The organism is Clostridium sp. OM05-6BH (genome assembly GCF_003481635.1).
Taxonomy (GTDB): Bacteria; Bacillota; Clostridia; order Lachnospirales; family Lachnospiraceae; genus Butyribacter.
In genome coordinates this window covers 11,926-69,596 of sequence record NZ_QULH01000012.1, presented here as the reverse complement: position 1 = coordinate 69,596, position 57,671 = coordinate 11,926, and the positions used below count along the sequence as shown (strand labels likewise).

The window sequence follows — 57,671 nt, the reverse complement described above, 5'->3', positions numbered from 1 at the left end:
AGATCAACCAGCCCTGTGTCTGAGAGAAAATACCACCATTCTCTTTGGTTGATGGTGGGAACAAACCAGCCAATGCGCCATCAAAATAATGATCTACATAAGATGGTGCCATCACCTTAGCACCATAAGCGGTATTCAACTCACGCTCTACAGATTCCATTGCGATCTCAGCCTGCTCTTTGGAAGCATGACCGGAGATAACTGCCCAAGTCTGTGGATTGAGCCACATACTTGCTTCCGGATCGTTCTTGGAACCGATCAATTCGCCGGTATCCTTAAATCCACGATTGTAGCGGTCATCTTCCCACCACAGATCGTTGATCTTATCGCCAATCTCTTTCTGTGTCTTATCCAAATATGCAATATACTCTGTATCGTTCTTCTTCTCTGCAAAGTAACGCATGATCGTAAATGCATAGTAAAGCTGCAATGCTACGAAAGAAGACTCACCCTGTGCACCAAGACGGAGACAATCGTTCCAGTCTGCATGCAATCCTGCCGGAAGGCCGTGTGGTCCCAAATGGTTCATTGAGAAATCAATTGCTTTCTGCAAATGCTCATAAACCGTTGCTTTCTTCTCAATATTAGACCAAGTGATCTCCTCATCCATAAAGTCCAGATTACCTGTCTCAGAGATGTACTTATAAACTGTCGGGAACAACCATAATGCATCGTCTGCACGATAAGCCGGATGGCCTGTCTCGCGTACATAATCCGGATCATCCGGTGTGCCCTCGTGTCCTGCACGCTCCTCATGATCAAAACGAACTAATGGAAGTCCGCCACCATTATCTACCTGCGCAGATAACATAAAACGGATCTTATCCAAAGCTGCCTCTGGATCAGTATGAATAACACCCTGAATATCCTGAACAGTATCACGATAACCATATCCGTTTCTCTCACCACAATAAATGAAAGATGCTGCTCTGGACCAAGTAAAGGTTAAGAAGCACTGATATGCATTCCATGTATTTACCATACTGTTAAATGCCGGGCTTGGTGTATTGATCTTGAAGTTCTCAAGCTTAGCATGCCAGTATTTCTTTAACTCCTCGATCTCTTTGTCACATACGGAAACATCTTCATATGCAGCAATGATCTTATCTGCATCAGACTCTTTGTACTTACCAAGTAAGAATGCCATCGTCTTTGTCTCGCCCGGAGCAAGCTCTAATGCTGTATGCAGTGCACCACAACTGTTCTCGTTGTAATTGCATACGCCATCGCATTTACCACGCTCTACTGCTACCGGATTGCCGTAATCATGGTACAAACCAATGAAAGCTTCCTTATCACCGTTGTAAGATGTCACAGGCTGTCCTGCCAGACCGAAGAAACGCTCTTTACCATTACTTCCGTCCGGACCTTTGTACCAGTTTAAGTTGATCTGCTGATAGATCTTGTTCTTGCGGAAGCTGGTGTTGGTCGTGCAGAGAGAATACTGCAGGTTTACCTGATCCTGATTGTAATTGTCATCGTTAGAAAGTTCTGCATAACCGAATACAGAAATCTTTCTAGGCTTGTCTGATGTATTGGTTACTTTACAGCACCATACTTCATATACTTTATTCAATGGCACATAATACATTGCCTCTGATTTAATTCCGGCATACTCTGCAAACATCTTTGTATAAGCAGTACCGTGATGAACTTCGCTCTTATATTCGTTTAAGTCCTTGCCAACCGGCTGCCAGGATGCTGACCAATAGTCACCATTCTCATCATCACGAAGATAGATATAACGGCCCGGTGTATCATCACTGTTGAAGTGATAACGCAAAATACGTCCGTTCGCTCCACTCTTTACGAAGCTGTATCCACCTGCGTTATTCGAAATGATTGCGCCATACTCCGGTGAGCCAAGATAGTTACACCAAGGTGCCGGTGTGTTTGGTTTGGTGATGACATACTCTCTGTTGTCGTCATCAAAATAGCCGAAATTCATAGTTTGTTCCTCCTTAAAATGAAATATTTTGTAAATTCCAGTTCTATACTGTTTCTTTGCAGATCTTGCCTGCCACCTATTGTCGCAACAGGCGCTCCAGACATTTTCTCATAATGGTACATCTTTATCATTATACGACACCAAACCGCCCAGTTCAAGAACATTCTTCACATTTATTAACATTATTTTGATCTGTGCACTGTAAGGAATGACCATTTATACGGAAATCCACATAACATTCAATCCTTCGGCCTCTGCGCTATTTTGAAACCAATACAGATATCGCCAATTTTTGTTGTGAATAACCTTACGAAGTTTTTTACAATCATCAAATCCAATGCCACGTCCTCCCTCATCCTGATCACAAACTCTCGTAGTAGCACGGATATCAAGCTCTTCTACATTACTTCTCCTAAATTCTACATTGATCAAAAGCTTCTGCTTCGAAAGATCCAACCTTTTCAAATATTTCGTATCGTTCAAATAAATGTACTCTAATTTTCGACATTTTTTTAGATCCAAGGAAGTCGCCGAAATACCGTTGGCATATAATTCTTTCAATGCAGTATACCGTTTTAAATTAGGGCTTTTCATCTTCGTATTGCTGATATCTAACAGCTCCACTCGTTCCGGATTTGGCAGGGAAAACATCTTTGTTATCCTATTATTTCCGCAACGAAATTCCCGTATTTTTTTGTTAGCCGAGAGATTTAACGTTCTAATTTTCGTGTGGCTTACATCAAGTTCTCGTATTTTTTTGTTGGCAGACAAATCCAATTTTTTAATCTTCGTACTGCCAACATCTAATGTCTGCAGCTTTTTATTCACAGATAGATTCAATTTTTTAAGATTAGTACCGTGAACATTCAACACCTCTAATTTCTTATTATTTTTTACAGACAATTGTGATATTTTACTTCCGGACAGATTAAGAGATACTAAATCTCTCATACGACTCACATCAACCTTTCGAATTGTACTGTCCTCAGGATAATACGTCTCCAAATCCAATGCCTTCAATCCATTAGAACCTTTCATTTTCATCTTGCCAAGATTACGCAATTGCACCGTTGCATATTGCAACCTCTTGCAATTAGAGAAATCAAGATACTTCACACTTGTCCAATGATCTCCAATATCAATCGATTGCACCTTAGAACCGGATAAGTCTATTTTATCATATTTGCCATCCGATGATATAGAGACTTTTTCTAATTTTGGCAGATTTTTCAAATTAAGATCCCCTTTATATTGCTCTACACTGATATCCACTGTTTTCAAGTTCCTGCCATAAAATTTTAGACCGGATAATTTTTTTCCGGAGATTTCCAAGCTCTCCAGCTTTTTATTTTTTCGCAGATCAATATGATTCATCGTCTGAACATCCAAATCAACACTCTTCAAATTGTAAAAGTATTGCATTCCTTTTAGTGATGTCTTTTTCTCATCCTCTGACGCAAAAACAATTAAATATTTTACCTTCTTGATTTCAGATGGACTGAGTTTCCCATCACTATCCTCATCCCATCGCTGTTTCAACTCTACACGAACAGCTTTACTTGGAAAATTCTTTTTTGAAATGCGTACCGTCCTGCCCGCAGCATCAACTCTGCTTTCCAGTCCCAATACTACGACCAATGCCAATGCTACAAACACCATCCCTTTGATCATTTCTTTCATAGTAATCACCTGACCTTTCCTTATTCGTTTCTTTTTCATTTGCTCCTCCTTACCCATGCCGCTTTTCACATGTAAAAATAGATACTTTAGATACAAAAAAACAATCTACTTTATACAGAACTTCCGTTAGTTACATCTTTAGTACACCATAGGTCTGTTACCTTGTCAACAATAGCAGCGTAATCTTAATAATTCTTAAGAATTCGAACTTCGCATATCAAAAAGTTTCGGATATGCGAAGTTTGAGCAACGTAACTAATCGGCGCTGTGCTAGATCAGTTCTACGGAATACGTTTTTAACCAATAATTAATCTGCAACAAATATGCTAACATCTGTGGACCTGCCATCAACTGTCCATACCAAGGTTTTCCATAATCTTTGGTGCTGTCGATAAACTTTTGTACTTTTTTTCGATCCACGATCTGCAGGATCGGCGCTTTCGAGTCTTCAATTTCCTGCTGCAGTCTTGTTCCCAATAATGTTTCATAATACGGATCATAACTCTTAGGATATGGGCTTTTGCGTCGAAACAATATTTCATCCGGCAACAGTCCCCGCGAAGCCTGCCTAAGCACATTTTTTACCAGTCCGTCTTTGGCTTTCATTTCCCAAGGAACATTAAATATATAGTCAACCAATGTGCGATCGGCAAATGGTACTCTTGCTTCCAGTCCGGAATGCATACTTGTTCTGTCCATGCGATTGAGCAGTGTCTGCATAAAATAACGAATGTTCAAATAACCGATCTGCCTGCGATTCGTTTCGATCTCATCTTCTCCGGGAAGGATCGTCACCTCTCGTACCGACCGGTCATACATTTCCTGTACAAACGCATCCATCGGCAAGCTCTCACGTACCTCGTCTAACAATAGCATTTTACGAGGTGCAAGATCCGGCGTCCACGGAAACGTCCCACTCTGCAAAAATTCTGCCCGGTGAAACCACGGATATCCACCAAATACTTCATCTGCACATTCTCCGGTCAAAACCACCTTATGCTGTCTACCGACCAACTGGCAAAAATACACCAATGAAGAATCTACATCCGCCATACATGGCATATCATGCGCTTCCACAGAATCATACAGCAGATCTGCCTGTGTTTGATAATCACACTCTAAATAATGATGTTCCGATCCCAGGTATTCGACCATTTTGTCGACATACGGCCGATCCTGAGATGGCTGGAAAGAATTGGCTTTGAAATATTTTTGATTACCGGTAAAATCAAACGAATACGTGACAAGCTGTTTCCCCTGCCTGCGCAGTTTGGCTGCACACACAGCAGAAACCACACTGGAATCCACCCCGCCGGACAAAAAAGTACAGATCGGCACATCCGATACCATTTGACGCTCAATGACATCAACTAACATCTGTCTTGTTTTGGCAATGGTCGTATCGTAATCATCTTCATGTGGATGACTGGACAATCTCCAATACTGTCTGTTTTGCAAGCCATAACGATTCACGGTCAGATAACAGCCCGGTTTGACTTCCGAAAATCCATGATACAATCCCGACCCCGGTATACGAGCCGGTCCCATACCAAGCAGCTCACATAATCCTTTCTCATCAAGCTGCGCTTTCACACCCGGATACGACAGGATCGCTTTGGGTTCCGATCCAAACAGTACCATTCCATTTTGCTGCGTATAAAACAATGGCTTGATTCCAAAAGAATCCCGATACAAATATAAGGTATCATGCCGTTCATCCAAAATAGCAAAGGCAAAAATGCCATTAAGTCGTATGACAAACTCCGGCCCATATTCCAAAAAAGCCAACAAGATCACTTCTGTATCTGATGTAGTCTGAAAACGCCATCCCTTCTGCTGCAACGTTTTGCGAAGTTCCCCTGCATTATAGATCTCGCCATTATAAACAATCTGATAAGAATTCTTTCCTCTGCGTCTGCTCATAGGCTGGGAGCCATCTTTGAGGTCAATGATCGAAAGTCTGGTATGCGCTAATCCCGCCCGTTTTCCTAAGTAGATCCCCTGCTCATCCGGTCCACGATGCAAAATACTTTGCTGCATCTTTTGTAATATGTTTTCATACTTTTCACGATTTGCTGTAAAGTCTGCATTTCCATCAAAAAATCCCGCAATTCCACACATATACTAATCTCCAATACGAAAAAGTTCATAGTATTATATGCAGAATGCGGGGTTTCGTGTTGTTCTTATAAACGGAATAATTTGGCGCCATGAGCAGCTACTGACACTGCCTCACAATTGCGTAGATCCTGTTGGTCACCACTCCACAATTCCTTCGCTATATTTGCTGTAATGCCGTACCGCTCGATCGCATCCCAAGGCAGACTCACATCACCTGCCTGATCCTGCAGATTAAATACCGCAATGTAGGTATGTTTGCCATCTGTATCTTTGGTACACCACACAGCCTGTCTGTTATCACGCATCATTTGTCTGGCTCCGGACGAATGAGACAACAGATGTAATACGTCGGCATTCGTCAGTAATGACTTCGTCCAGTCATCAAGCTGTGGCAAGTCCGCACCGATCATCATCGGCGAACGGAACACTGACCACAGTGTCATCATCGTAATCTGTTCCTCTTTCGTAAAACGAGTATCCCGCTCATCCGCAAAGCCTTTTCCAAGCTTACCGACCGGAAGCATGTCACAGTCCGGATAGCAGCCTTTGGTCACATGGCTCTGCCAAAGCTCGCAACGTTCAAACATTGGCACAAGTAACTGCCAGTCATCCCAAAAATCATCTGTGATACGCCACATATTCGCATGCGTTTCATAATACCACGCTTCCTCAATCTTAGCCGGTCCCGGGGACAAGCTAAGAACAATCGGCCGACCGCATTTTTCAATCGCCTCCGACAACATTCGTATTTCTTCTTTGGCTGTCGGCATATCCATACGGCATATGTCATCACATTTGATGAAATCAACACCCCACTGAGCATACAACGCAAGCAGAGAATCATAATATTCCTGCGCTCCTTCTGCCGCCGGATCAATTCCATACATATCCGGATTCCACTCACAAATGTTATTCGGCTGTGCGATCTCATTTGCCGTGTGGGTGGAATGTAAGATCTTAGCGTGCGCATGCACTGCATTTCTCGGTATTCCACGCATAATGTGTATACCAAATTTAAGCCCCAGATCATGGACATATTGTGCAAGAGGTGCGAATCCCTTGCCACCCGCCGCCGATGGAAAACGCTGCTCGCACGGCATCAATCTGGAATACTCATCCATGGCAACATCCCAAAATGGTATATACTGGTAACGATCTCGTTGACTGCCTGCATCATAACTGTACCACTCAATGTCAACGACAATATATTCCCAGCCATACTGTTTTAAGTACTTTGCCATGTAATCCGCATTCGCTTTAACCTGTTCCTCCGTAACACCGGTATCATAATAATCGTAACTGTTCCACCCCATCGGTGGCGTTACCGCAAATAAATTCTTGTTCATTCCATCATACCTCATTTCTGCTGCAACATGTTTATAATTCAAACTTCCCATCCCTCATTATCTCGCACAACCACATATTGCTTATTATATTAATGGTCTAATTATATTTTGCAGCCACTATATAGTGAATCCTGCCATCAAGAAACTATAGCGATGGCTATTATCATAGCATCGCTATCATGTTAAAAATATCATTTTTGGTTACAAAATTTGTAATATTGAATGTCCTATTGTTCCTTCCGGCATCTCTACTCCAAAATTATCTGCGATCGTTGCTCCAATCACTGCAAACGTCTGCTGCTCCGGCAAATTGCCTCCCTGCCTCATCGACGGTGAGTATGCAATAAACGGTACCTTTTCTCTCGTATGATCGGTTCCGGTGTAAGTCGGATCGTTGCCATGATCCGCTGTCAGGATCACAAGATCATCTTCCCGCAAAACTTCCAGCAATTCACCAAGTTTCTTGTCAAACCGTTCTATCTCTTCTCCATAACCGATCGGATTACGGCGATGGCCCCACAGCGCATCAAAATCCACCAGATTGGTAAAACATAATCCCTTGAAATTGCGCTTTGCAATATCGATGGTCTGTTCCATACCATGCACAGAACTTTTGGATTTGTTGGATTCTGTCAGACCTTCTCCATCAAAGATATCAAAAATCTTTCCAACAGAGATGACATCCAGACCGGCATCTTTTAACGCATTTAATGCCGTTCTGCCAAACGGCTTCAACGCATAGTCGTGTCGATTAGAAGTACGCACAAACTCCCCACGCTTTTTGCCAACGTATGGTCTTGCGATGACACGCCCCACCTTCCATTCATCACGCATCGTAAGTTCTCTTGCGATCTCGCAATAATGGTATAGCGTGTCAAGTCCCATCGTCTCCTCGTTACCGCAGATCTGCAGCACCGAATCGGCCGATGTATAAACGATCAAATGTCCCTCATTAATCTCTTCTTCGCCCAGTTCATCCAGGATCACCGTACCACTGCAGCTCTTATTCCCAATGATCTTTCGTCCGGTCTGTTTCTCAAGTTCTGCGATCAGCTCCGATGGAAATCCGGTGTCCGTAAATGTTTTAAATGGCTTGGTAATATATAGTCCCATCATCTCCCAATGCCCGGTCATCGTATCCTTGCCGTGGCTTTTTTCACACAATTTTGTCACCTTAGCCAAAGGTTCCGTAACGGACGCTACTCCATTGATCGGTCGGATATTTGCTGCGCCAAGTTTCTGCAGATTCGGTATATGAAGCTGCATCTTTTCAGCAATATGTCCAATGGTATCCACATTGCTATCGCCGTACTGCTCTGCATCCGGCATTGCGCCAAACCCTAAAGAATCCAATACAATGACAAATACTCTCTGAAATTTCCCCATAAAGAAAGCCCTCCCTTCGTTAAGCCAACTCCTGTTCATAAAATAACTTTCGAACAACGGTTTCATACTCCGATAATTTACGGCTCTTTTTGATCTGCTTGAGATACTTTTCATGCTCCGTAAACTGCGGTGCCATAAAAATCCACAGCTCTTTCATCTTATGTAACAAATGCACGTCCCCGGACAGTTCCTGTTGGTACGCATCAAACAACTCATAATAAAATGCTTCTAACTCCTGCTTGCCGGTATCCTTCCCCACAATTCCACTGACAAGACCAGGGTTAGAAAGCAATCCCCGTCCGATCATAACAGACGAAAGTTGCGGGAATTCCTGTCCCAATTCACGGACATCATCTTCTGTTTTTATATCTCCATTATAACACACCGGATTCACGCTTGTCTTATATGCCTGCCTAAATATTTCCCGGTGTACGCCCTCCCGGTACATCTCCGTTCTGGTTCGCGGATGAATCGTCAATTCACAAATTGGGAATGTGTTATATAACTGCAATAAGTCCGTAAACTCTTCCGGATCTTCCCAGCCAATTCTTGTTTTTATCGAAATCTTTGGCTTGGCGTATTGATAAATCTCTTCCAAGAAATGCTGCAGCTTACTGCGATTTTCCCATTTCAAAAAACCGGATCCCCTCCCCTTGCCTGTCACAGTGCCGGAAGGACATCCGAGATTCAAATTTACTTCCTGATAACCAAGTTCATACATTGTCTCTGCAGCGCACAAAAAATTCTCTGCATGATTGGTAAGGATCTGCGGGATCAACGTAACCTCTCTGTTATTTTCCGGTAAAATATCGCGCAGCTCTTTGCGTTTCATAATCCCGCCATCTCTCGTCACAACAAACGGTGAATAATATCTGTCTATCCCCGGAAAATGTTTATGATGAATATTCCGATACAAATAACCGGTAATCCCCTCCAACGGAGCAAAATAGTATTGCATAAATCTCCTCCACTAAACTCTATATCATCCCATTCGCACTCCCTCAAACAACCTTAAAATTGTGTTGATATGCCTGCTACTGCAGCGGGTTCGCATATGATGGGCAGTACGCGTTTATGGCATTGCAGATCTACTTCATCAAAATATCCACCGTCCTCACCATCTAACGTCCACTGAATATTATCATCGCTCACAATATGAAAATGACTGGAGCTGATCGTGAGCAACTGTTCGGAATCCAGATTTTTGGTCAGCAAGGAGTTGATGACAAGCTGCAATTCCACCGGATTTTTGATCTTACGAATAAACAGTGCCTCTAATAAGCCATCATCCATTTTAATGTCGCGGTTTTGATATGCCTTAAATCCTGCCACGGATTCAGAATTGCTGATCAGTCCAAGCAAAAAATCATCTTCGATCACGCCTTGATCATAGATGATCTTCATATGATGCACCTTAATCTCTGCAATATGTTTCAATGCCTCCACAAAATATGCTGTTTTTCCCAACGCATTTTTAAGCTCTTGCGGTGTCTGATAAGAAACTTCTGTAAATGCACCAAAAGCTGCAACGTACGTGAAATATTTCTCATTAAACTGTCCGAGATCACAATGGAACACTTCTCCGTTAACCACCAAAGACGCTGCCTCTTCCATCACCTTCGGAATGCTTAAGCTCGATGCAAAATCATTTACAGTTCCTGCCGGAATGTACCCACAGACCGGTTTTTGTTCTAAAGACATCAGCCCGGTTGCGACTTCGTTCATCGTACCATCGCCACCGGAACACACAATATAATCATATTCCGTGCCACGCTCTTCTACAATACGAGTCGCATCTTTCGGGCCTGCTGTCGCAAAGATCGTCACTTCAAAAGATGCCTTGCAAAACACCTGCACAATATTTGATAGATGCGTACTGATCTGTTCTTTACCCGCCATCGGATTATACACAAATAACATCTTCTTCATAACTAATCCTCCATTTCTATGAAATAAACATCGCGTCTCCAAAGGAAAAGAATCGATAACGTTCTTTTACCGCCTCTTCATAAGCTGCCATAATATGTTCCTTACCCGCCAACGCAGAAACCAACATAAGCAGCGTTGACTCCGGTAAATGAAAGTTAGTGATCAGACAGTCTAACATCTTAAATCGATAACCCGGATAAATAAAGATGCTCGTATCACCCTCTCCCGGATGTATGACGCCGTTGTCATCGGTTGCAGATTCTATCGTACGGCAACTGGTCGTCCCAACGCAAATAATGCGGCCGCCCGCCTGTTTTGTCTGATTGATCTGATCCGCTGCTTCCTTCGTAACACGATAAAATTCCGTATGCATATGATGCTGTTCCACATCATCAACCTTGACCGGGCGGAATGTTCCCAGTCCGACATGCAGTGTCACGCGCGCGATCGATACACCCATCTGTTCGATCTGCTGCAATAATTCTGTGGTAAAATGCAAACCTGCCGTCGGCGCTGCCGCAGATCCCTCATATTTCGCATAAACAGTCTGATAACGATTTTTATCCTCCAGCTTATGTGTAATATAAGGTGGCAGTGGCATCTGTCCCAACTGATCAAGGATCTCTTCAAAAATCCCCTCGTACTCGAAGCGGATCAAACGATTTCCCTCTTCCACAATATCAACAACTTCTGCCCGTAACAGGCCTCCACCAAAGACAAGCCTGGTACCAGGTCTGGCCTTTTTGCCCGGTTTCACTAAGGTCTCCCAAACATTATCCTCACCACGTTTAAGCAGCAGTACCTCAACCTTGCCGCCTGTTTCTTCACGTTCTCCGATCAATCTCGCCGGAATCACCTTCGTGTCATTCAACACGAGACAATCCCCCGGTTTTAAGTATTCTGTGATATCGTGAAATATGCGATGCGTAATCTCCCCGGTCTGTTTATCCAAAATCATCAAACGGGAAGACGCTCTGTCAGAAAGTGGATCCTGTGCGATCAATTCTTCCGGAAGATCATACGCAAAATCTGATGTTTTCATACTAATTCTACACTCCTTTTTTACTCAATTGTCATTTCAAAAATCATTGCAATTCTAAACACCCTGCAAATACATTTGGCTTGGATAAAGTTAATTGTTTCATCCGCAATTTGCCTTTGCAAGAATAAACTTTTCTATGACATGTGCAACACCATCTTCATCATTGGACAATGTTACATAATCAGCCACTTCTTTAACAACATCCTGCGCATTTGCCATTGCTACCCCAATCCCTGCAAATGCGATCATAGAACGGTCATTAAACCCATCCCCACAAGCGATCAGGTCCTCTTTAGTCTGACCCAGTGCTTCACACAATTTGCCAAGAGACGCCGCCTTATCCACATGTTTCGGTAAAAGCTCTAAGAAAAACGGCTCGGAGCGTCCTACGTCAATACGGTCTCCATACTTTTCTCGGAAAAGGACTTCTAACCGTGCTGCATGTTCCGGATCTGCCGTCCCCAGACACTTATTGACCGGCGTTGTGACCTGCGCTGCCGGATCCGCGAAAGGACATATTTCCAATCCATTGATCCGGGACTCCAGTCCCATGTATTCGTCAACGATCTCCCCGGAAATGATCTTTCCATTCTGATACGTCATCATTCCAATCTGATGCTCTTTCGCCTCATCGAATAAGATCGGGATCATATCCAGTGGCATCGTCTGCTGAAACAGAATTTCTCCCGTTTTGCAATCCTGTACTCTTGCCCCATTATAGGAAAGCATATATCCTCCCATCTCCGAAAGATGCAACTTATCCGCTACCCTTTGAACACCCGGAGTCGGTCTTCCACTTGCCAGCACAACGATATGACCCTGCTCCTGCATTTTAGCGATCATTTCCTTTGTGCGTGGCGTGATCTCTTTGTTCGAATCCGTTAATGTTCCATCTAAATCTAATGCTAAAATCTTACGTGACATAAAAAACCTCATTCCTATAAATGTAAAAAACAAAGCCTGCGCTTTGCATTGCATAACGCTACTGTAAAAGTATTTTTCTATAAAATAAAAATAGTTATCAAATTTGAGCTCTGCTCAAATATGCAATACACATAAGAAATACATGAAAGCTTGTATTTCTTACCTTTCGCTAGTTATCAAATTTGAGCTCCGCTCAAATATGCAATACACATAAGAAATACAAGGAAGCTTATATTTCTTACCTTTCGCTAGTTATCAAATTTGAGCTCCGCTCAAATATGCAATACACATAAGAAATACAAGGAAGCTTGTATTTCTTATGTGTTATGCATACTGGCTATTATACAATTCTTTATAAAACCCTCCGGCTGCCATCAGGCTTTCATGGTTACCCTGCTCAATAATATTACCATCTTTCATGACCAAAATAATATCGGCATTTTGGATCGTAGACAAACGATGAGCCACAATAAAGCTGGTGCGTCCTTCCATCAATTTGGCAAACGCCCTCTGAATACGTATTTCTGTACGTGTATCAATAGAAGAAGTAGCCTCATCCAATATAAGCATAGATGGCTTTGACAGCATAACACGCGTAATACATAAAAGCTGTTTCTGACCCTGACTTAAGTTATCACCATCCTCTTTGACCACGGTATCATAACCGTTCGGCAAACGACGAATAAAGCTATGCGCATGTGTCGACTTCGCCGCCTCGATCACTTCTTCTCTCGTTGCGTTCGACTTACCCATACAAATATTATCAAAAATCGTTCCATCCTTGATCCAAGTATCCTGCAGCACCATACCGAAACCGGTTCGCAGATCCCCTCTGGTCATTTGGCGCGTATCCACGCCATCCACAAGGATCCGTCCTTCATTCACCTCATAAAATCGCATCAACAGATTAATCAATGTTGTCTTACCACAACCGGTCGGTCCCACGATCGCGACACGCTGTCCCGGCTTCACCGAAAGATTTAAGTCACGGATCAACGGCTGCGATGGTACATAAGAAAACGCAACATGCTCGATATCGATCTGGCCGGACACATGCTCTAATTTCTTCGGTGTTTCCGTATCCGGTTCCTGCTCCTGTTCCTCGATCAGCGCAAACACTCTCGCAGCACATGCAATAGCATTTTGAAGCTCGGTGATCACACCCGATATCTCATTAAAAGGCTTTGTATACTGATTTGCATAACTTAAGAAACAAGATAACTGACCGACACTGATCGCACCGCGAAGCACTGCAAATGCGCCGACAACGCCAACACCGGCATACACCAGATTGTTGACAAAACGTGTAGACGGATTCACGGTCGAGGAGAAAAAGGTCGCCTGCAGTGACCACTTCTCCAACCGATCATTAATATCATCAAACCGCTCCATCGCTTTTTGCTCATAACTATACGCCTGAACCACGCGCTGATTGCCGATCATTTCATCAATAAACGCCGTCTGTTCACCCCTTGTTTCAGACTGTTTTAAGAACATACGGTGTGTCTTTTTGGCAATAAATCCTGCCACGAAAAAGGAAAGTGGCGTTACCAGTACAACGACTAACGTGATCCATATATTTTCGCGCAGCATAAATAACAATGTGCCAAGTATCGTAAGCACTCCGGTAAATGCCTGCGTAAAGCCAAGCAGCAGACCATCCGCAAACTGATCGACATCTGCGATCACACGGCTGACAATATCACCGGATGGATGTCCATCTAAATATTTCAATGGCAGATCATGAATGTGATGAAAGGCATCCTCACGGATCTCACGCATAACCAGATACGTAATGCGATTGTTGCACACATTCATAAGCCACTGCGAAAATCCCGTAATAGCAAGCGTAACGATCATCTTCTCCAGAATGGGACGAAGCGCAGCAAAATCCACTTTCCCTTTTGCAATCATGCAATCGATCGCATGTCCTGTAAGGATTGGCAGATACAGCGTACTAACGACTGTCACTGCAGCGAGTACCAACGATAATACCACCAAAAAGGTGTGTTTACGAATATAACAAAGTATTGTTCGAATCGTATCTTTATCCATCCGTTACGCCTCCTTTCTGTCCTGAAACTGGGACTGATGTATCTCTTGATATACCGGACACTGTTCCATCAATTGTTCATGGTTTCCAATGCCAACCACTTCTCCATCATCCAACACAATAATTTCATCCGCATAACAAATGGAAGAAGTACGCTGAGAAACAATAAACGTTGTCGGATGATAAGTTAGTTCACGGATCGCTTTGCGCAGTTTTGCATCCGTTGCATAATCCAATGCCGATGTGCTGTCATCCAAGATCAAAATACGTGGTCTGCGTACCAGCGCTCTGGCAATGCTGAGGCGCTGTTTCTGACCACCGGAAAGATTTCGGCCGCCCTGCTCAACTTTCGTATAGATTCCCTGCTCTTTCGCACTGACAAACTCCCATGCCTGTGCATCCTTTAACGCCTGTATTACCTCTTCTTCGGTCGCATCCTCGTTCCCCCACAAAATATTATCGTAGATCGTTCCCTGAAATAACACCGCTTTCTGCATAACGATACCTACCGACTGACGCAGATCATCAAGAGGCAGCGAACGAACATCTTGTCCATCAATAAGGACTGCGCCCTCTGATACATCATAAAAACGAGGGATCAAGTTTACCAGAGTAGATTTACCGGAACCGGTTCCACCAATGATGCCGATCGTCTGTCCGGGCTTCGCCTCAAAGTTCAAATTCTCTAAAGCTGCATCTCCTCCACCCTGATAACTCATCGTCACATGGTCAAACGTCACGGCAGCCGCACCATCCTGCTGTAACGGTTCTGCTTCTCCCTCTATCTTCAACGAAGAATCCATATCAAATACCGACTGCAAACGCTTTCCACAGGCAACTGCTTTGGTCGCCAAAACGATACAATTGGCCATCTTGATCAGCTCTACCAAAATCTGTGACATATAATTAACCAAAGCAACCATATCGCCCTGTAAAATGTGTCCACTGTCAATACGAACTGCACCTTTCCACAACAGTAGAACAAGTGCTACGTTGATCATCACATATGTTACCGGATTTGTTAGCGCCGAAATACGTCCTACCATTAACTGCATTCTCGTCAATGCATTATTTTCATCGGAAAAACGGGTGATCTCATCCTGCTCTTTATGAAAAGCTCGGATCACGCGCACACCGGTAAGATTCTGACGAACCCTTCCCAATACATGATCCAGTTTTTCCTGAACTTTACGGTATAACGGCATCGTGATCAACATGATACCAAAAACGACGATCGCAAGTAACGGAATAACGATTGCAAATACCACTGCCGCCTTTACATCTACCGTAAACGACATAACCATCGCACCGAACACGATAAATGGCGAGCGCAAAAGCAGACGCAGTACCATATTCGTTCCTGACTGGATCTGGTTAATATCGCTAGTCATACGGGTGATCATGGTCGAAGTACCGATCTCATCCATTTCGCGGAAAGAAATACTCTCAATCTTTGCAAACAATCCATGCCGCAGCTTTGCCGCAAATCCAACCGCCGCCTTTGCTGCAAAATATTGTGCCGTGATCGAGCAGGTCAGACCGACCAGCGCAAGCAGGATCAACACCCCGCCATAGCGCAATATATATTCGCTGTCATGCCTGGCAATTCCTTTATTAATGATCGCTGCCATCACAAGCGGCACTGTCAGATCAAAACAAGCCTCTAACAGCTTAAATAATGGGCTCAAAAAACATTCTTTTTTGTACCCTTTCAGATAACTCAATATATTCATTCTTTTTTGTTCTTGTTGCATTACAAATCCTCCATGCCTGCATTTACCCATATCTTAAAAGTATATGCGTTTTGCCCTCTATTAGTCAAGTATCAACATGCGGATTTTATTTGCTATTCTCCCCATTATTCAGTATACTGGATACAACTATTGCCAATGCAGAAAGGATTAACATATCATATGGAACAATTTGAATTGATCGCCCCATGTCATTTTGGACTGGAGGCTGTGTTAAAACGGGAAATTTTGGATCTCGGATACGAAATTCAGAAAGTCGAAGATGGAAAAGTCACTTTTCTTGGTGATGCACAAGCCATCTGCCGCGCTAATATATTTTTACGTACAACAGAGCGAATTTTGCTTAAAGTTGGAAGCTTTCATGCCACAACATTTGATGAGCTGTTTGAACAGACAAAGGCACTTCCGTGGGAACATTATATTCCGGAAGATGGTCGTTTCTGGGTGACCAAAGCGACTTCGATCAAGAGTAAACTGTTTAGTTCATCGGACATTCAGTCTATTATGAAAAAAGCAATGGTAGAGCGCATGAAATCAAAATATCATACTTCTTGGTTTTCAGAAGAGGGCAATGATTATCCGGTCCGCGTCACTTTGATGAAAGATGAAGTAACCGTATGTCTGGACACATCGGGAGATTCTCTGCATAAGCGTGGCTATCGACGCGCCACTGTCAAGGCACCGATCACAGAGACTTTGGCTGCAGCACTGATCCTATTGACTCCTTGGAAAAAAGACCGTATTCTGGTTGACCCATTTTGCGGCAGTGGAACTTTTCCAATCGAAGCTGCCATGATCGGCGCACGCATCGCACCAGGCATGAACCGCAGCTTTACCGCAGAGCACTGGACACATCTCATTCCAAAAAATCATTGGTATGATGCCATTGACGAGGCCGAAAGCCAGATCTTGCGCGACGTAGCCATGGATATCCAAGGCTACGATATCAGCCACGATGCTATTGCCGCTGCGATGGAAAATGCCCGTTTAGCGGAAGTAGATCACCTGATCCATTTCCAACAGCGTCCGGTGAAGGAATTAAGCCACCGCAAAAAATATGGCTTCATCATCACCAATCCACCTTACGGACAGCGTTTGGATTCCGAATCGGAAATGCCCGCTTTGTACCGCGAGATCGGCGAGGCTTATAACCGCCTCGACAGTTGGTCGATGTATCTGATCACTGCTTTCGAGCAGGCGGAACGTTATATTGGCAAGAAAGCAACCAAAAACCGCAAAATCTATAACGGAATGATGAAAACTTACTTTTATCAATATATGGGACCACGACCACCCCAAAAACGTGATTTCTAATTTTGTTAAGTCTTTGATGAATACATGCCTGAAGAATTGTCGGAGATGTCCCGATCTAGAAAGGTATCATCAATTTTTGGATGGGACACCTCACACTGGTATCAGTCATTAAAAAACTTATTGCGTGTTTCAAATGTAGGATTTGTTGAAGAAATAGCCCTACTTCATTTTTTCCCAAATCCTGGCCGCATATTGACCAATAGACAACTGCATATCACGAACAACAGCAATTCCACAAATAACGCAGCCGCCATCGAATATCCACCCTTTGAAACTAAATTGCTTCGCGCTGCCATCAGCCAGTTTCCCGGCAGCAAATTACTCCATTTAACCGGCAATGAACTTCCCAGGTAATATGAAATCATTGGAATGCCCGGATAGATCACTATCGCTCCACGAAGTGCATTCCAACGCAGAATAAAAATCGACATAACTGCTCCGAAAAACAGTTCTCCCATAAGCATACATACCTGTGATCCCAAAAACTGTCTTTCGTCAAAAGCCTGCACATGATGAGTGTACCAAACAAGCCTATATCCCACTATACTCCCTGTTAAAACTGCCGTCTGATACAAAAAAGTGTACCCTACCAACTCTCGATATACACTTCCATAATACGCTCGAAAGCTCTTATACCTTGGTATTATCATATATGCATTCTCTTCTCTTTTTTTTGCAATCCTGCGAATTACCATGATACAGTATGTCAACTGCGTCAGAAACATCATGGTTTCTGATGTCGCATAAAAAGCATTCTTCCCATATTTCTTGCCAAAGAGATACAATAACGGCTGATAATGTTCTCCATCGTACTGAAATTCCTGCATCAGAAGCAAGAGGATCTGTAACAAAAAACAGATCCCAAACCATAGCAGCACACTCTGAATTTTATAATGATCTATCCTATTTTTCTGCTCCATCGCTCTCTTCCTTCTTTCGTATGCGATGCTCTCTTACAAGATATACCTCTTCGCACAACGTACGAATATCCTCATCGTAATGCGATGCCAGCAATATCGTCACTCCCTGCTTCTGCAGTGACATCAGCAATTCTCTGATATCTTTAACCCCTTGTACATCCAGCCCATTAAATGGCTCATCCAAGATCAACAGCCGTGGTTTCTCCATGATCGCCTGTGCAATTCCAAGACGCTGACGCATACCAAGTGAATACTTTGATACATGTTTCTTTAAATTCGGATCAAGACCTACAGACCGCAAAGCCTCCTCAATTTCGTGGTTTCCGATCTGATTGCGTATCAGCGCAAGATTTTTCAGATTACTCTTGCCTGACATATACGGTATAAATCCCGGTGTTTCGATCATTAGGCCCAAATCTTGTGGAAAGTCAATCTCCTTCCCGACTTCTTTGCCATCCACCGTAACTTTTCCGGTTGTCGGCTTCAAGAAACCGCAAAGGCACTTCATAAATACCGTCTTACCACTTCCATTCATTCCTACAAGGCCATAAATCTTACCCCTCTCCAATGTTATATTTACATCCTGCAGAATCATTTCTCCCCGAAACTCTTTGCTAAGTCCCTCTACTTTTACCATGATATTGTCCACAGTAATCACCATACCTTTCTATCAATCTATATCATCACACAGCTAATCTTTACTCAGATCCACCTTGCGCACCATCCTCAGTCCCATCACGAATACAACAACGGCCAGTACAATATAGTAGACTGCAGCAATCTCTACCCGTTCCATCACCGGCCGAGCCTTGCGCAATGTCAACCCATACACATCCGTCTGGTACAAGGGACTCAGATACGGTTCCAACCGCCATAACATGTTCTGTATCTGCTTATACCCATCAAACTGTGCAAATTTGTTATCAAAAAATAAAGGAATCCAATCCATGATATAATAAAAAACAATCACAAAAATACCTAAAATTGTTCCCGTACCACGCCGGAACCAAATATTAAATGTTACTACTAACATCCCTAAAAAGATAGATGCCAAGACTACCAGTAAAAAAGTCAACCCCCACACCTTCAACGGTGTACCGATTTTCATAATCTTGCGGCTGTATGTACAGGAAAGATTATATTTTAATCCTGTTGCAAAATCAAAACCTGTCTTCGGATCACTTGCTTTCCAGTAAAAACTGCTCCATCTGTTTTTCCAATCCACCACTGGAAATAAAGCGATAATAAAACCAACGGTAACAACCAAATAATAGATCACCGATGTCATAACGACATAACAGTACTGCGATAACAGCCATATTTTCCTGCCCTGCCTGGCCAGACGATTCACCGCTCCATCCCATTGCGGATATGCCAATATCAAAAAAATGAATAATATAAAATAGGTACTCACTCCCCCACCGCAAAACGCCCATGCCGGAAAGATCTCCAACGCTCCCACCCGACAATGCATTTCAGATAACTGCTCCACAAACTCTCTAAAGAAACTGCACAAAGAGATCCATACAAGCAGTACAAGCAGCACAAAACGGCCACTACAGACTGTCCTTTGAAAATAGTCTCTGCAAATATAACGCATCTTCTTATCTCCTCTCACTCTGTCTGTTTACGTACACCATATACAAACACTCCCATCTCGACCACCCAATACAAAAGTACCATGATCACTCGGAATGGCAGTCCTTTGTATGGCAGGAGGGATGCCCGCCCAGTGCTCATCAATACAAGGGGAGAACCATAATACCATTGTAGTGTGATAAAGATCATGTCCATCCCCTCACAATAAATGTAAGAAGACAACATCACCACATACCGATTTTTTACAAACAACGAAACAATCAATGCAATCCCCGGTAATATCGAGGCATAAAGGCTGTCTTCCAAAATGAATAACATCAGATACTGCGCATATTTTCTCTGTATCACCAGCAAGGATGTACGACTCATTGCTTCTATTGTATCTTCACCTCCAACCAGTACCTGTCCATGTATCTTATAAACGATCAATGCCGTCAGTCCCAAAAAGAGCAGACGGGACAGCACTGCAATGGCTGCTCCTGTGCCAATTGCCACTGCCATCTTCGTAACCGCATATCTCGTCTTGCTTGTTCTGGACATAGAGGAATATCGGTACCCGGATCGATATTCCATCAGATAACTCTCCGCTGTCGTCAGTACACACAGCAATGGATACAGAACACTTCCATAGCCCATTCCCCATCCAACATCCACAAGGTAAGTCAATTCATTGGACATTTCAAATTGATCCAGCATGACGGGAAAATCTGCAAAAACAAGTATAATAATAGATACATAAAAAAATGGAGAATGCAGCACTCTTCGGATTTCCTGCTTTAACATACCTTACTCCTTCCGATTAGCTGATTTTTATAGCATCATTAAGTCAAATATGCTATAATTGTTGTGTTTTTTTATACGAGTTCCTATTCTGCCTATGGGCTTGCCCTTTGCGGTGTAGGAACTTTTTTTAATATGTTAATCCATACTATTCGTTCCATGATAGACCATCTCCTTTCTTTCGTAGATTCCACCCTGTTATACCTATATACTATCTCTGCATTTTGCAATAGTTCTGCCTAATGCAAAGAAATAGCCTGTTGTATCACATTACAGCATCATCTCTCCCCTCTATTAACTATAACGAACAAACCACAATAAACCTGACAAACTTTTTTAAAATTTTTAGTATACCTTTTTTTCACTGCTTGCCCCAACTTTTTCTGACTTGCCATCCTTCCATACAACAGCCGTTATATGACTTCGATAAGTTCCCTTACTGGTTAATTGATATGTAGGATTATGTGATCCCCTCGTTGCCTGTACAGTTTTCGCCCAGCTTTTTATTGTTGTCCAGCTCCTTTTTAAACATAGAAACTCCCTGTTAATCGTTCTAATATATATAACGAATCAACAGGGAGAATCCTGACAAAATATTTTATTTTTTTCACACTCATACAATACGATTGAGCGTTTAATTATTCAAATACAAACTCTGCGCCATTTTTTGCAATTCCTCTTTTCCGTTCGCAAGGTGCGTTGCATTAATCTTATGATAATACTGACTGTCATTCCAAATTACCCATTCCTCATCTTTCTTTGTATAATAGGTTCCCTTGTAGCCACATACTACAAACTTCTCTTTATGATCATAGGCCCCATCGGACGCTATTGTCAGCCCATCTTCTAATGTAACTCTTGTATACTGCAAATATTCTTTTTGTTTCCTATTCCATTCCATGTATACACCAGCCTCGTCCTTGTCATCAGCGGTTTGCACAAATCCTGTCGGAATATAATTAGGACAATCCGAAATAACCGTCTTTTCTGGCTCTTGTGATTTCTGCGGCTTTTTCTGGTATGTGTTGTGTTCCATCTTACTTCCCTTTGAAAATGACACAATATATCTCCACGGATTTACATTCAAGATACGCGCACTTGCCTCATTGGCAGCAAACATGCTAAGTACAACCAAAGCAAATACAGCCGCATACCGTAAAGCATATCCTAGTTTCAAATGTTTACCAAAATATTGTTCCGTCCATAACATTCTCTTTATCTTCTTCTCATATTTTGGAGAATATACATGATCTGCACCTGCCATTTTCTCTTCGTTGAGCTGCCGCATTCCTTCCTCAACATAAGCGGATAAAATTTCTCTAATCTTCTGATCATTCATCGCCTGTCAGCTCCTTCCTTAAAAATTTTCTAGCTCGGGATAAGCGTTGTGTTACGTTGCTTTCCGTAATGTTCAAAAAGCTTGCAATTTCCCGACTTTTATAGCCATTGACATAGTACAAGATCAAAACTTCTGCATATTTTTTGGGAATATTCTGTAGCACCTGATGCATCTCTACTTCATCCAGCTTTGCATCTTTCATTCCATAAATAGGATACATCTCGCAATCATCTTTATAGATGATTTTTGAAAGAGTTCTCTTATTCCGGCGATAAAAGTCTATTGCTATCCTCTCAACTATTATAACGATCAAAGCTTTCGTTTCCTGACAATCAATTTTAGAAATTTTATCAAGATTTTTTATAATTCTCTCCCATGCAGCCAATACGACGTCTTCTGCATCCTCATGGTGTTGCACGATATTATAGGCGATCACATACATGAGACGATTATATTTTTCATACAATTTTACGACCTTTCGCTGATCTTTCGGCGAATCAGCCATGTCCATAACCATTAAAAACATGATGTTAAAATTCCTTTCCTAATACAACAACTAATAACTCTGCGTTCTGTGACAATTATTTTAGTTCTCTGACGTCAGAACAGGTTAGCTTGTCGACTGCATAAGAGCCTGCTGTACTCATACAGTAGGCTCTATATCTGTCATTCCATATAAAAAATCAATAATCTGACATATTGCGTAAGAAGTTTCACGCTGGTACGCTGTTTCATTTTCTAATTGATGGGAAAGATTGTTCAACAAGAATGAAATATTCAAAAGCCTGTCCAGCATAACGCCCATCTGTTTGCTGGCTTCCGCTCTCTCTGCTTCTGTTCCGTCACGCATCTGCATATTGTAATCTCGCGCCTTACCCAACAATGTAACAAGTTGATCTGTTGTGTTGATCGTATCATAAGACATCTGCTCCAGATTGCCAAGTGTCGCTTCCATGCGCTCCATAATCTTTGCAGATGATACCGCCGTTTCTTCAAGCATCAGAACACCTCCAACAATTCATGAATGCTCTCAATCCCAACCAGTTCCAATCCTCTCGTCTGCTCTTTCGTAAGTGCTAATTGCCTGCAATTTACTTTAGGCAGAATGCAACGCTTAAATCCCAGCTTCGCCGCCTCTAACACACGCTGCTCTGCCATGTTGACCGCACGCACTTCGCCCGCCAGTCCCACTTCACCAAAGCAGATCGTCTCATCGTCCAACGATTGATTCCGATAACTTGTAAGCAGCGCCAATATGATACCAAGATCCAATGCCGGCTCATGGATCCGCATGCCGCCTGCCACATTGATATAGGCATCACAATCGCCCATGCGAACACCCATCCGTTTCTCAATGACTGCCATCAGCAGATTCACACGATTATAATCCGTACCGGTAGAAGTTCGTCTCGGCATATTAAAGTTCGTCTGACATACAAGTGCCTGCACCTCGATCAAGATCGGTCTGGTACCCTCGATAGAGCATACCACGATCGAACCCGGCGCCTGTTTTGGCTTACCCGCTAACATATACTCGGACGGATTTGGCACTTCTACCAATCCGTTGCCACGCATTTCAAAAACGCCGATCTCATCCGTAGAACCGAAACGGTTTTTGACACCACGCAGGAAACGGTAAGAAGCACCTCCATCTCCTTCAAAATACAAAACAGTATCGACCATATGCTCTAATACACGAGGTCCTGCTACAACTCCCTCTTTGGTTACGTGTCCTACAATGAAGATAGAAACCGGAAGACTTTTAGCAAGCCGCATCAGCGTACTCGTCGTCTCTCGAACCTGACTGACACTTCCCGGTGCAGATCCGATCTCTTCACGATACATAGTCTGAATCGAGTCAATGATCACGATCTCCGGCTTTTTCCGACCGATCACTTCCGTCACAATATCCAGATCGGTCTCACTCAGCAAAAATAGTTCTTTTTGAAAAGTTCCAAGACGATCTGCACGCATCTTGATCTGTTTGACCGATTCCTCACCGGATACATACAATACATCTTTGCCTGCCTCTGCAAGCTGTTTACACATCTGTAAAAGCAAAGTGGATTTGCCTATCCCCGGATCACCGCCTACCAACACAAGCGAACCGGTCACTATGCCACCGCCCAATACACGGTCCAGCTCTCCGATCCCAGTTAAGGTACGTACCTCATCGTTGGTAACGATCTCGGACAATTTCGACGGTTCCCGGTGTTCCGTCACCGTGACGGAACGACCGGCAGCCGTTTTTACGACCGGCTCTTCCACAAAGGAATCCCATTCCTTGCATCCCGGACATTGTCCTAGCCATTTTGGAGATTCAAATCCACATTCTTTACAGAAAAACGTTGTTTTTTGTTTTCCTTTTGCCATATTAAACCACCCATGCTTTCTGCATGCTGTCTCCTGCCGCAGAAAAACATATCTGTACTATGCGCCCTTAGAATAAAGACTACATTTTAACCACTTTCACATCATAACTCTGATCCGGATCCATCTCAATGCTGAGTACTAACTTGCCACCGAGATTGGTCTTCATCTTGCCAATGTCTGTTCCAGAGATCGTAACTGCATATTCCATCTCCGGCTCAAGTTCCAATGTGATCGATGAATCTTCCCATCCCTCTACCTTGAAAGTAACTTCCTGCTCTGTCGCAGACATATCTGTTACAACTGTTCCAGGTACAGATTCATAAACAAACATACCGTTACGCTCTAATTTGGTAATCTCTTTGAAAGTCTTTACCTTGTACAGATCCCCCTCAAAAGGAAAATCTGAACGCTTCTGCTTGCTGTCCAAATCAAAATTACCAAAGCTCAACTTACCATCTGCCGTCTTGCAGATCAAATCTGTAATCCCCGCCATAATATAATCCTCCTAAGTGTGTAATCAATCTGTTATCTATCGCACATTTGGAAGTGCGATTTATCTGAATATCTGTTGTAGACAATTATATCACATTTGCCCTCATTTTTCCACCGCTACTCTTTGGAAAAGGTGAGTTTTTTTTGTGAACAATCCACATAAATTTTGTCACCCGCAGCGAATTCTCCGTCCAACATTCGATCGGCCAGTTCATCCTCAACTTCTGTCTGGATACTGCGTCTTACCGGTCTTGCACCGTACGTTTTGTCGAAGCCGCTCTCCGCCAAATGTGCGACAGCCGCATCGGAAACGATCAGTTCCATGCTCATCTGTTCCTGTAAACGTTTGTTTAAGCCACGCAGCAAAATACGAACGATCTGCTCAATGTTTTCTTTGGTCAAAGTATGGAATACCAAAATCTCATCAATTCGGTTGATAAATTCCGGTTTGAAGATCCTCTTGACCTCTTCCATAACACTTTCTTTCATCTTCTGATAATCGGCATTCTCGTCCTCGCCTGTACCAAATCCTAAATGTTTTGGTGATACAATACGTCCTGCTCCTGCGTTAGACGTCATGATGATGATCGTATTTTTGAAGCTGACTTTGCGTCCCTGTGCATCCGTCACATGACCATCTTCCAATATCTGCAGCAAAATGTTAAACACATCGCCATGTGCCTTTTCGATCTCATCAAACAATACGACCGAGTATGGACGCTTGCGTACTTTTTCACTGAGCTGTCCGCCATCCTCATATCCGACATATCCCGGAGGTGAACCGATCATCTTAGAAACACTGTGTTTCTCCATATATTCTGACATGTCAACGCGAATGATCTCATTGTCCTGTCCAAATACTGCTTCTGCAAGTGCCTTAGAAAGCTCTGTCTTACCGACACCGGTTGGCCCCAAAAACAGGAAAGAACCGATCGGACGATTCGGATCTTTCATTCCTACGCGTCCACGGCGCACTGCCTTGGCAACCGCTTTTACTGCTTCCTCCTGGCCAACGACTCTCTCATGCAGTATTTCTTCCAAATGTTTCAATCGCTCTGTCTCTGCTTCCTGTAATTTCTGTACCGGAATCTTTGTCCAGTCAGCGATCACTTCTGCCACTTCATTTTCCGTAACGACCAGTTTATTTTTCTGGCGTTTGGCATCTGCCTGCGCGTGCATCTGATCAATCGTTAGCTGCAACTCTTTCTGCTGTCTTTTGATCTCTCCGGCAAGCGCAAAATCCTCTGCAATGATCGCATCTTCTTTCTGCTGATCTAATTCACGTTTCGATGCCTCTAACTTACTAAGCTCCGGCGTTGGCAAATATACACTTAATCCGGCTCTGGCAGATGCTTCATCGATCACATCGATCGCCTTATCCGGCAAAAAGCGGTCATTGACATAACGCTCCGTCATTTTAACGGCTGCCACCAGTGCTCCGTCCGTGATCTGTACCTGATGATGCTCTTCATAACAAGGTCTGAGTCCTTTCAAAATATCCAAAGCCCCTGCTTCATCCGGCTCATTGACCTCTACCGGCTGGAACCTGCGCTCTAACGCCGCATCCTTTTCGATATATTTGCGGTATTCTTCTCTGGTAGTAGCTCCGATCAATTGGATCTCACCACGCGCCAAGGATGGCTTCAATATATTGGCGGCATCAATGGCACCCTCTGCACCACCGGCACCAATGATCGTATGGATCTCATCAATAAATAATAATATATTACCGGAACCGGTAACCTCTTTGAGTGCACGTTTAATTCTCTCTTCGAACTCTCCACGATACTTCGAACCTGCAACCATGCCGGACAGATCAAGCGTTAAAACACGTTTTCCCTGAATGATCTCCGGGATCTCGCCCTCTGCGATCTTTAACGCCAAACCTTCCACGATGGCGGTCTTACCAACACCCGGATCGCCGATCAGACATGGATTATTCTTCGTTCGGCGGCTTAATATCTGTACCAAACGATCAATTTCGCGGTCCCTTCCAATGACCGGATCCAGCTTTCCATTGCGGGCATATTCTGTCAGATCTCTGCTATACTGATCCAATACCGGCGTTGTTGATTTACTTTTATTCATTTTATGCATAAGAAACTCATTTTTCGCAGTATTCATATCCTGTCCTGCTGCGATCAACGAATCCATATACAATTTCTGCAGGTTGATCCCAACCGTTCCCAGCAAACGGACTGCAATACACTCCGTTTCTTTTAACAGTGCGATCAGCAAATGCTCGGTTCCTGCAAGTTCCGTTCCTAAGTGCTCTGCCTCCTGCACGCTCTGCTCGATCACTTTGCGCACACGCGGTGTAAAATCGCCCTTTTCCTTGGTCAGTACACCTGCCGCCGACTTATCCATTTCCTGTATCATTTCTTCTAGGCTTTCCGCATTAACTGCATTTTCCCGCAGCACCTCAGCCGCAACACCTTTTGTTTTGATCAGTGCTAATAGTAAATGTTCAGTTCCTACATAGCTCATTCCTCTGGAAACTGCTTCTTTCCCCGCATTTTCTAATACTTTCTCAGCACTAGCCGTATAACGTTTCCGCATACTCTCTAAACCTCCTGCTCTTATTTCAAATTTTGAGATCGATACCGCCTGATCAGCGAAATGATCCCCAAGATCAATAGCCCACAAAACGCTGCCATAATTCCTACAATATATTGCATGCGCTGTTTTTCAATGCGCATTTCCTCCTCAGATGCATCCACCTGTGGTTTTGCTGTTGCGTTGCCGGCGAGTTGATCCCCCGGTGGCACATTCTGCCCACTCTCCGGAGCCATCGTCTCCTGTTCCGGCTGCACCGTCACTTCCACTTGATAAACGCTCTGTGCACCATCTGCATTTTTAACAATCAGTTTAATCATATTCTTGCCTTTTTGCAAGTTCTTATTTCCGGTAATCTCCACCTGAAGACCCTTTTGTTCCGTCTCATATATGACATTCAGCCATTCTTTCTCCTCTTGGATCACTGCCGTATAATCGGAAGTCTGTTCCGCAAATGCCGGAGATAAAGTGACGCCTTCGATCTCCAACGACTTGAGCAATGCCCTGTCGTTTATCGTCGATGTTTTTTTATTTCCTTTGGCAGCGTTTGTTTTATTATTTTCTTTCGATTGCGCAGAACGTGACGGTGTTTTTGAACCACGTGGTTTCTTCGGTCGTGCAGACTGCACTGGTTTCTTTGCGACAGGTGGTTCCTTCGCAGTCGCCTTCTCGCGATCCTTAACGACCAACACCAGCGAATTATAAGATGCCGACAACTTCGTGGACGTACTTTCTCCAAAAACGTGATACGGTCCTGTCAATGCAATTTCTGTATCCCCAGCCTTTCTCGCCTTAAATTTAATGGAATATTTAAGTTTTGTAGCAGCGGATGACCGGTCAATATCGGATATCTGAAACGCATCATCGTTGCCATACACAACACTTCCCCCGGTCTGAAATTGCAATACCGTATTATCGTATGTAAAAAATCCTTCAAATCCCGACATTGCCGTTGTTGATGTGACAGTGACCATAACATACACGGTATCTCCCTTCGATACAACCTGCTGTTTCGTTGTGATCTTTATATCTGCACAATCCGCAGACGCATGACTTTCCCAGCCACAAACGCAAATAAGGAGCAACAGGATGATACACCCTGCTGCTCTTATCCCATGATCCACTATTTGCTTGTACTGTATGGGGTTTTTCATATGAATACTGCATTCCTTTCTCAGTCTGCAAACTTTTCATAAGTATCCTGCTGCTGATGCAGCAGGATACACATTATTCTATATTCTATTCTCCCGAATCTGCATCCGACAGATCTTCATCATAGGCTTGCGGCTCTTTGGTTACCTGCGGTCTTTTGGTTGCATGCGGTTTCTTGGACGTCTTCTTCGTTTTGCCGGATTTCGTCTGTTTCTTTGAAACTGCTTCTGTATTAACTGCGCCCTTTGCCGCTGATTTTCTCATCACAACAATTTTGTAAGAACGTGTCGAGCCACTGGCTGACTTAACCTTAACGATGATCGTATTCTTGCCCACCGATAGTCTCTTGCTGCCTGTTCCCGTTACCGTCGCTGCTGTGCTCACTGCACTTGCCACTACTTTGACGGATTTTACTTTGTTGGCTACCGTTGTCTTATACGTCTTAGATCCGGTATCTCCGAGTGCAAACGGTGCCGAAAAAGCATGACCCTGAACATACAGATTCTTAAGATAATTATTTGGATTCTTACCACCGGATGGTATGTCACAGGCACTCACCGGCATGTTATTGTATACCGGTATTGAAAATACAATTGGCGTATTGTCTTTATCGCTTCCATATGCATTCGCTGTCTTTGTCGCTTCATTATTAGGCGCCTCAATGTTTGCCATATATTGATGATCGTACCTCTTCGTCGCTGTTACATTAAACTTCTGCAGATACAACGTATTCTGGCCGACATTGATATACTGCTTTCCGATGTAGCAGGCTCCGCCGTAAATAGAACGATATCGATTATTCCACGGTCTGGAGTAATCCGTACCTGTACTGGCCCATTTCAAACCGTTCTTGACAGCATTGGCACCGCTGTTGGCTCCAATGTTGTAGAAGTTATAAATGCCTTTATAACCAGCCACATTACCGGATACAGAACTGGACATCATCGTAGAGCTGATGACAACCTCCTGCTTCACACGGGATGCCAAATGATATGGACTCACCTTAGATGCCGCTGCTGCTTCCATAAATGCTTTGGAATATTTAATGGAAACGTTCTTTCCAGCGTTGTTTGTGTACGTAAAGTTTGTATTATACATCGGCGTATTCCGCAAAACATTTTCTACTCCGGTTTGCGTCTGTACATCACTTCTGTACTTCAACGATTCAAACTGGAAGATACCACGCTCATCTAAGAAATTGCGCGGATCCATATAATATCTCACAGCTTTAACGGATGCCGTTACCCACGTTGATCCGTCAAATACGACAAATTTATCGGTCTTCCAGTTATATGCTCCGTCTGCTGTCGATTTCCAGTCGTATGATTTGCTATTGCTTAACAGGTTTAAACCTACTTTGGATTCTGCTGCCACGGCTGCATTCCAGTCAAGTCCGGTCTTGAAGGCCTCGAATTCCCACTTAGGATATTGCTTGTGCAATTCCATAAGCGGTGTAATATATGTACTTGGAAAGCCCTGCTTCTGTAGTTGTTTCTTGAACTGAGCATCTGACACGGACAAATGCTCTGTCTGTGTTGTTTCTGTAGGTTTCCGTGTTGCCTTTGGCTTCTTCGTCGGTTTTGGTGTCGGTTTGGCAGTTACTTTCGGTACAACACCCGGAACTTCCGTCTTCACGATCTGGAAAAGTAAATGCTTCTCCGGCACATAACCTTTCACCGTCCTAGAACCACTGCGCACAGAAATCTTATAATAACGAAATCCTCCAATTGCTTTCTCCCCGATAGCAGTCACCTGCATATTATTGGTTAGACGGATCTTTTTTCCTTTTACTTTCTTAGGGGCAACACGTCCTGCTTTCGCCATCAGATTGAGCACGGCATTCGTTGTGATCTTGGCAGGCATTCCTTTTTTATAATCTACTTTTACATGGATCGACTGTACATAACCCTTACACTTGGCATTTCCCTGCTTAAAGGAGATATAATACCATTTCTGGTTATTATATATTTTTTCCGATAAGATCTTTACGGATGTCCCTTTTACCATCTTGACAACATTGCCGTCCACTTTTGTCATGCTGGAGTTCTCATTCGCTTTCGTGTGCAGCTGCTGACCGGATACTAAAACCTTACCACATATCGAAGTGCGCACCTTACCCGTCTGTACCTTTACATAACTGGAATGCAAATATCCCTTAAACGTTTTTCTGGCAAGCTTAAATTTAACATGATACCATTTACCATTCTTGGCAATGATCGTCACACGTTTGCCATCTGCAAGCGTCACTTTCGCACCACCGGACTTCACAAAACCGTACTTTTTGCTTGGCCCCTTGCGCACGTTCAGATAACCATTTACGCGCACTTCGCCTATCGCTGTTGCACTCGATATTTTGTTATCTGTCATGATAAATGCGAATACTATGGTACACAAAAGCGTGACCGCTATGCATACACCCAATTTTTTCTTCGACATGCTGAAACACTCCTCATCACTGTTGTAATAATTTCTGCAAATCTTCGGTATCAAACTTGTAATGAGAGCCGCAAAAACTGCAATTTACCTCTATTGGCTCTCCATCTGCGATCATTTCCTCCAGATCCTTACGTCCAATGCTGGCAATCGCCTTGGAAACACGGTCTTTGGAACAATTACAGTGGTACTGTGTCGGCACACGGTCTGTGATCTCTACGCCAAGATCTCCCATCAGATACTCTAACATATCTTCCGGACTCATTCCCTGCTCTTGCAGCTGCGTAACGGAATGCATTTCTTTCAGAGTTGCCTCTAAACGATCGATCACCGTATCCTCTGCAAAAGGCATCACTTGAATGATGAATCCTCCCGCCTGCTTGACATGATTGTCTTTGTCTATAAGTACACCCAAACCTACCGAAGATGGTATCTGTTCAGATGTAGCATAATAATATGTCAAATCTTCGGCAATTTCCCCGGAAACCAAATGTGTTTGTCCATTATATGGCTCTTTCATGCCAATATCACGGATCACATTCAAAAATCCCGGTCCCACTGCACCGGCGACATCCAACTTTCCTTTGGCGTTAGGCGGCAGTATTACGTTTGGCTCCTTGACATAGCCTTTGACATTAGCCTGTGCATCTGCCGTCACGGTTAGTCCCCCGATTGGACCACCGCACTGTATCTGCAGTGTCAATACATCTTTATCGCCTTTCATCATACTGCCCATCATACTGCCCGCCGTAAGCAGACGACCCAATGCAGCCGTTGCCACCGGACTGGTATTGTGAATCTCTCTGGCACGTTCTACCAGATTACGGCTCGTCACTGCGAATAAGCGGAGCTGTCTGTCTGCTCCCATTGCTCTAACAATATAATCTTCCTGATTCATAATAATTCTACATTCCTTTCTAGGTCCGCATACATTCTATGCTTTTATACTGTGCAAAAGGCACTGTTCTGCCCTGCCTTATGCCGGCCTTTTATGCGCGACAAAATATACTCTCTCTGTCTCTGCTGACGGTGTCTCCTTCGTACACGCCTCGTATACGTCTGCCTGAAAGCCGCATTGCTGCAATAGTTCCATTATATCTTGTAACGGGTATGCCCGCTGTACATGATACTCCTCGGTACGCTCAAATAATTGCCGCTCCTCATCCACCATTGCAAAGATCGTCAGCAAATATTCATTGAGCCCGGTTTCTTTGTCATAGGCATTTTCCCAGATCAGCGATACATCCTCACGATTATCCGTGATTGTCTGATCTCCCAGACAATGCTCATAAAAATATGCCGTCTTCATGTCAAAGAGAAACACGCCATCCTGATCCAAAAACAGAAACACTTTCTCAAACGTCTGACGCAGCATTTCTAACTCCGTCAAATAATTCATACCGTCACAGACACACACAAATGCTCTTGCTGTGCCATACAAGTCTAACTCGCACATATCCTGCTGCAACAGCAGTACACTATCCGGACATTTATCTCTGGCCGCTTCTAACATTTCTGCGGAAAGATCAATACCGATCACGTCATAACCATCTGCCGCCAGTCGGCTTGTCATGGCTCCGGTACCACATGCCAGATCGACTACGATACCATCCTCTATCTGATTTTCCCGAAGCAGTTCCAAAATATAGGCATGCCACGCATCATATGGAATTTCATCCATTAATCGGTCATACGTATCCGCAAATCCCTGATACATTGTCACATCCTGTTCCATGGAACAACCCCCCGTTTTTATCAAAATTGACAGATTCAGCCATTCTTTTATAGAGTACCACAAAGTCCATCTACAGGCAAGCTATTCGCACCTGCGGTGTCAACTGCTTTCGTGCCTGCGGTGTCAACTGCTTTCGCACCTGCGGTGTCAACTGCCTTCGTGCCTGCAATGTCGTCAGTTTTCGTGCCTGCTTTGGTGCCTGTGGTATCATCTGCGATATTGGTACTTTTTGGTATATCCGGAGTAAATCCATCTCTTGCCGTTTTTCCTTGCACTGCGCAGTCGAAACTGTACTTTTTTCTTGGTTTTGCTCCGATAACGATACGATTTACCGGTAGAGCTCGCACATTTTTTCCATTTTCCCTTGCCTACCTTTACATACACGATAGTTCTTGTGGCAAGTTTTCCCTTTTTCCAGCTTATTTTACAGCCATTTTTTTTCTTGACGAGACGCACTTTCGTCGGTGTTTTCGGCCGTTTTGTTTTTGATGCCATCGGTTTTACCGAAGTCGATGGTTTCGACATGCCAGCCGGACTTTTGGTCACGGCCGGACTTGCTGATGGTACAATATCTGAGCTGTGTTCTACCTCCGATACCGCAAAAAGCGTCCCGGTATCATTGCTGTAATACAATACACCATTTGACCCTGCCACAATGCTCGACATGCAATACTGTCTGGCTGCAGCCGGTTCATACAGCGTCTTCTGCACCGCAGGCGTCCCCTGTTTGGTGTCTTTGATAAAGTACACACCACCCGGTGGATTATTACAGGTATAATATACATAATTTCCATCCTCATATGCTGTACTGACAAGAGGTGTTGCCTTTACTTCGCAGGCTTTTCCCGTCTGCACGGTATAGCGCATGCTATGTGTCTGCATATCCCATACGCACAAATATCCCATGCCATCAGCCATTGCGCCCACATATGCCGTGTCATCGACGATCGACATCGTACTGGTGCAATTGACTGCTTTTGCCCGCGGAAACATAGTATATGTTGTCACTTCACTGCCATCGAAACGGCAGATCTCCCCGGCATTGGATGTCGCATAGATTGCATGCTCTGCTGCCACATATTGAAGATCACTTCGTATCCTTCCTTTTTGTGTAATGGATATTTCCCGATAAACAGTGTCTTCCACAAGATCGTGTTCCACCAGGATCCCATTGTCCCCGGCAAAGTACAGCTTGTCATCCATAACAACCGATCCACCCCAGTAATAGCCGCCCGGCTGTTCCTCATTGCGGTATTTCCACTGCAATTTGCCGGTACGTGCATCCAGACAATAAAAGGTTCCCTGTGTGCTGTTTATGGATACTTCCGCTGTGCCGGCATACACATATCCGTTATATACAGTAACATACGAAAGCGACTGTCCGCCAAAGGCTTCGCTGACCCACAAGGACTGCATTGTGTTTATATCTACACACTGCATCGTTCCACCAGACAGTGGGATCCACAAAGTATTTTCCTGTCTGCTCATATAGCACACCGAGTTCATTGTTGCCGCAAGTGTCATCTGACGTTTTATATTTCCGTCAAGATCTAGTTCATATAATGTGTTTCCACTCACCAAATAAATAGCATCGTCCGTAATGACCGGCGTAGAGTTATATGTTAATGTCCCATCAACAGAAAAAGAACGGGTCCAAACGGTCCCGCCCTTTTTGTCATTGATCGGAGTACGCACCGACGTGATGTTCTGTGACTCAGAACGATCCGATGCAGTCACGGACGGTGCGCTCCATATAAGAGACATTATCATTACGGCGCCCATTATCTTACAAATCGTTCGTCTCATGATAACCTCATTTACTTTCTTGTACCAAGGAAAATACCTGTGCGGTATTGCAAAACAGCACAGACACTCCTCCTACAATTGTTATTTTACTTTACTTTTACTTTAACAATCTTACTAAATTTACCGGTCTTAACCTGTTTACCAACCTTGTTGTAAGCACGTACCTTTACATAATAGGTACCTTTCTTTAACTTCAAGGTCTTCTTAGTCTTCTTAACGGTAGCGCTCTTCTTGAAGTGCTTCTTATTTTTCTTGGAAACGTATACCTGATAGCCCTTTGCACGGGATGCCTTTTTCCAAGTTAATTTTACGCTCTTCTTAGCCTTTTTGCTCTTAACAACCTTTGCTTTCAAAGACTTCACCTGAGCCGGTTTCGTCACCTTAACAACGGCAGGGCCGCCTTTTATCTGATGTACGGCAATCGTAGTAAATGGACGTACTAACAGGTTATGCTTACCATCCTCTGTCCATTTTGCCGCAGATACATAATACTCACCGAATTCCTTATTGTTAAATGTAACTGTCACTTTACCATTCGCATCTGTCTTAAGAGTCTTCACTGCATTCTGTTTTGTTGCACCTGTCACTTCTGTATTGCTGCTTGTTGTTTTCGTGATAAGTGGAGCTTTAGCAATATACACTTCAGCATCTGCTACCGGCTTGGTATATGGGATCGGATTATAATTTGCATCGTATGTTGCACCATATTCGGTCAAAGTCAATGTGACCGATCCCTTAGAATCTTTATCAAAAGATGTTGTATACTGATCGGAAGAAAATGCCGTATATGCACTCTGAATGCCTGCATAAGTAACCGGATCTGTCATATGATAATAACTTGCATAAATGTCAACCTTATCTCCAGCCTTGCAGTTGTACTGATCCATAGATACCGCACCTGCTGTCTTATTGACGGAATACATCCAAGATACTTCACTGTCTGTTCCTGCTGTGCTTGCTGCACCAATTCCATCACCATTCAGAGAAAGACCACTTACCCACAGTCCGCCGTAGCTGGATGGGCTGGCAATGATATATTTGCTCATCTGATCATTGGTAACCTTTTTCTTCGTTGCCAAATATTTTGCAAAAGCACGAAGTGGAGAATACGTTGCAGCCTGACCTGTTGCCAGACCAATACCAAAATCATTATTCTTATCGTCTTCTGTCATTGTTACAGTTACCGGAGCCAATACAGTATCTGCATCTCTCTCCATATGAAGTGTAACTGCTACTGTCTGCTGTTTCTGCTCGTCTGCCGCCTTACTTGTCTGTACATTAACGCCGGAAAGCAATAATGCTGTCGACAATAAAAGGGCGATTAATTTCTTCTGTTTCATTTGTCCCCTTCTTTCTCGCATATCGCGTACTAAATTTCTGTCAGATCCAAGGCATACCTCAGTCTCATTTTGACAGATTGTTTGCGATAGGATAACAAAGAAAATTCCTGCGAACTCATTTTCAAAGGAACAGGTCTCCCTATGGATTACACTGCTCCTGTGCAAAAAAACGCAGGAATTGTGATGACAAAATCGCAACTTGCAAATTATTTCGTCAAAACACTCCCTCTCCCTCCGAAAGGTCATATCTCACCCTACCGGGCAGGTCTTCCGACTTAAGGATCTCCTGTCTGCAACCCCTTCCCAGCATCATGCCAGTGGTATATTGTTGCAGCCATCCCCTAATACGGCAGCGGGGGCTGTGGCGGACTCACACCGCCTTCCCTATTAATTTTTCGCAAAAACCCGAGTAGTTACTAATATTATCTTATCTTTTCATTGATCCATGCAGTGCGACTGCATCTGCGCACCACCGATCTTTCCTAGGATAACACCCCATTCTATAGTTTGTCAACGCCATGGTGTTCTTTTGTATATCCCATATTTTATCTGTATGCGCTGCAGTTTTTCGATCACGGTATGACCAAACAGCAAAATGCAAAGAGCCGTTGTTCCGGCGTGGGTAAGATCATACGGAACGCCCGCTGCATAGACCATTAGCAATTCTTCCTTCGTGAGTGCACTGTTTTGCGGACTCATTGCATGATCCATTAACCACGCTGCAAAATTCATAATGCCACCGTACACAACAAACACTGTGATAAATGCCATAACTGCCAATCCTAACACAAAGCGCATCGGGTTATGAAAGCGTTTTCCCCGCGAATAAATAACGCCAAAACAGATCCCTAGCAGTCCCCACGTCAACATCTGCCACGGGGTCCAAGGCCCCTGTCCGTCAAAAAAGTTGCACAGCAGTCTGCTTAAAGCACCAACCATAAAGCCAGCCTCCGGGCCTAAACACGTTCCCGTCAAAATGACAAATGCCGTTCCGGCATGGAGTGGGATCGTATGACTGCACAGCTCGTTGACACTGACGCAGAGTGCCGTCATAATGGCAAGCGTCACGATCTCTCTTGCCTGCGGTCTTCTGTATTCAAAGACAAAAAACATTGGCAGCAGACCGCCGACCAAGACGACAGCACTAAGCAGCATATAATGCTTTGTTACTAAAGCAGTAGTCCCTGCAACAGCCAGACACGCCAGCAAGCTGAGCACTACACCGAGCAAAATCCATTGCCGCTTATTCTGCGCTTTTTCCACCTGCTTGAGGTCAAATTTTCTCCGATACGAAACATCCCGTGCCTTTCGCATCACGCATCCTCCTTTTCGTTAGCAAACAACCGCTGTACGGCAGGCGTATAAAAATAATTGTCCGCAAAAAAACAGTTGGCAGCATCCGCTCCGATCAAGTTCCCATCAAATAATAAAGCACAGTCTGTAGCATAATCTGCACAAAATTCTACATCATGCGACACGATCACGACTGTCACTCCGGTTGCCACAATTTTTTGAATATACTGTCCCAATTTCTCCTTTAAGGCAGCATCCAATCCCTTCGTCGGCTCATCCAGTAATAAGATCTCCGGTTTGGTAAGCAGTGCCTTCGCAACCGCAAGCCTCTGCATTTGACCACCACTCAAGTCATAAGGATGTCTCTGCCGCACCTCACAAAGTTCCACAAAACGTAACATTTGCTCTACAGTCTCGATAACTTCTGCTTCTCTGCTACCTCTGCGGTACAAAAACTCTGTCAGTTCCTCTTCTACCGTTGTCTCCGAAAAGACTGCTTTTGGATTTTGCGGCAGATACGTACATTTCGCCTTTGTGATCACCCTGCCCCGCTGTGGCTTATATATGCCGGCCATCACTTTGAGTGCTGTGCTCTTGCCGGAGCCATTGCTGCCCATAATGCAATAGATACTGCCCATTGGCAGCTTCCAGTCAAAGTCACGGAGAACCGGCTTTCCCTTTTCATATCCATACGATACCTGACTTGCATGAAGGATCGTCGTTCTGTCTTCCCGTTGTATATCCGGCTTCTCGATGTCCGCGTTACTGAAATACTCCGAAACAAATATTTCCGGTGCCATTTTTGTTATTCTTTCTACAATTGTCTCCAAGCTTACTTCGGAATGTGCTTTCAAATAGTCTCGCAGCCATACTTTTCCCTCCCGCACAGTAAGCGGCAAGTCCCCAGACTCCCCACAACATAGTGCTGTTTTAGCCGCTATTGGCAACGCTGCATAAACCGGATCATGACGTTCTTTCAGCAAATGCCCTACTCTACGTGGTGTGGTATCTGTCACTGTACCGTCCTCCATCACGAAAACGCGGTCCGCTATCGGCAAAACACCGTCTAACCGCTGTTCCGATAAAAATATGGTCACCCCAAATTCTTCATGCAGCTTGGCTAATGTATCCAAAAAACGTCCTGCTTCCATGGGATCAAGCTGTGAGGTCGGCTCATCTAACACTAACAGCTTCGGCTGTACGACCATTGCTGCCGCTAACTGCACCAACTGCTTCTGTCCACCTGACAAGGCTGCCGTACGCTTCCGAAATAGCGATTCTAACCCGAAATATTCCGCCATCTCCGCAGTCCGTCTCCGCATCTGTGGAACACTCATCCCCAGACTCTCCAATCCGAAAGCAAGTTCCTGCCATACATAATCTGTCACCATATTGTGTTCCGGATCCTGGCCGACATAGGCGATCTGCGATGCCGCGACCCGGTCATCCATCGTTTCAATATCAGCCCCCGCAAAATACATCGATCCGCTCCCAATCCCTATCGGTATCTGGCTTTTGATCATATGTTTTAACAAGGTCGTCTTACCGCTGCCGGATGCCCCGCAAAGAACAATAAATTCGCCCTTTTGCACCTGAAAAGATACCTCCTTAAGTACCTGTTCTTTACTTGTCGGATATCGAAACGACACATTTGCAAACTCCATAACTGCCATCACATCTCACCTTCTCTCGTTTCCCTTGCTTTTCGTTCATGATAAGGAACACCATAGGTCTGCTCTAAATACTGCGCCATCGCTATGTTAGCATCCGTATTCCCCTGCTTTCGCTCCTCCAAAGAACGAACCATCCACTGCCACACATCATATACAAGTGGCAGCATTGCCAGCAATCCAAAACCAGCCGGCAGCAAATACATCTGACCAAGCGGTGCATATCGGATCACCGGATAATACTGGCAGGATGCTTTCTGACGAAGAAACTGGCCGATAATAACAGCCGTAAGACCTGTAAAAACCACGAGCATGACTGCATCCCGCTTCCGAAAGTGAAACAAATGAAACGAAGATCTCCTGCCGATCCCATAGCCTCTCGTTTCCATCGCTGTCGATGTCTCTATCGAATCCTCTAACGACCACGACAAAAGCACCGAGAGCCGCCGAAGCACACTGCTCCCGGATCCCATCCCGCGTTCCCCGGCACGAATCTGATCCATTCTGCGCTCCAATAATGGCAGATATCGAAGTGTCATCGTGATCACCAGCGAAACAGCAGGGAAAAAACGCCCGATCAGATACATGATCTTCTCTGCCCCAAAGAGTTCATTCCATACATAAAACCATTGTAGTACCGCCAGCAACAGCAATGTCATCATTCCGCCAAACAAAATGTTTTCCCGGGTCACTGCCATGTCGTTGATGTAAAACAATGGCGTTGCACCGTTATGTCGAAATAGCGGCAGGATTCCCATAGTAAACACTGCCACACCCAGTCCGGTCATTACACTTCTTTTCCACACGACGCGCCCACACAAAAAAAGAGAATATACTAAGGAGATCACAAAGGACGTCACGATCATTACAGGATGCATTGTAGACATTGTCACAGCAAGTACTGCTGCCAAATATCCAAATATCACCCACGGATGAAATGATTCAAACGCTGACCTTTGCATTCTTCCTCCTTACTACATTCTCTTTCCTATTTCCTACTCGACCTTTCCGGTACAAGTATACAGCCATTCGATATGATCTCCAGCTTTGACTGAATAATTGGAAGCCCCATAATTAGGCAGCTTGCCATTTACCCGGTACAGCCAGCCACTCATATCGCCGGCTTCCTTTTCATATAAATATCCGATGCCCCGAATATACTCTGTCGAAAACATCGTACTATACTCTGCATCAAGCGCAATATTTTTCGCCTTGCACACCTTCTGTAAGATCGAATATACCGTATCGGATGCCGTGATATTTACCGTTGTCTTCTTAAGAAACAGACCGTTCTCCGGCATCTTGGCCTTTACTTTATCCGATAACGAATCCCAATGCTTCCGTAAACTGTCACAGCGGATCGTTATCGTACAGGTAAGTGCTGCAGGTTTTGCTGTCGCTTTCTGCGCAGCGGATGGCTTCTTCGTTGCTTTCGGTACCGACGATGACCGCTTCGTTTTGGTCGACGGCTTCCCGGTCGCTTTCCGTGCCTTCAACGGCTTTGTCGTCCTCTTTACAGACGGTTTTTGTTTCGCAGAAGGCTGTGGCGAAACGGTGTTATCCGTCCCCGGCGTACGTTGCGGCGATTTCTTCACCGTTTTAGGCTTTGTCGTCTGTTTCCCCGGTTCTGACGTTGACGTTCTTCCCGGTGCCTCAGATGCACCGACCTCGTCCGGTGGCTCCGTCTCTGATACAGTGCCGTTGTCTGTCTGCGTCTTATCCGGCGTAGCAAACAGATCATTTGCTAACTGCTTCTGCTCTTGTTTGTACTGACCAACCGAACGGATCCGCACACCGGATAACGTGATCCCAAGCAGTACCAAGATCACAAGGCCTGTGACTATTTTCTTGATTCTGCGCTTATCGCCCTTCATTAGGACTTACTCCTCTCCCAACGTCCGGAAGCACCACACGGCAATACCAGCCCATTGCTGCTTACCGGCAATCCGATCTCCTGTGCATCCACATGACCACCAAACTTTGGCATCAGCGCAGTATTCATCATATAAGACAATACCGCCGGCTGTAATCCGGTCGTATAGGAATTGATCAGGAAAAACAACGGATCCTTACTTAACACTTTTGTACACAATTCCACAAATGGAAAAATCTTTTCTTCGATCTTCCATATCTCGCCCTTAGGCCCTCTTCCATAAGAAGGCGGATCCATAATAATTCCATCGTAATGATTGCCACGGCGGATCTCACGCTCCACAAATTTCACGCAGTCATCTACCAGCCAGCGGATCGGCTTGTCCGATAAACCGGACAGTGCTGCGTTGTCCTTAGCCCAAGCGACCATTCCTTTGGACGCATCCACATGTGTCACAGAAGCTCCTGCTGCCGCTGCTGCAAGCGTTGCTCCACCTGTATAAGCAAATAAATTTAATACCTTGATCGGTCTGTTGGCCTGACGGATCTTGTCACCAAACCAATCCCAGTTCACTGCCTGCTCCGGAAAAAGCCCCGTGTGCTTAAACTGAAATGGCTGTAAATGAAACGCAAGTTCTCCATAATGGATCTTCCATGTCTTCGGGAGATCAAAGAACTCCCATTCACCGCCGCCACGATTGCTGCGATGATAATGTCCGTTCTTTTGCTTCCAACGCGGCTCTTTATGTGGCGTATTCCAAATAACCTGTGGATCCGGACGCACTAAAATATAATCACCCCAGCGCTCCAGCTTCTCTCCATTTGAAGTATCAATAACTTCATAATCTTTCCAACGGTCTGCAATCCACATATTATCCCTCCAGACTCTGTTCTGCCTGCTTCAGTGCATCCAAAATAAACTTCGTAGAACTCTCTACATAGCCTTTGCGCAGCTCTTCCACCGGCGCAAAATCAATATTGTCGGCAATGCACTTATGTCCATCAAAACAGTCTTCAATACGACGATCCGAAAGTCCAAACATTTCCATGACAGACAAAATTTTGTCGCCGTTACGCTTTCCGACAAAAAACTGCTTGTGGAATAAGATGGAGAAACAGGTTGCATGGAAAGAATTGGTGAAAATATACTCTGCTTCATCCATATAACCAAGCCACTCCTCGATACCAATATCATAAACTACTTTATGTCGTGTTCCTGCCGGAATTTTGGCATCTGCCAGATTCTCGCTAAGTTCGATCACTTCCAGATCATGCTCTTTGGCAAAATCGACCGCAAGCTCGATCAATGGGATCGCACTTTCCATAACAACATAGAGCAGTACATAGCCTTTCTTTCTCTTTGGCCGCTGAATGATCGGCTCATAAAAGCTCTTGTCATGAAGCAATACCGGATCTAACACATGCGTTGTCTCGATACCGGAAATCCGCTTAATATACTCCCCAAAACTTTTCTCGCGGATCGATATATTTTGAAACTGTGAAATGTACTCAATAAAGGTTTTACGCTTGTCCTCTTCCAGCTCTACTACCGGACCACGGCTAGCCGCATATGCGATCTTGTATTTGCCTTTCATCGAATCGCAGGCTAAGAAAAATCCTCTGTCAAATCCGGCTTTCTTATTACATTTCCAAATAACATCTGTCGCACAGATATAACAGTCCAGTCCCAAATCGTTTGTATCGAGTGTATTCTCGTTGTAGCACTCGTCCGTTGTAATATAATACTTGTCGATAAAACGCTGAAATTTATCAAAACGGATCTGACGCGGAATAAACAGCTTAAGCCATTTTTTCAATGCTGCACGCTGTTTCTTTTTATTTTTCATCGGATGAGACAACTGGTAAAACAGTGGGTGTCTCGGATTATATTGTCCATAATAGTTTGGTTTATAATCAATGATCACACTGTCATATCCATGCATTTTCAAAAACTGCTGAAATGCATAAGAATGCAGCGGTGACGCAAAATTCAATACTTTTGTATGCGCATTGATCGAAATAATTCCTATCTTCATAATAGTAGTAGTCCTCCATTAACTTCTTAGGGCAAACGCCCAGTTTGAGGGTATCATATTTCACCTGTCAAGTCAATCTGCCTGTGTGAGGCGTTGTTTACAAGTAAAATAGCCATCAAGTGCCATTAATATCATCATCGGCAAAAATGTGATCACATAGCGGCTGTTACATTCCCACAATATCTGAAACAAGGCAATACCGATCATCGCGATCCTGCCGATCATCATCGGATCCTGCCTGCCCCGGTGTCCCAATGCCAATAACCCTGACAATACAATACCAAAAAACAAGATCACATAATAGGTCCATGTATAGATCAGGCAATACGAGTGTGACGTTCCATTCCATTTCATAATCTGTACCAAAGGACACTCCGGCAAATACGGCATACGGAACAAATAGTCATCCCCTGCAAAACAGCTGTCCCCCCAGGTGCGAGGCATTTTATCGAAAAAGATAAAATGTATGTAATCAGCTGCACCAAAACAGCGAAGTCTTGCAAGTATAACGCGGATATTTTCCTCCGTGCGTTCTTTTTTTGTCTCAAAGGTCGCCGTATATGCAACATCTTCCTGCATATAGCCACCATCGCTTTTTTCGTTTAATCCCATCATGATCCAGTGCGTCAATGGGTACTCCCACTCATCTTTTATTGCATCTGTAATTCCAAAACAGCCCTCTGCATATTGATCTGAATACACTCCAATGCATTGAATCACGCCACCCAACGTCAGGCTCATCATTAATAACAGTATACATTTCTGATACCAGCGCTCTTTCTGTAAAAATAATGCGATCACTATGGCTAAAAAAACAATAAATGGAATAACTTTGATATGATAGGTAACCCCTGCCACAATACCAAGTAAGATGCCTAGCCATAGTTTCCGATAAAAACGATGACTTTTATAAATACAGATTCCCAGATATAACTGTATCGTCAGTAACAACATCCCCGGCGTATCTGTATATAAAAACTGTGCGTACATATATAACGGCAGGCAGCCGGCCGCCAGCATTCCTGCGATGCACGCTCTGCGTTTTCCCCACACTTTCTTAGCTATCAGATAGATCATCCCGATCGATAGCCATACAAATATACAACTGATCACAATGGATATTTCTTGAAAATCAACAAAGTTGGCATCCGGCAGAGCAAAACGAATCCATTGAAATAACGTTACCATACAAATCAGGCAAAGTTGATTATTGGTATAACGTGCATAATATTCTTTTGCATCTAACGTCCCTTTCAACACATACTCTGATGCCGATTCCAGCACCTGCCCCCAATCCCAAGATGGTGCCACTTCACACAAAAAGGAAAACGCGATCAAAAACACCAAACACGCCCCATATACAATATACCAAAGCACCGAACACCATTCTTCTTTCAATATTCTCTTCTTTTTCGTAATGTATATAATAAACAATGCTACAAATATTGGAAGGATCCATACCATGCGAAAAGACCACGTAAACATAGACCCCATTACTACAATTAACAGGATTCCAAATAATAACACATATAAAATATTACATAGTTTCTCTACATGATGCATCGCGTTCTCCATTCTTTTATAACACTTATTAAGTTCTCTGCATTTTTATAATGATCGTGTCCTCATATAATCTGCGTATCATGTTAACATATTCATCCCTTTTTTTCAACGATACGCCTATTATGATATTTGAATGAACGCCGACGTAATCTCTATCTATATTTGACATAATATTTGCATTCTGCTACCATTATCGAAGTGTGTATTCATATTTAATCATATATTTGCGCACGCTTTCTGCGCATAACGCATAATTAATATTGCTAAGGAGATAACGATTATGAAAAAAAAGTGGCAGCAACTGTCGATTTTCCTGCTGGATCATTCATTTATTATACTGTTTATTATAACAGGGCTCGTATTTTTGGGCTTTAACCTTTTCACCCCGTACGTTGCTGATGACTATACTTATATGGGTGGCAAATCTCTGCTTGATATGCTTCACAAGGAATATATGCAATACATGAATATGAACGGACGCTCTGTCGCTCATTTTTTGGCACGCGTATTTCTCTCTCAAAACAAAATACTATTTGACGTTATAAATACAGGAATGTTTTTGTGGCTTACGTACTGCATTTATCTGCATGCTAACGGAACAAAACATACACGAGTTTCCAAAAACATTTCCGCACTGACTTACTTATTTATTCCCTGCAGCATTTGGCTTTTTGTTGATGTGATCGGACAGACATGTCTATGGCTTGTCGGTACATGCAACTATATGTGGGGGGCTGTCTGGATCATCACTTTGCTATTACCGTACAGCCTGTATTTTATTCATGGTCAAAACACATGTCAACATTGGTATCAACAGATCCCGCTTATACTATTAGCCGTTGTTGCCGGTTGGAGCAGTGAAAACACTTCCGGTGCATTGATCATGATCATGCTTGGATGGATTGTCTATGCTCTTTTTACCAAGACCAAATTAAAAGCATGGATGTTTGAAGGTCTGATCGGTACGCTGATTGGTTATGCATTATTAATCTTTTCGCCCGGTCATTCCGTTCGAATGAATGACCCGCAATATGCGATGAGTGTTGTCGATGACCGAAACCCTTTATTGATCATTGCGGAGCGATTTGCTAACGCAACAAAGTTTTTATTTACAAAACAGATCGTTCTCATCTTGTTACTTGCTTTCTTTATCATACTGCATATTTATCAAAAGAAAGCAAAAGAGCTTATTTACTCTGAGATTCTCTTCGGATTAGCTGCATTTGCCTGTGAATATGCACTGATCCTTTCTCCGGGACGTCAAACTGACCGTGTTACATTCGGTGTGACAATATTGTTGGTAATTGCATGCTCCATCGGACTTGCAGGCACGGCTTACGACCGCAAAGAGCTGCATTTTGCCCGCAGTGCCGGTATGACAGTATTGCTGCTATTTACATTCTATCAAGGTGTAAACGGTGCCTATGATGTCGTAACCAGTTATAAATCAGCCACTGACCGCGTCAATTATGTAGAAACTCAGGTTGCCAAAGGTGCGAAACAGGTTGTTGTTCCATACATCACTCCAGAACCGGCAACCAAGTACTCTGCACAATATATGTTATGCGATCTGTCAGAATTCCCGACTTTTTGGACTAATCGGGTTTTTGCGGAACATTATAAATTAGATTCGGTCAAAGCAGTGAAGCAGGAACGCTTTGATCTTATCTATAAAAATACAGAAAGACGTTTCACGAAATGCTCTGACTTTACCGAATACCTGCGGGCAATCCGTAAAAAAGGATACACTGCATTTTTGTCTGTACACGATGATGGTTCACAGTTTCTTAATCGCACAGATAAAAAAATACTCAAAAAATGCGGCATATCAAAAACACCGACATTTCGTCAGTCATTCCTTGCCGTAATTGATGATGGCAAAGCGCTATACTCAAATACCGGAACGGAAAAGCTCTCTTATAACTGCACGATTGACGCTAAACAGTTCTCATTGCTCAGTCAGGGAAAGTACAATACTATCGATGCTGACTGCAGCATTAAAATGAACAATCAGGAGCTGACTTCTCCTGCCGGCGGAATGCACGTTATCGTTTATAACAAAAAGAAACACTGTCTTGTCGACAGTGTAACCTTTACATTATGGTGCGATCGCAATTTTATCCGCTAAGCAGACGTGATCGCCATTCTATTCGCTGAGGATCATTCTTAATGATCCTCAGTTGTTTCTCTAACAATATAACGTGGTCTATGCTTAACCTCTTCATATATTTTAGCTATATAATATCCTATAATTCCAAGGCCAAACATCAATACACTTCCAATAAATAACAGCAAAATAATAACCGTTGTGAATCCCTCCAAAGAGTATCCCATAAACCATTTCACGATAGAATATATTGAAAAAATAAGAGAGAATATAAACACAACAATTCCACATCCCATAACAATCTGCATTGGTGCCGTTGAAAACGATGTGACATTATTGATGGCATAACGAAACAGGGATGCAAAGGACCACTTTGACTCTCCCTGAGCACGCTCCTGTACATTAAATTCTACACTCGTTGTCTTAAATCCCACCCAGGAGGACAATGCTCTGAAAAAAACATGTCTCTCCGGCAGTGCAATAAAGGCATCTACCGCCTTGCGATCAAGCAATTTGAAATCAGAGGCTCTGGACATATCAATTCCTGTGGACTCACTCATCATGCCATAAAACATTTTAACAAATATTTTATGTATAAAGCTTTCCTTACCACGATCTGCTTTGACACCCTCAATGACCTCATATCCACGCTCCCACAGATGATACATCTCTATGATCGTCTCCGGTGGATGCTGCAGATCACAGTCCATAACGACACAGCAGTCTCCTTTCGCATATTCCAAACCGGCAAATACTGCGCCTTCTTTTCCAAAGTTCCTTGAGAAACATACCCCGCATACTTTCTCATTATTCCGGTGTGCCTTTTGAATTTCATCCCATGTCGCATCTTTTGATCCGTCATTCACAAATACGATTTCATAATCTATACTGTGTTTTTCCATGATGTCTGCGACAACCGAAGCCGTATTTTGGATCAATGCACCTTCATTGTATGCCGGTATTATAATTGATAATAAACTCATCCTATACCTCTAGCCCTTTCTTAATCTGCAAACTTATGACAGTTTCAAAACCTCTATTAAGCCTCATCCTTCTTAAATACGATAAACCGCTGACCAAAATAGTTCAATACAACAAACAATCCCATACCGACAAACATTGCCAGATTTTCCTGTATGCTTTTAGATGCGCCGCTTAATACCATGCGCACCAGCGGCTTGGCAACGCCATATGCTGCCAGATAACAGATGGAAATATTGATAACAAACTTAATGACCATCGCAAATGATTTCTCATTATTCTGAAATGTAAAATACTTGTTCAAAACGTAGCTTACAATACTACCAATGATGTAATTCGATGCTGATGAGATCCAATAACTTGCATGCAGTAAATTATACATCAAAAACATAACACCGGTACCAACAAGTGTATTCACTATTCCAACCAAAATAAATTTTATCGTTGTCTTGTCGATCAGTTTCATCTCAGACCTCCTAGAATCTAAAGTAAATAAACGGATTGTACGTGGAATTGACCAAATACAATACACTAACATAAAACAGCGCTAACAGTACCGCATATCCTGCTGCAGCACATGCCCATTTGCAGATGCGGTTCTTTTGTATCCGCTTGTAGACTGCTGCCTTCAGAACACGATATATCGGCATGGAAAGAATCACACCAAGTACAAGATAAACACCATACTGTACTGCATACATATACAGCAATGACATTCCCTCGCTCGTAACATTACCTGAGAACAATGCCTTAAACCAAGTCACACACTGAGATAATCCAGAATCGCAACGGAACAATACCCAGCCAAGTGTCACAACAAACATGGTATATATATGCTGGAATACACGCGGTATCTTCGCAAGCCATTTTCCAAGGAATAACTTTTCAATCGCCTGAAACACAAAATAATACATTCCCCACAAAATAAAGTTCCACTCTGCGCCATGCCATATGCCGGTAAGTGTCCATATAATGAACATGTTCACATACATCCGAGGCATCCCCTTGCGGTTACCACCGAGCGGAATATATACATAGTCACGGAACCACGTAGTTAATGAAATATGCCAGCGCCGCCAAAAGTCACCAACCGATTTTGCGATATATGGGAAGTTAAAGTTTTCCTCAAAATGAAACCCAAAGACACGTCCCAGACCGATCGCCATATCCGAATACGCCGAAAAATCAAAGTAAATCTGCAGCGTATAGGCAATTGCTCCAAGCCAGGCAAGCGGCATATCAATACTATTCATTTCAAAAATTTTATCTGCCAATGCCCCTACATTATTTGCAATAATGATCTTCTTTGCAAAACCAAGTATAAACCGTTCCAGTCCGTCTGCAACATCCTCCATATGTATCTGTCGATGTGCAATTTCATTTTCTACGGTTTTGTAGCGGACGATCGGACCTGCTACAAGCTGCGGAAACAGCGATACATACAACATAACGTAAAACGGATTTTTCTGTGCTGCAACATCACCACGATATACATCAATGACATAACTCATCGCCTGAAACGTAAAGAACGATATACCGATCGGCAATACGATTGTCGCAATTTTAATATCATTTTTGATGAAATGATTGATGTTTTCAATAAAGAAATTCGTGTATTTGTAATAACCGAGCACCCCCAGATTTACGACCACTGAAAACACGACAAACAGCTTACGTATTTTCTGTGTCTTGATCTGCGCGATCGCAATTGCAAATACATAATCCGACATAACCACTGCTAACATAAGCAGCAAATAATTAACTCCGCCCCAGCCATAAAAGATCAGACTAAATATCAATAATATATAATTACGGTATTTGGGTTCCGCCAAAAAATATAAAAATAACAACAGCGGCATAAATCCAAAAACGAACACAGCACTACTAAAAACCATACTATTCCTTTCCTGCCTTATTGCTTAATCCCAAATGTTGACGAAATGTCTCATAGGAAAAATGAGCATCTGATTGATTTGGTATATAGATCACATAATCCGGAGATTGCTTTGCTGCTTCTTGTGCCAAAGTACCGGACTTCGTATTATAGCGATAATCGTACGATATCATCTCTCTGCAGCTTGGAATGATCATCGCTTCCAATGCATTCGTATAGGAACTTCCGCTGATCATGATCTTAGCGGCATCCTTCTGAGGTGTCGTAATATCAGTATACGCATAATCGCCACCCATAAACGCACTGGCATAAGTGTCTCCTTTGCCAAAAAGCGGTGCCTTACTGTTTAGCCGTTTATATTTTAGTTTCCATTTTGGTCGAAGAGTAATCTCTTCTTTACCGGCTGACACTACATATCCAATCTTACGGTTAAAGGATCCGGCAACTACCTTTTGCTTGATTCGATAGTCTGACAATGACTTTGTCTGGGTTGCCGGGAACTGCTGTTTCACATATTTCATGACTTCATCATAAACAAGCTGCGTACCATTTGCATTTACATGATGATCTGTCTTGTAATACAGTAATCCATCTCCATCATATTTTTGAAACAGCTCATTTGCATCGATGAATATCACATCGTCCGACAATTCTTGCCGAAGTATACGAATATATCGTTGATAATCTTTCGTAGAATCCGGATAATAACTCGGCAGATACTGTTTAGCACCTACATCTTTACGTGGATAATTGATAAAAAGAAACTTTGCGCCATTTTTTGTGATCTTGGCAGCTTCTTTATTCACAACCTTAGCGATTTTCTTTACTTCGTGATCAAATGCCGCATAGTCATTGATCACCTGCGGTTGTTCAAATAATTGATTGTCTTTTCCAATAGAAACTGAACCGGCATACTTCATATGAAGCTTATTTACTGTCAGATCATAATATTGGTGGATTTTGTTCTCGCGACTGCTAAGCTGATCCGAAAACGCATTCTCAACCTCAGAAAGATATGAATCTTTCGTCATTTCCGAATAATCCAGATCCGGAAATTGAGTCAAACTCCTGCCCTCTGTCAGACTTTTCGCCTCTTTGCCTGCTATCGTCTTAAGCCCTGTGAACCCGATAAACGCCACAAAACATCCAATAAATAGTATTTTTATCCACTTCATTCGTGCGATCCTCTTTTCCTCGCTTTCTCGCTTTCTTCTATATTGATCAAACTGTTGCTGCTGCGCACTTTATGCGTCATATCTCTATTTTATCAAATAGTATAAGATGCCCTTTTTACGCTTCTTTATTCTGATCAATCGCTAAAATTGCCTCATATACTCGTTTGCAATTATCTGTATCTGTCTTGTAATAGAAGTTGTCTACTCTCTTCTTATACTCTTCCGACATTTCACAATCACGTTTGATCGCATCAATGATCGACTGCACAGTCGTCTCATAATCATAGCATACCGGACCAAAACCATCCGTTTCATAATTGAAATAGCCTTCATCGTATGTTTGTCCCTCAAAGAAGGCTTCGCGGTCAAACTGCGCATACACCAGACTTTTCTTCATATAAGCAAAATCAAATGCCACACTTGAATAGTCTGTAACCATTAATGCATTCTCCACAAATTCTTTTTGATAGTTCAATGCACCTTCATGAATCTGAATCACATCATTGCCATGATAATCGCCAATCTGCTCCATATGATTTACATGCAGACAGAATTTACCGGTGTATCCATGCTCTCGCATACAGTCAAGCAAACGTTCGTCTTGAATCAATCGATCATAAAACTTAAAGAAGGCAGAGTTCTTAAATGTATCGTTGTAAATGCGCTGCCCTGTCTTTTGATCAATAGAGTTTGCAAGCTGCTTTCTCCAGGTTGGCAGTATGATGATCTGCTTCTTTGTTTTATCAGCCACAAGATTGTCAAACCTTGGAAAACCGGTCAACTTAACTTCCTTGTCTGTATAAAAATAATTGCCATCCACAATGGATTGATACTCTGGTTTCGCTGCCGTCACAAATAGGCTGATGTTCTTGTTAAAACGGTTCACCCACCCGGACAGATCATCCTTCGTCAGTCCATGCTGTAAGAATACAAAATCAAATCGGAAGAGGTTTTTCAAGTAATCTCTCTTCACACCAAAGGCATTGATCACATACTCATCAATATGTGCAGATATGATCTTATCCGCTGACAAAAAATACATGCAATATCGAAATGAACCATGTGGCACTACCTTTCCTATCTGTTTCATGCGTTCATAATCACTGCATTTCTTGGAAATATCAAAATAAACATCAACATTTCCGGTGTCAATCCGGTTCAGGTATTGAAACAGTGCTTCCCCGTTGTCTCGTGCCAAATTGATTCGATCTGACAACAACCAAATCTTTTTGTTGCTGTGGATTTTACGAAATACTCTTGTCGCATAACGATAAAAGCATTCTTTAAAATATCCTTTTTTTACCAGTTCCAAACAATATCTCCGCTCACATTTACGATAGCGTTTTCTTGTTTTTTTCTGAACATATATGGTCTTTCCCTTGGCACGCAGGATATGGCGATCGTATAAACCATACGAAGAATCCATCGCATGCGTTAATTGGCAAAACTTACCATAACCGATCATCATATAACATCTTTCACCGTTTTTGTATTCAAATACGGCACGAAGCCTTCTGACTCCGGCTAACGGTATGGATACGTGATATCCTCTAACGTCACCATAATCGCCTAACAAACCATGTCTTGTTCGAAATGGTAGTGGATAATATGTCGGATAATACTCTGTTCCATTTTGATCCTCAAACAAAATTTTATAATCATCCTCATATATCCAAAAATCTGCCTGACCGGTAATTTCCAGTACATTATCCTTAATATCTACAAAGTCTAATGTCAAAAAACGTCGTCTTGCCATATGCGTTAACCGCTGTCCATGAAAACAAACCAAACCGCCATCAAACGTTATTTCATCCCGGCAATCCTTTTGGTATTTTAATTGATAAGCAAGCAGGTAATGCAGACTTAGGCAATTTTTCTGAGTAGCGATCATATCATCGTCAATATCTTGCAAAATAACGTGAAGAAGCTCCAAATACTGTTTCTTCTCCTCCTCTGTCAACACACCTGACGGCACAACAGTACGCAGCCGCCATTTCATATCATACATAATGAGATACTGTACATATTTGATCGGCTTGCCAAATTTTTCTTTGGACATTTCAAGAAGATGTTGAAACACAAGTTTTTCTGTGTCAAAATACCATGTCTTCTGGGAAATTGTGTTTTGCATTGCGGATGTTCCGGTATTACGCATACGGTAATAATATACGCAATCTCGAATAACGCCATATTTACACTTGTCAAATAATATGGTATTGATCAAAAGACAGTCCTCTCCATAACGGATTCGAGAATCAAATTGTCGTCCTTTTAATGCCTCAGCGCGAACAAATGTTGTCGCCATACTTAGCTGTATATATTCATGATCTTTCTGAATATCCACAAGTTTGTCGTTATCAAATTTATAATCCAATACATGGTAATTATCTTTCATTTCAAAATATTTGATACGGCCGGCAACAATATCAATCTCATTTCCGTATTTTTGAAAAAAGCGATACGCACGCTTAAAAGCAGTTTTTCCCCATTTGTCATCAGAATCCAAAAAATTGATAATTTCGCCTTCTGCATATTTTAATCCGTTATTTCTAGCGGCACTGACACCTGCATTTTTCTGTTCAACATATACAATGTTATCCGGATATTCCCTCTGATATTTCTCACATATTTTACCACTATCATCCGGACTTCCATCATTGACCAAAATGATCTGAATATTTTTCTTGAATCCAATCGTCTGATGTATAACAGATTGGATCGTCTCCTCCAAGTAATTCTCCACATTATATACCGGTATAATTACCGAAAATTTAAATCGACTGTTTTCCATATCCTCTTCTTTTCACTTTCTGTCACTACTCCCGCAGTGCGCATACTCCTTCCTGCTTGTCCTAATATTAACGAACGAAACGCAGGAAAACAACCGTTTTGTTCTCCTGCATTCCCTTTCAAACCAATAGTACCTTTTATTATAAAATATTTCTCTATATTTCGCAACTATTCACTATGATGCAAAATATGATCACTTTTTCTTACCGACCTTGCTGACCCGCGGTACGCTCTTGCCATATCGGTTGCTTGCCGTCACCTTAAACTTTGTACCCTTTTTAAGCTTTGGTATTTTTATAACAAACGTGCCATCTTTTTTCACCTTTCCCTTATACACCTTGCCGGCTACTGTCGCAGCAACTTTGGTCTTTGTGTTAGAAACCGTGGCAGCCTTATTCTTTGGTGCGCCGACCAAATTCACCTTGCCGACAACCTTTCCTTTGCCGGTTGGTGCACTTACAACAATCGGACTGTCTGGTGCTTTCTGTACCGGATGAACACGCAGCACCGGGCTTCCGCCTTTCACATTCACAACGTATACTTTCAAAGTGCCTGTGGAATTAGTTCTCGATATCTTTACAGTATAGCAGTAACGTTTTGATTTGGACTTATACTTTCCTTTGGTTGCCACATAACGTTTCTTGCCAATCTTTACAACTGCCTTTTTACATTTTTCATAGGCATACACTTTTACCTTCGTCGTCTTATTGCTGACATACGAAATCGTCGGTCTGATCGGCACCGCCTGATTTGTGATCACATGTGTCGACAAACTGCATCTGGATACCGCATCTACCGTGCGAAGCTCAACTTTTGTACCGGCCTTCAGCGTAGACGGCAGCGTCAACGTAAAGGATCCATTCTTGTTCAGTGCAATACGTCCCACTTTGACCTTGTTTTTCTTCTTGTAGAACGAAGACTTACGGTACAATGCCTTGACGTTCTGATTTGGTACATATACTGTTTTGTTGTTTACAAGGATCATTGGATAAGCATAACTGTCGTTTACCTTACCTGTTACCAGTTTGCTGTTCGTCTTAACTTTGTGAAGTGTCGGCTTATTCGGACCGGTTCGTTTTACGGTCACGATCGTACGTGCACTTGTCATTCCCTTACTGTCAACAACATATACAAAGATGCGTTTGCCGGCTCTCTGTGGCGGCATCTTGTAAGAGAACGTTCCACTCTTGGTTGCAACGGTAGAATAGGTTGCGCCCCCCTCAACCTTAAAATATACTCTGGCATAGGCTTCTGCCTTACCGGTAATCTTCGTCTTACGGTTTGTATAGCCATCTACTACCGGTGCCGACAACATACTCTTATTGATGTTGAGTATTTTGAGTACGACAACACTGTTATTACCTTTCTTATCAGTTGCGCAAATGGTAAAGGTTCCATTGCGGTCACAAGACCATACGTTACCGTTGATCTTTGATGCCGTCTTCCAAATTGCATTGTCTGCCGTATATTTGCCAGCCGCATAACGAACGGACGCAATTCCTGAAGAATCCGTCGCCTGAATCAATACCTGTACCTTTTTGTTCGTAACTCTCTCATCTTTCACAACAGCCGTCAGGCAAGGTCCTGTCGTATCCGTCGTAGACTTTTCGTTTGGATTTGCTACGTAATACCGAACATTACTATCGCCACCGATCGATGCTTTAATCCATCCCTTGCTGTCTAAATAGCGGGACGCCTTAGCACCACTCTGTACAATATAGTTATAGTTATCCGAGTATTTTACACTCCAGTTATTATCCTGCATCGGCTTGATCGTACCGCTGGCCATTTGTATCTTCTCGATAAAGGACTGAATATAGCTGCGATACAACGCCTTTTTGCTAATGGATAGTATTGTCGGCTTCATCGTCTTAAACAGATTGTTATCCGGCAATTTATTAGACAACACAATAAAGGAAGCCGTATTTGAAATATTTGCTCCGTTGCGCGTCAAGGATACGATACGATGGGTATCGTTGATCTTTTTGCCCGCTGCATCATAACGAGGTGCTACTGTCGTATCTATCTTGTACTCTAATCCATCAAATATAAAATACTGTGACCAATCCGTCAGATAATCATCCTGCATTACGAACTGAAACGGTTTGCTGGAATCATAGTTTAAGATATCTCCTAACGATGGCAGCCCCTTGGTCTGAAGCAAAGCATTTTTCTGCTGTAAACTACTTTGCGCTGCCGGTGCAGTATTTGTCTGAGACTCATATACCGCCGCCTGAGAAGATATCTCTTCCTCTCTGTCTGCCGTCCCCGCAGACACTGCTGATCCGGTTGCTACATCCGGTGATGCCGTCGGTTCTGCCGGTGATGTTGTCGGTTCTGCCGGTGCATTGTCTCCCAACAGATTTTTGCCGGCCTGCTCATAACCGCCTGCGGACCACTCCATCCATTCCCGGATCTGTGCGCCTGTCATCTTGTAGATATACAAGCCTGTCCGATAACTGACCAGATCATAAATATTTGCCTTCTTAAACTGATTTTGAATATCTATGTAATCCTCTCCATCGGACGATCCGTATTTTAGGTAAGTAGACGCCGCAACTACCGGGAGATTTTTGTATTGTGTCTTCGTATTATTGATGTATTGCAATCCATAACTGATCTTAATATTATTCAACAATTGGATTGCATCATTATCTTCCATCGTACCAAAATAATTTTGTAATTGTGTATCTGCCGCTACCTCACTGAGTATCTGGCTGCTATCAGCCATAAATGTTTTGGTCCAGTTCCCAAATGCTGCGTTGATCGTTGGATCTACCTCTGTAGAAGCATTAACTTTTCGGATCTGTGTAGACTTTCCTGTGATCGTCGGTTTGTTATTCTTCGTACCGATATTCAGATCAACCATACCAATGCTTGCTCCTCGGTTTTCAATCTGGACAAGCGGTTTGCCGTTCACAATACCCGTTGTCTTATTGACCCCCGGATAATCATCATATTTTGTTCCATTGGCATTCGGGAAATCTTTGTGAAGGTGACCGCAGAGTACCGCATCTACCCCACTGATCTTCGTCAGTGCATATCCCGTATTGGCATCTAACTCTGCCGGTTTCTGCTCTCCAATACCGGAGTGTGCCAGTACGACAATGATATCTGCACCTTTCTTTTGCAGGATCGGTACTTCCTTTTTGACATTTTTGACAATATCTTCTCCATTCAGCACTCCGGTGTAATTGGTCCGTTTCTTAGCTAAAGTGGGAACTGTCTCACCGATCAAACCTACCTTGACTGAGATTGTCTTACCGGACTCTGTTACCAGATTCTTAGTAATGATCTTATTCTCTGCCCAAATATGTGCTCCTGTATTGACATTTGTAACATTCGACAATACCACCTTGCCGGACATCCCGGTAGAAGACAACTGTTTTTGAATATAATCCAGTGTATAATCAAATTCATGATTTCCAAGTGTGATCGCATCGTATCCCATCTTGGCCATCGCAGTGTACATCGGCTGCTGTGCCGAACTATTTACATCGTATATGTAATCCGTTGTATAATCAAAGAGGACATCTCCCAGATCAAATAACAAAGAATTCTTTGCATTGACTTCTGCCTTCGCTTTCTTGATCAATGTTGCCGTTCTCGACAAACCACCCGTCGTGTAGACCTTGCCGGTCTCATAATCCTCTGTCGTCAACTGTCCATGCAGATCTGATGTAAAGATCATACGTAACTTTGCAGTATCATCTGCTGCACTCACGGAAACGGCTGGTGCAAGCCCCGCAAAACCGGACACCACCATAACACTCGACAATGCAACAGCCATCAACTTTTTACTCAAACCACCTAATCTCATATTCTCATGATACCTCCCAATCTATCTTCAAGACATCTATTTTCGCTCACCATTCTACCGCCAATATGTGTCAAAAAAATTAAAAAAATATCTCAAAATCAATAAATCTTTCCTTTTTTTCTCAATAACCCAAACTTCCCATCCCCAAGACATCCGCACGACCCCATATTGCTTATTATATCAATAATAAATATGATATTTTGCAACCGATAAACTAACTTATTCTGCCGTCAGCGAACTAAGATAATTGCCGCAGAACGCAGAGTTTTTGTGTGATTTCTTATTTTGTTAAGTCTCTGATGAATACATGCCTGACGGAATGTCTGAGATGTCCCGGTTTAGCAAGGTATCATCGATTTTTGGACGGGACGCTTTCGCTACGATGCGCTACGTCACGTTACTTAATGTCTCTGAAACACGAGACATAAGTAACGACGAGCGCAAAGTCCCT

43 protein-coding genes and 1 riboswitch (1 of these 44 running past the window's edge) are annotated in these 57,671 nt (G+C 43.1%); of the genes, 2 read left to right on the top strand and 41 right to left on the bottom strand.

Annotation, left to right across the window (positions count from 1 at the left end; translation table 11 throughout):
* The 11 genes from DXB73_RS10425 to DXB73_RS10375 form a co-directional block, all read right to left on the bottom strand.
* On the bottom strand, positions 1-1,948 hold the 5' portion of the coding sequence (locus DXB73_RS10425) for a N,N'-diacetylchitobiose phosphorylase (protein ID WP_118691086.1). It extends 455 nt beyond the left edge of the window; only the first 1,948 of its 2,403 coding nucleotides appear in the window; the start codon lies at positions 1,946-1,948; the stop codon falls past the left edge of the window.
* A 216-nt stretch (positions 1,949-2,164) separates the two neighbouring features.
* Positions 2,165-3,667 carry a leucine-rich repeat domain-containing protein gene (locus DXB73_RS10420; RefSeq protein ID WP_118691085.1) on the bottom strand — a complete coding sequence of 501 codons (1,503 nt, stop codon included), beginning with the start codon at positions 3,665-3,667 and terminating at the stop codon, positions 2,165-2,167.
* A 231-nt stretch (positions 3,668-3,898) separates the two neighbouring features.
* On the bottom strand, positions 3,899-5,749 hold the full coding sequence (gene asnB, locus DXB73_RS10415; RefSeq protein ID WP_118691084.1) for an asparagine synthase (glutamine-hydrolyzing): 1,851 nt from the start codon (positions 5,747-5,749) through the stop codon (positions 3,899-3,901).
* Positions 5,750-5,814: 65 nt separating this feature from the next.
* Positions 5,815-7,095 carry a glycoside hydrolase family 27 protein gene (locus DXB73_RS10410; RefSeq protein ID WP_118691100.1) on the bottom strand — a complete coding sequence of 427 codons (1,281 nt, stop codon included), beginning with the start codon at positions 7,093-7,095 and terminating at the stop codon, positions 5,815-5,817.
* 201 nt (positions 7,096-7,296) lie between these two features.
* A complete protein-coding gene (locus DXB73_RS10405) occupies positions 7,297-8,481 on the bottom strand; it encodes a phosphopentomutase (protein WP_118691083.1) in 1,185 nt (394 codons plus the stop codon).
* Positions 8,482-8,500: 19 nt separating this feature from the next.
* Positions 8,501-9,439 (bottom strand): tRNA-dihydrouridine synthase family protein, encoded by a 939-nt coding sequence (locus tag DXB73_RS10400; protein ID WP_118691082.1) that lies wholly within the window; start codon positions 9,437-9,439, stop codon positions 8,501-8,503.
* A 53-nt stretch (positions 9,440-9,492) separates the two neighbouring features.
* Entirely contained in the window at positions 9,493-10,410 is a 918-nt protein-coding gene (locus DXB73_RS10395) for a YegS/Rv2252/BmrU family lipid kinase (RefSeq protein ID WP_118691081.1), read from the bottom strand.
* Between the two features lie 16 nt (positions 10,411-10,426).
* On the bottom strand, positions 10,427-11,452 hold the full coding sequence (queA, locus tag DXB73_RS10390; RefSeq protein WP_118691080.1) for a tRNA preQ1(34) S-adenosylmethionine ribosyltransferase-isomerase QueA: 1,026 nt from the start codon (positions 11,450-11,452) through the stop codon (positions 10,427-10,429).
* A gap of 99 nt (positions 11,453-11,551) precedes the next feature.
* Complete coding sequence (locus DXB73_RS10385; protein ID WP_118691079.1) at positions 11,552-12,376, bottom strand: Cof-type HAD-IIB family hydrolase; 825 nt, start codon at positions 12,374-12,376, stop codon at positions 11,552-11,554.
* Between the two features lie 324 nt (positions 12,377-12,700).
* Positions 12,701-14,431 carry an ABC transporter ATP-binding protein gene (locus DXB73_RS10380; RefSeq protein WP_118691078.1) on the bottom strand — a complete coding sequence of 577 codons (1,731 nt, stop codon included), beginning with the start codon at positions 14,429-14,431 and terminating at the stop codon, positions 12,701-12,703.
* A gap of 3 nt (positions 14,432-14,434) precedes the next feature.
* Complete coding sequence (locus tag DXB73_RS10375) at positions 14,435-16,183, bottom strand: ABC transporter ATP-binding protein (protein ID WP_243034713.1); 1,749 nt, start codon at positions 16,181-16,183, stop codon at positions 14,435-14,437.
* A 159-nt stretch (positions 16,184-16,342) separates the two neighbouring features.
* Here DXB73_RS10375 and DXB73_RS10370 point away from each other — a divergent pair, with 159 nt between their 5' ends.
* Complete coding sequence (locus DXB73_RS10370) at positions 16,343-17,494, top strand: class I SAM-dependent RNA methyltransferase (RefSeq protein WP_118691077.1); 1,152 nt, start codon at positions 16,343-16,345, stop codon at positions 17,492-17,494.
* 164 nt (positions 17,495-17,658) lie between these two features.
* Here the strand turns inward: DXB73_RS10370 and DXB73_RS10365 are convergent, their stop codons facing one another.
* The 24 genes from DXB73_RS10365 to DXB73_RS10255 all read right to left on the bottom strand — a co-directional run bounded on the left by DXB73_RS10365 (position 17,659) and on the right by DXB73_RS10255 (position 44,453).
* Complete coding sequence (locus DXB73_RS10365) at positions 17,659-18,414, bottom strand: hypothetical protein (protein WP_118691076.1); 756 nt, start codon at positions 18,412-18,414, stop codon at positions 17,659-17,661.
* On the bottom strand, positions 18,398-19,051 hold the full coding sequence (locus DXB73_RS10360; RefSeq protein ID WP_118691099.1) for an ATP-binding cassette domain-containing protein: 654 nt from the start codon (positions 19,049-19,051) through the stop codon (positions 18,398-18,400). The genes DXB73_RS10365 and DXB73_RS10360 overlap by 17 nt, the downstream gene beginning before the upstream one ends.
* A 54-nt stretch (positions 19,052-19,105) precedes the next feature.
* Positions 19,106-20,014: a hypothetical protein gene (locus DXB73_RS10355; RefSeq protein WP_118691075.1), complete on the bottom strand. Its 909-nt coding sequence runs from the start codon at positions 20,012-20,014 to the stop codon at positions 19,106-19,108.
* A 14-nt stretch (positions 20,015-20,028) separates the two neighbouring features.
* Entirely contained in the window at positions 20,029-20,796 is a 768-nt protein-coding gene (locus DXB73_RS10350; protein WP_118508214.1) for a hypothetical protein, read from the bottom strand.
* Positions 20,797-21,427: 631 nt separating this feature from the next.
* Positions 21,428-22,132, bottom strand: coding sequence for a DUF4367 domain-containing protein (locus tag DXB73_RS10345; RefSeq protein WP_118691074.1), 705 nt, complete (start codon positions 22,130-22,132; stop codon positions 21,428-21,430).
* Positions 22,125-22,658, bottom strand: coding sequence for an RNA polymerase sigma factor (locus DXB73_RS10340; RefSeq protein WP_118691073.1), 534 nt, complete (start codon positions 22,656-22,658; stop codon positions 22,125-22,127). Before DXB73_RS10340 ends, DXB73_RS10345 begins: the two co-directional genes overlap by 8 nt.
* 117 nt (positions 22,659-22,775) lie before the next feature.
* Positions 22,776-23,132 (bottom strand): hypothetical protein, encoded by a 357-nt coding sequence (locus DXB73_RS10335; protein WP_022024842.1) that lies wholly within the window; start codon positions 23,130-23,132, stop codon positions 22,776-22,778.
* On the bottom strand, positions 23,132-24,505 hold the full coding sequence (gene radA / locus DXB73_RS10330) for a DNA repair protein RadA (protein WP_118506896.1): 1,374 nt from the start codon (positions 24,503-24,505) through the stop codon (positions 23,132-23,134). Before radA ends, DXB73_RS10335 begins: the two co-directional genes overlap by 1 nt.
* A 79-nt stretch (positions 24,506-24,584) precedes the next feature.
* A complete protein-coding gene (locus tag DXB73_RS10325; RefSeq protein ID WP_022024844.1) occupies positions 24,585-24,998 on the bottom strand; it encodes a hypothetical protein in 414 nt (137 codons plus the stop codon).
* 116 nt (positions 24,999-25,114) lie between these two features.
* Positions 25,115-27,556 carry an ATP-dependent Clp protease ATP-binding subunit gene (locus DXB73_RS10320; protein ID WP_118691072.1) on the bottom strand — a complete coding sequence of 814 codons (2,442 nt, stop codon included), beginning with the start codon at positions 27,554-27,556 and terminating at the stop codon, positions 25,115-25,117.
* Between the two features lie 20 nt (positions 27,557-27,576).
* Complete coding sequence (locus DXB73_RS10315) at positions 27,577-28,707, bottom strand: cohesin domain-containing protein (protein WP_118691071.1); 1,131 nt, start codon at positions 28,705-28,707, stop codon at positions 27,577-27,579.
* An 85-nt stretch (positions 28,708-28,792) separates the two neighbouring features.
* On the bottom strand, positions 28,793-31,141 hold the full coding sequence (locus tag DXB73_RS10310) for a cadherin-like beta sandwich domain-containing protein (protein ID WP_118691070.1): 2,349 nt from the start codon (positions 31,139-31,141) through the stop codon (positions 28,793-28,795).
* Between the two features lie 16 nt (positions 31,142-31,157).
* A complete protein-coding gene (gene hslO, locus DXB73_RS10305; RefSeq protein WP_118691069.1) occupies positions 31,158-32,036 on the bottom strand; it encodes an Hsp33 family molecular chaperone HslO in 879 nt (292 codons plus the stop codon).
* A 78-nt stretch (positions 32,037-32,114) separates the two neighbouring features.
* Positions 32,115-32,873, bottom strand: a complete 759-nt coding sequence (locus tag DXB73_RS10300; protein WP_243104055.1) for a class I SAM-dependent methyltransferase — start codon at positions 32,871-32,873, stop codon at positions 32,115-32,117.
* Positions 32,874-32,943: 70 nt separating this feature from the next.
* Positions 32,944-33,084, bottom strand: a complete 141-nt coding sequence (locus DXB73_RS14570) for a hypothetical protein (RefSeq protein WP_207665871.1) — start codon at positions 33,082-33,084, stop codon at positions 32,944-32,946.
* The gene (locus tag DXB73_RS10295; RefSeq protein WP_118691068.1) at positions 33,081-34,679 is read right to left on the bottom strand and encodes a PQQ-binding-like beta-propeller repeat protein; all 1,599 of its coding nucleotides are present in this window, start codon (positions 34,677-34,679) and stop codon (positions 33,081-33,083) included. The genes DXB73_RS14570 and DXB73_RS10295 overlap by 4 nt, the downstream gene beginning before the upstream one ends.
* 86 nt (positions 34,680-34,765) lie before the next feature.
* Complete coding sequence (locus tag DXB73_RS10290) at positions 34,766-36,019, bottom strand: hypothetical protein (RefSeq protein ID WP_118691067.1); 1,254 nt, start codon at positions 36,017-36,019, stop codon at positions 34,766-34,768.
* A gap of 242 nt (positions 36,020-36,261) precedes the next feature.
* Positions 36,262-36,443, bottom strand: a riboswitch (cobalamin riboswitch).
* An 86-nt stretch (positions 36,444-36,529) separates the two neighbouring features.
* Positions 36,530-37,333 carry an ECF transporter S component gene (locus DXB73_RS10285; protein ID WP_118691066.1) on the bottom strand — a complete coding sequence of 268 codons (804 nt, stop codon included), beginning with the start codon at positions 37,331-37,333 and terminating at the stop codon, positions 36,530-36,532.
* Positions 37,333-38,985, bottom strand: coding sequence for an ATP-binding cassette domain-containing protein (locus tag DXB73_RS10280; protein ID WP_118691065.1), 1,653 nt, complete (start codon positions 38,983-38,985; stop codon positions 37,333-37,335). Before DXB73_RS10280 ends, DXB73_RS10285 begins: the two co-directional genes overlap by 1 nt.
* The gene (locus DXB73_RS10275) at positions 38,985-39,944 is read right to left on the bottom strand and encodes an energy-coupling factor transporter transmembrane component T (RefSeq protein ID WP_118691064.1); all 960 of its coding nucleotides are present in this window, start codon (positions 39,942-39,944) and stop codon (positions 38,985-38,987) included. Before DXB73_RS10275 ends, DXB73_RS10280 begins: the two co-directional genes overlap by 1 nt.
* 33 nt (positions 39,945-39,977) lie before the next feature.
* The gene (locus DXB73_RS10270) at positions 39,978-40,856 is read right to left on the bottom strand and encodes a DUF4430 domain-containing protein (RefSeq protein ID WP_118691063.1); all 879 of its coding nucleotides are present in this window, start codon (positions 40,854-40,856) and stop codon (positions 39,978-39,980) included.
* Positions 40,856-41,725 (bottom strand): class I SAM-dependent methyltransferase, encoded by an 870-nt coding sequence (locus DXB73_RS10265; protein WP_118691062.1) that lies wholly within the window; start codon positions 41,723-41,725, stop codon positions 40,856-40,858. Before DXB73_RS10265 ends, DXB73_RS10270 begins: the two co-directional genes overlap by 1 nt.
* 1 nt (position 41,726) lies before the next feature.
* A complete protein-coding gene (locus DXB73_RS10260) occupies positions 41,727-42,890 on the bottom strand; it encodes a polysaccharide pyruvyl transferase family protein (RefSeq protein WP_022024857.1) in 1,164 nt (387 codons plus the stop codon).
* Positions 42,891-42,962: 72 nt separating this feature from the next.
* Positions 42,963-44,453, bottom strand: coding sequence for a glycosyltransferase family 39 protein (locus tag DXB73_RS10255; protein WP_182448307.1), 1,491 nt, complete (start codon positions 44,451-44,453; stop codon positions 42,963-42,965).
* 280 nt (positions 44,454-44,733) lie between these two features.
* Between DXB73_RS10255 and DXB73_RS10250 the strand changes: the two genes are divergently transcribed.
* Positions 44,734-46,581 carry a DUF6056 family protein gene (locus DXB73_RS10250; RefSeq protein WP_118691060.1) on the top strand — a complete coding sequence of 616 codons (1,848 nt, stop codon included), beginning with the start codon at positions 44,734-44,736 and terminating at the stop codon, positions 46,579-46,581.
* Positions 46,582-46,619: 38 nt separating this feature from the next.
* Here DXB73_RS10250 and DXB73_RS10245 read toward each other — a convergent pair whose 3' ends face one another.
* The 6 genes from DXB73_RS10245 to DXB73_RS10220 all read right to left on the bottom strand — a co-directional run bounded on the left by DXB73_RS10245 (position 46,620) and on the right by DXB73_RS10220 (position 57,220).
* On the bottom strand, positions 46,620-47,543 hold the full coding sequence (locus DXB73_RS10245) for a glycosyltransferase family 2 protein (protein ID WP_118691059.1): 924 nt from the start codon (positions 47,541-47,543) through the stop codon (positions 46,620-46,622).
* Positions 47,544-47,599: 56 nt separating this feature from the next.
* Positions 47,600-48,007, bottom strand: coding sequence for a GtrA family protein (locus DXB73_RS10240; protein ID WP_118691058.1), 408 nt, complete (start codon positions 48,005-48,007; stop codon positions 47,600-47,602).
* Between the two features lie 10 nt (positions 48,008-48,017).
* Entirely contained in the window at positions 48,018-49,436 is a 1,419-nt protein-coding gene (locus DXB73_RS10235; RefSeq protein WP_118691057.1) for an MBOAT family O-acyltransferase, read from the bottom strand.
* Position 49,437: 1 nt separating this feature from the next.
* Positions 49,438-50,610, bottom strand: coding sequence for a hypothetical protein (locus DXB73_RS10230; protein WP_118691056.1), 1,173 nt, complete (start codon positions 50,608-50,610; stop codon positions 49,438-49,440).
* Positions 50,611-50,725: 115 nt separating this feature from the next.
* On the bottom strand, positions 50,726-53,401 hold the full coding sequence (locus DXB73_RS10225) for a CDP-glycerol glycerophosphotransferase family protein (RefSeq protein ID WP_118691055.1): 2,676 nt from the start codon (positions 53,399-53,401) through the stop codon (positions 50,726-50,728).
* 192 nt (positions 53,402-53,593) lie between these two features.
* Positions 53,594-57,220: an Ig-like domain-containing protein gene (locus DXB73_RS10220; RefSeq protein ID WP_118691054.1), complete on the bottom strand. Its 3,627-nt coding sequence runs from the start codon at positions 57,218-57,220 to the stop codon at positions 53,594-53,596.
* Between the last annotated feature and the right edge of the window lie 451 nt (positions 57,221-57,671).

Coding starts and splice junctions, on each gene's coding strand:
- DXB73_RS10245 (WP_118691059.1), bottom strand. CDS start 47,543: ATGAGTTTATTATCAATTATAATACCGGCATACAATGAAGGTGCATTG.
- DXB73_RS10420 (WP_118691085.1), bottom strand. CDS start 3,667: ATGAAAAAGAAACGAATAAGGAAAGGTCAGGTGATTACTATGAAAGAA.
- DXB73_RS10395 (WP_118691081.1), bottom strand. CDS start 10,410: ATGAAGAAGATGTTATTTGTGTATAATCCGATGGCGGGTAAAGAACAG.
- DXB73_RS10350 (WP_118508214.1), bottom strand. CDS start 20,796: ATGTTAAAGCAGGAAATCCGAAGAGTGCTGCATTCTCCATTTTTTTAT.
- DXB73_RS10320 (WP_118691072.1), bottom strand. CDS start 27,556: ATGCGGAAACGTTATACGGCTAGTGCTGAGAAAGTATTAGAAAATGCG.
- DXB73_RS10345 (WP_118691074.1), bottom strand. CDS start 22,132: ATGAATGATCAGAAGATTAGAGAAATTTTATCCGCTTATGTTGAGGAA.
- DXB73_RS10290 (WP_118691067.1), bottom strand. CDS start 36,019: ATGAAACAGAAGAAATTAATCGCCCTTTTATTGTCGACAGCATTATTG.
- DXB73_RS10410 (WP_118691100.1), bottom strand. CDS start 7,095: ATGAACAAGAATTTATTTGCGGTAACGCCACCGATGGGGTGGAACAGT.
- DXB73_RS10315 (WP_118691071.1), bottom strand. CDS start 28,707: ATGAAAAACCCCATACAGTACAAGCAAATAGTGGATCATGGGATAAGA.
- DXB73_RS10380 (WP_118691078.1), bottom strand. CDS start 14,431: ATGGATAAAGATACGATTCGAACAATACTTTGTTATATTCGTAAACAC.
- DXB73_RS10310 (WP_118691070.1), bottom strand. CDS start 31,141: ATGTCGAAGAAAAAATTGGGTGTATGCATAGCGGTCACGCTTTTGTGT.
- hslO (WP_118691069.1), bottom strand. CDS start 32,036: ATGAATCAGGAAGATTATATTGTTAGAGCAATGGGAGCAGACAGACAG.
- DXB73_RS10385 (WP_118691079.1), bottom strand. CDS start 12,376: ATGTCACGTAAGATTTTAGCATTAGATTTAGATGGAACATTAACGGAT.
- DXB73_RS10370 (WP_118691077.1), top strand. CDS start 16,343: ATGGAACAATTTGAATTGATCGCCCCATGTCATTTTGGACTGGAGGCT.
- DXB73_RS10240 (WP_118691058.1), bottom strand. CDS start 48,007: ATGAAACTGATCGACAAGACAACGATAAAATTTATTTTGGTTGGAATA.
- DXB73_RS10230 (WP_118691056.1), bottom strand. CDS start 50,610: ATGAAGTGGATAAAAATACTATTTATTGGATGTTTTGTGGCGTTTATC.
- DXB73_RS10360 (WP_118691099.1), bottom strand. CDS start 19,051: ATGGTAAAAGTAGAGGGACTTAGCAAAGAGTTTCGGGGAGAAATGATT.
- DXB73_RS10285 (WP_118691066.1), bottom strand. CDS start 37,333: ATGCGAAAGGCACGGGATGTTTCGTATCGGAGAAAATTTGACCTCAAG.
- DXB73_RS10400 (WP_118691082.1), bottom strand. CDS start 9,439: ATGCAATACTATTTTGCTCCGTTGGAGGGGATTACCGGTTATTTGTAT.
- DXB73_RS10235 (WP_118691057.1), bottom strand. CDS start 49,436: ATGGTTTTTAGTAGTGCTGTGTTCGTTTTTGGATTTATGCCGCTGTTG.
- queA (WP_118691080.1), bottom strand. CDS start 11,452: ATGAAAACATCAGATTTTGCGTATGATCTTCCGGAAGAATTGATCGCA.
- DXB73_RS10270 (WP_118691063.1), bottom strand. CDS start 40,856: ATGAAGGGCGATAAGCGCAGAATCAAGAAAATAGTCACAGGCCTTGTG.
- DXB73_RS10300 (WP_243104055.1), bottom strand. CDS start 32,873: ATGGAACAGGATGTGACAATGTATCAGGGATTTGCGGATACGTATGAC.
- asnB (WP_118691084.1), bottom strand. CDS start 5,749: ATGTGTGGAATTGCGGGATTTTTTGATGGAAATGCAGACTTTACAGCA.
- DXB73_RS10405 (WP_118691083.1), bottom strand. CDS start 8,481: ATGGGGAAATTTCAGAGAGTATTTGTCATTGTATTGGATTCTTTAGGG.
- radA (WP_118506896.1), bottom strand. CDS start 24,505: ATGGCAAAAGGAAAACAAAAAACAACGTTTTTCTGTAAAGAATGTGGA.
- DXB73_RS10295 (WP_118691068.1), bottom strand. CDS start 34,679: ATGAGACGAACGATTTGTAAGATAATGGGCGCCGTAATGATAATGTCT.
- DXB73_RS10340 (WP_118691073.1), bottom strand. CDS start 22,658: ATGTTTTTAATGGTTATGGACATGGCTGATTCGCCGAAAGATCAGCGA.
- DXB73_RS10325 (WP_022024844.1), bottom strand. CDS start 24,998: ATGGCGGGGATTACAGATTTGATCTGCAAGACGGCAGATGGTAAGTTG.
- DXB73_RS10275 (WP_118691064.1), bottom strand. CDS start 39,944: ATGCAAAGGTCAGCGTTTGAATCATTTCATCCGTGGGTGATATTTGGA.
- DXB73_RS10355 (WP_118691075.1), bottom strand. CDS start 20,014: ATGCGTTATATTTGCAGAGACTATTTTCAAAGGACAGTCTGTAGTGGC.
- DXB73_RS10365 (WP_118691076.1), bottom strand. CDS start 18,414: ATGGAGCAGAAAAATAGGATAGATCATTATAAAATTCAGAGTGTGCTG.
- DXB73_RS10260 (WP_022024857.1), bottom strand. CDS start 42,890: ATGAAGATAGGAATTATTTCGATCAATGCGCATACAAAAGTATTGAAT.
- DXB73_RS10375 (WP_243034713.1), bottom strand. CDS start 16,183: ATGCAACAAGAACAAAAAAGAATGAATATATTGAGTTATCTGAAAGGG.
- DXB73_RS10225 (WP_118691055.1), bottom strand. CDS start 53,401: ATGGAAAACAGTCGATTTAAATTTTCGGTAATTATACCGGTATATAAT.
- DXB73_RS10250 (WP_118691060.1), top strand. CDS start 44,734: ATGAAAAAAAAGTGGCAGCAACTGTCGATTTTCCTGCTGGATCATTCA.
- DXB73_RS10220 (WP_118691054.1), bottom strand. CDS start 57,220: ATGAGATTAGGTGGTTTGAGTAAAAAGTTGATGGCTGTTGCATTGTCG.
- DXB73_RS10335 (WP_022024842.1), bottom strand. CDS start 23,132: ATGCTTGAAGAAACGGCGGTATCATCTGCAAAGATTATGGAGCGCATG.
- DXB73_RS10280 (WP_118691065.1), bottom strand. CDS start 38,985: ATGGCAGTTATGGAGTTTGCAAATGTGTCGTTTCGATATCCGACAAGT.
- DXB73_RS10265 (WP_118691062.1), bottom strand. CDS start 41,725: ATGTGGATTGCAGACCGTTGGAAAGATTATGAAGTTATTGATACTTCA.
- DXB73_RS14570 (WP_207665871.1), bottom strand. CDS start 33,084: ATGATACCACAGGCACCAAAGCAGGCACGAAAACTGACGACATTGCAG.
- DXB73_RS10255 (WP_182448307.1), bottom strand. CDS start 44,453: ATGCATCATGTAGAGAAACTATGTAATATTTTATATGTGTTATTATTT.